Source organism: Mycobacterium colombiense (assembly GCF_001953985.1).
GTDB lineage: Bacteria > Actinomycetota > Actinomycetes > Mycobacteriales > Mycobacteriaceae > Mycobacterium > Mycobacterium colombiense_B.
In genome coordinates, this window is record NZ_MBEI01000056.1 from 169,214 (window position 1) to 225,951 (window position 56,738).

At 65.5% G+C, this 56,738-nt stretch carries 58 protein-coding genes and 2 pseudogenes (2 of these 60 running past the window's edge); 34 read left to right on the forward strand and 26 right to left on the reverse strand.

From position 1 onward, the window contains the following. The 9 genes and pseudogenes from A5732_RS16465 to A5732_RS16505 all read left to right on the forward strand — a co-directional run. On the forward strand, positions 1-1,024 hold the 3' portion of the coding sequence (locus tag A5732_RS16465) for an amidohydrolase family protein (RefSeq protein ID WP_065075886.1). The gene continues 275 nt to the left of window position 1, outside the view; only the last 1,024 of its 1,299 coding nucleotides appear in the window; its start codon lies off the left edge, out of view; it ends in the stop codon at positions 1,022-1,024. A gap of 125 nt (positions 1,025-1,149) precedes the next feature. After that, entirely contained in the window at positions 1,150-2,316 is a 1,167-nt protein-coding gene (locus tag A5732_RS16470; protein WP_076102784.1) for an acyl-CoA dehydrogenase family protein, read from the forward strand. After that, a pseudogene (locus A5732_RS16475) lies at positions 2,313-3,139 on the forward strand (enoyl-CoA hydratase/isomerase family protein). The gene A5732_RS16470 and the pseudogene A5732_RS16475 overlap by 4 nt, the downstream one beginning before the upstream one ends. A gap of 4 nt (positions 3,140-3,143) precedes the next feature. After that, positions 3,144-4,298, forward strand: coding sequence for a thiolase family protein (locus A5732_RS16480; RefSeq protein WP_076054764.1), 1,155 nt, complete (start codon positions 3,144-3,146; stop codon positions 4,296-4,298). A 125-nt stretch (positions 4,299-4,423) separates the two neighbouring features. After that, positions 4,424-5,038, forward strand: coding sequence for a TetR/AcrR family transcriptional regulator (locus A5732_RS16485; protein WP_076102845.1), 615 nt, complete (start codon positions 4,424-4,426; stop codon positions 5,036-5,038). Then, positions 5,035-5,541, forward strand: coding sequence for a hypothetical protein (locus A5732_RS16490; RefSeq protein WP_076054761.1), 507 nt, complete (start codon positions 5,035-5,037; stop codon positions 5,539-5,541). The genes A5732_RS16485 and A5732_RS16490 overlap by 4 nt, the downstream gene beginning before the upstream one ends. Positions 5,542-5,703: 162 nt before the next feature. Then, positions 5,704-6,975, forward strand: coding sequence for a cytochrome P450 (locus tag A5732_RS16495; RefSeq protein ID WP_076102785.1), 1,272 nt, complete (start codon positions 5,704-5,706; stop codon positions 6,973-6,975). Then, complete coding sequence (locus A5732_RS16500) at positions 6,972-7,160, forward strand: ferredoxin (RefSeq protein WP_065053291.1); 189 nt, start codon at positions 6,972-6,974, stop codon at positions 7,158-7,160. The genes A5732_RS16495 and A5732_RS16500 overlap by 4 nt, the downstream gene beginning before the upstream one ends. A 30-nt stretch (positions 7,161-7,190) precedes the next feature. After that, positions 7,191-7,475 carry a DUF1330 domain-containing protein gene (locus tag A5732_RS16505; protein WP_067165397.1) on the forward strand — a complete coding sequence of 95 codons (285 nt, stop codon included), beginning with the start codon at positions 7,191-7,193 and terminating at the stop codon, positions 7,473-7,475. Between the two features lie 3 nt (positions 7,476-7,478). Here the strand turns inward: A5732_RS16505 and A5732_RS16510 are convergent, their stop codons facing one another. From A5732_RS16510 to A5732_RS16540, 7 genes are all read right to left on the reverse strand, one after another. Further along, the gene (locus A5732_RS16510; RefSeq protein ID WP_007777398.1) at positions 7,479-7,679 is read right to left on the reverse strand and encodes a ferredoxin; all 201 of its coding nucleotides are present in this window, start codon (positions 7,677-7,679) and stop codon (positions 7,479-7,481) included. A 10-nt stretch (positions 7,680-7,689) separates the two neighbouring features. Next, positions 7,690-8,895: a cytochrome P450 gene (locus tag A5732_RS16515; RefSeq protein ID WP_076054757.1), complete on the reverse strand. Its 1,206-nt coding sequence runs from the start codon at positions 8,893-8,895 to the stop codon at positions 7,690-7,692. Positions 8,896-9,006: 111 nt separating this feature from the next. Continuing rightward, entirely contained in the window at positions 9,007-9,807 is an 801-nt protein-coding gene (locus A5732_RS16520; RefSeq protein WP_076102786.1) for an NAD(P)-dependent oxidoreductase, read from the reverse strand. Continuing rightward, a complete protein-coding gene (locus A5732_RS16525; RefSeq protein WP_076102787.1) occupies positions 9,804-10,619 on the reverse strand; it encodes an NAD(P)-dependent oxidoreductase in 816 nt (271 codons plus the stop codon). The genes A5732_RS16520 and A5732_RS16525 overlap by 4 nt, the downstream gene beginning before the upstream one ends. Continuing rightward, a complete protein-coding gene (locus A5732_RS16530; RefSeq protein ID WP_076102788.1) occupies positions 10,620-11,507 on the reverse strand; it encodes an alpha/beta hydrolase in 888 nt (295 codons plus the stop codon). Then, positions 11,504-13,159 carry a thiolase C-terminal domain-containing protein gene (locus A5732_RS16535; RefSeq protein ID WP_076102789.1) on the reverse strand — a complete coding sequence of 552 codons (1,656 nt, stop codon included), beginning with the start codon at positions 13,157-13,159 and terminating at the stop codon, positions 11,504-11,506. Before A5732_RS16535 ends, A5732_RS16530 begins: the two co-directional genes overlap by 4 nt. A 144-nt stretch (positions 13,160-13,303) precedes the next feature. Continuing rightward, entirely contained in the window at positions 13,304-13,627 is a 324-nt protein-coding gene (locus A5732_RS16540; RefSeq protein WP_076054747.1) for a hypothetical protein, read from the reverse strand. 184 nt (positions 13,628-13,811) lie between these two features. Here A5732_RS16540 and A5732_RS16545 point away from each other — a divergent pair, with 184 nt between their 5' ends. From A5732_RS16545 to A5732_RS16555, 3 genes are read left to right on the forward strand one after another with little or no spacing between them, the layout of a single operon-like run. Then, a complete protein-coding gene (locus A5732_RS16545) occupies positions 13,812-14,735 on the forward strand; it encodes an NAD-dependent epimerase/dehydratase family protein (RefSeq protein WP_076102790.1) in 924 nt (307 codons plus the stop codon). Between the two features lie 11 nt (positions 14,736-14,746). Beyond that, positions 14,747-15,490 (forward strand): hypothetical protein, encoded by a 744-nt coding sequence (locus tag A5732_RS16550; RefSeq protein WP_076102791.1) that lies wholly within the window; start codon positions 14,747-14,749, stop codon positions 15,488-15,490. A gap of 12 nt (positions 15,491-15,502) precedes the next feature. Continuing rightward, positions 15,503-16,459, forward strand: coding sequence for an LLM class F420-dependent oxidoreductase (locus A5732_RS16555; RefSeq protein WP_076102792.1), 957 nt, complete (start codon positions 15,503-15,505; stop codon positions 16,457-16,459). On the opposite strand, the gene A5732_RS16560 is transcribed toward A5732_RS16555, so the two are convergent. The 3 genes from A5732_RS16560 to A5732_RS16570 are packed head-to-tail and all read right to left on the reverse strand — an operon-like array spanning position 16,460 to position 19,260. Beyond that, positions 16,460-17,635, reverse strand: a complete 1,176-nt coding sequence (locus tag A5732_RS16560) for an acyl-CoA dehydrogenase family protein (RefSeq protein WP_076054741.1) — start codon at positions 17,633-17,635, stop codon at positions 16,460-16,462. A gap of 27 nt (positions 17,636-17,662) precedes the next feature. Further along, on the reverse strand, positions 17,663-17,959 hold the full coding sequence (locus A5732_RS16565; protein WP_076054739.1) for a ferredoxin: 297 nt from the start codon (positions 17,957-17,959) through the stop codon (positions 17,663-17,665). Beyond that, the gene (locus tag A5732_RS16570; RefSeq protein ID WP_076102793.1) at positions 17,956-19,260 is read right to left on the reverse strand and encodes an NADH-ubiquinone oxidoreductase-F iron-sulfur binding region domain-containing protein; all 1,305 of its coding nucleotides are present in this window, start codon (positions 19,258-19,260) and stop codon (positions 17,956-17,958) included. Before A5732_RS16570 ends, A5732_RS16565 begins: the two co-directional genes overlap by 4 nt. A gap of 36 nt (positions 19,261-19,296) precedes the next feature. Between A5732_RS16570 and A5732_RS16575 the strand changes: the two genes are divergently transcribed. After that, complete coding sequence (locus A5732_RS16575) at positions 19,297-19,770, forward strand: hypothetical protein (RefSeq protein WP_076102794.1); 474 nt, start codon at positions 19,297-19,299, stop codon at positions 19,768-19,770. Positions 19,771-19,775: 5 nt separating this feature from the next. Here the strand turns inward: A5732_RS16575 and A5732_RS16580 are convergent, their stop codons facing one another. The 7 genes from A5732_RS16580 to A5732_RS16610 all read right to left on the reverse strand — a co-directional run bounded on the left by A5732_RS16580 (position 19,776) and on the right by A5732_RS16610 (position 26,289). Next, positions 19,776-20,642, reverse strand: coding sequence for an alpha/beta fold hydrolase (locus A5732_RS16580; protein WP_076054734.1), 867 nt, complete (start codon positions 20,640-20,642; stop codon positions 19,776-19,778). Positions 20,643-20,657: 15 nt separating this feature from the next. Next, positions 20,658-21,056 carry a Rieske (2Fe-2S) protein gene (locus A5732_RS16585; RefSeq protein ID WP_076054732.1) on the reverse strand — a complete coding sequence of 133 codons (399 nt, stop codon included), beginning with the start codon at positions 21,054-21,056 and terminating at the stop codon, positions 20,658-20,660. Between the two features lies 1 nt (position 21,057). Next, complete coding sequence (locus tag A5732_RS16590) at positions 21,058-22,203, reverse strand: amidohydrolase family protein (RefSeq protein ID WP_076054731.1); 1,146 nt, start codon at positions 22,201-22,203, stop codon at positions 21,058-21,060. 29 nt (positions 22,204-22,232) lie between these two features. Beyond that, positions 22,233-23,324 carry an amidohydrolase family protein gene (locus A5732_RS16595; RefSeq protein ID WP_076054729.1) on the reverse strand — a complete coding sequence of 364 codons (1,092 nt, stop codon included), beginning with the start codon at positions 23,322-23,324 and terminating at the stop codon, positions 22,233-22,235. A gap of 245 nt (positions 23,325-23,569) precedes the next feature. Further along, positions 23,570-24,463, reverse strand: a complete 894-nt coding sequence (locus tag A5732_RS16600) for an NAD(P)-dependent oxidoreductase (protein ID WP_076054727.1) — start codon at positions 24,461-24,463, stop codon at positions 23,570-23,572. A gap of 9 nt (positions 24,464-24,472) precedes the next feature. After that, positions 24,473-24,853, reverse strand: coding sequence for a carboxymuconolactone decarboxylase family protein (locus A5732_RS16605; RefSeq protein ID WP_076054725.1), 381 nt, complete (start codon positions 24,851-24,853; stop codon positions 24,473-24,475). Positions 24,854-24,864: 11 nt separating this feature from the next. Beyond that, entirely contained in the window at positions 24,865-26,289 is a 1,425-nt protein-coding gene (locus A5732_RS16610; RefSeq protein WP_076054724.1) for an aldehyde dehydrogenase family protein, read from the reverse strand. Between the two features lie 46 nt (positions 26,290-26,335). Between A5732_RS16610 and A5732_RS16615 the strand changes: the two genes are divergently transcribed. The 9 genes from A5732_RS16615 to A5732_RS16655 all read left to right on the forward strand — a co-directional run bounded on the left by A5732_RS16615 (position 26,336) and on the right by A5732_RS16655 (position 35,151). Further along, the gene (locus tag A5732_RS16615) at positions 26,336-26,980 is read left to right on the forward strand and encodes a TetR/AcrR family transcriptional regulator (protein WP_076055007.1); all 645 of its coding nucleotides are present in this window, start codon (positions 26,336-26,338) and stop codon (positions 26,978-26,980) included. Positions 26,981-27,183: 203 nt separating this feature from the next. Next, the gene (locus tag A5732_RS16620) at positions 27,184-27,798 is read left to right on the forward strand and encodes a TetR family transcriptional regulator (RefSeq protein ID WP_076102846.1); all 615 of its coding nucleotides are present in this window, start codon (positions 27,184-27,186) and stop codon (positions 27,796-27,798) included. A 337-nt stretch (positions 27,799-28,135) separates the two neighbouring features. Continuing rightward, complete coding sequence (locus A5732_RS16625) at positions 28,136-28,876, forward strand: hypothetical protein (protein WP_076102847.1); 741 nt, start codon at positions 28,136-28,138, stop codon at positions 28,874-28,876. A 9-nt stretch (positions 28,877-28,885) separates the two neighbouring features. Next, positions 28,886-29,338, forward strand: coding sequence for a hypothetical protein (locus tag A5732_RS16630; protein ID WP_076102795.1), 453 nt, complete (start codon positions 28,886-28,888; stop codon positions 29,336-29,338). 86 nt (positions 29,339-29,424) lie between these two features. Then, positions 29,425-30,771, forward strand: coding sequence for a hypothetical protein (locus tag A5732_RS16635; protein ID WP_076102796.1), 1,347 nt, complete (start codon positions 29,425-29,427; stop codon positions 30,769-30,771). Further along, on the forward strand, positions 30,768-32,162 hold the full coding sequence (locus A5732_RS16640) for an acyl-CoA reductase (protein ID WP_076102797.1): 1,395 nt from the start codon (positions 30,768-30,770) through the stop codon (positions 32,160-32,162). The genes A5732_RS16635 and A5732_RS16640 overlap by 4 nt, the downstream gene beginning before the upstream one ends. Positions 32,163-32,252: 90 nt before the next feature. Continuing rightward, positions 32,253-32,870 (forward strand): nitroreductase family protein, encoded by a 618-nt coding sequence (locus tag A5732_RS16645; RefSeq protein ID WP_064951376.1) that lies wholly within the window; start codon positions 32,253-32,255, stop codon positions 32,868-32,870. 123 nt (positions 32,871-32,993) lie between these two features. Further along, complete coding sequence (locus tag A5732_RS16650) at positions 32,994-33,992, forward strand: acyl-CoA dehydrogenase family protein (RefSeq protein WP_076102798.1); 999 nt, start codon at positions 32,994-32,996, stop codon at positions 33,990-33,992. Next, positions 33,976-35,151, forward strand: a complete 1,176-nt coding sequence (locus A5732_RS16655; protein WP_076054716.1) for an acyl-CoA dehydrogenase family protein — start codon at positions 33,976-33,978, stop codon at positions 35,149-35,151. Before A5732_RS16650 ends, A5732_RS16655 begins: the two co-directional genes overlap by 17 nt. 5 nt (positions 35,152-35,156) lie before the next feature. Here the strand turns inward: A5732_RS16655 and A5732_RS16660 are convergent, their stop codons facing one another. Further along, on the reverse strand, positions 35,157-36,551 hold the full coding sequence (locus tag A5732_RS16660; RefSeq protein ID WP_076054714.1) for an alpha/beta hydrolase: 1,395 nt from the start codon (positions 36,549-36,551) through the stop codon (positions 35,157-35,159). A gap of 136 nt (positions 36,552-36,687) precedes the next feature. Continuing rightward, positions 36,688-36,963, reverse strand: a pseudogene (locus tag A5732_RS16665) (SDR family NAD(P)-dependent oxidoreductase); the annotation flags it as partial. A gap of 309 nt (positions 36,964-37,272) precedes the next feature. Here A5732_RS16665 and A5732_RS16670 point away from each other — a divergent pair. After that, positions 37,273-38,190 (forward strand): dihydrodipicolinate reductase, encoded by a 918-nt coding sequence (locus A5732_RS16670; protein WP_076102848.1) that lies wholly within the window; start codon positions 37,273-37,275, stop codon positions 38,188-38,190. A 33-nt stretch (positions 38,191-38,223) separates the two neighbouring features. Further along, entirely contained in the window at positions 38,224-38,859 is a 636-nt protein-coding gene (locus A5732_RS16675; protein ID WP_076054713.1) for a TetR/AcrR family transcriptional regulator, read from the forward strand. 175 nt (positions 38,860-39,034) lie between these two features. Here A5732_RS16675 and A5732_RS16680 read toward each other — a convergent pair whose 3' ends face one another. The 6 genes from A5732_RS16680 to A5732_RS16705 all read right to left on the reverse strand — a co-directional run bounded on the left by A5732_RS16680 (position 39,035) and on the right by A5732_RS16705 (position 43,420). Beyond that, on the reverse strand, positions 39,035-39,607 hold the full coding sequence (locus A5732_RS16680; protein WP_076054711.1) for a hypothetical protein: 573 nt from the start codon (positions 39,605-39,607) through the stop codon (positions 39,035-39,037). Beyond that, positions 39,604-40,503: a hypothetical protein gene (locus tag A5732_RS16685; protein WP_076102799.1), complete on the reverse strand. Its 900-nt coding sequence runs from the start codon at positions 40,501-40,503 to the stop codon at positions 39,604-39,606. Before A5732_RS16685 ends, A5732_RS16680 begins: the two co-directional genes overlap by 4 nt. Before the next feature lie 32 nt (positions 40,504-40,535). After that, positions 40,536-40,979: a hypothetical protein gene (locus A5732_RS16690; protein ID WP_076102800.1), complete on the reverse strand. Its 444-nt coding sequence runs from the start codon at positions 40,977-40,979 to the stop codon at positions 40,536-40,538. Positions 40,980-41,053: 74 nt separating this feature from the next. Continuing rightward, complete coding sequence (locus tag A5732_RS16695; protein WP_008253742.1) at positions 41,054-42,418, reverse strand: cytochrome P450; 1,365 nt, start codon at positions 42,416-42,418, stop codon at positions 41,054-41,056. A 44-nt stretch (positions 42,419-42,462) separates the two neighbouring features. Further along, complete coding sequence (locus tag A5732_RS16700; protein WP_008253744.1) at positions 42,463-42,663, reverse strand: ferredoxin; 201 nt, start codon at positions 42,661-42,663, stop codon at positions 42,463-42,465. A 55-nt stretch (positions 42,664-42,718) separates the two neighbouring features. Beyond that, entirely contained in the window at positions 42,719-43,420 is a 702-nt protein-coding gene (locus tag A5732_RS16705; RefSeq protein WP_064951180.1) for an SDR family NAD(P)-dependent oxidoreductase, read from the reverse strand. A 371-nt stretch (positions 43,421-43,791) separates the two neighbouring features. On the opposite strand from A5732_RS16705, the gene A5732_RS16710 reads away from it, so the two are divergent. From A5732_RS16710 to A5732_RS16755, 10 genes are all read left to right on the forward strand, one after another. Next, a complete protein-coding gene (locus tag A5732_RS16710; RefSeq protein WP_142254599.1) occupies positions 43,792-45,237 on the forward strand; it encodes an aldehyde dehydrogenase family protein in 1,446 nt (481 codons plus the stop codon). Then, positions 45,234-46,439 (forward strand): CaiB/BaiF CoA transferase family protein, encoded by a 1,206-nt coding sequence (locus tag A5732_RS16715; protein WP_065055872.1) that lies wholly within the window; start codon positions 45,234-45,236, stop codon positions 46,437-46,439. Before A5732_RS16710 ends, A5732_RS16715 begins: the two co-directional genes overlap by 4 nt. A gap of 383 nt (positions 46,440-46,822) precedes the next feature. After that, positions 46,823-47,641: an MlaE family ABC transporter permease gene (locus tag A5732_RS16720; RefSeq protein ID WP_064951177.1), complete on the forward strand. Its 819-nt coding sequence runs from the start codon at positions 46,823-46,825 to the stop codon at positions 47,639-47,641. Between the two features lie 7 nt (positions 47,642-47,648). Beyond that, complete coding sequence (locus A5732_RS16725) at positions 47,649-48,494, forward strand: ABC transporter permease (RefSeq protein ID WP_064951176.1); 846 nt, start codon at positions 47,649-47,651, stop codon at positions 48,492-48,494. 19 nt (positions 48,495-48,513) lie between these two features. Beyond that, on the forward strand, positions 48,514-49,776 hold the full coding sequence (locus A5732_RS16730; protein ID WP_076054705.1) for an MCE family protein: 1,263 nt from the start codon (positions 48,514-48,516) through the stop codon (positions 49,774-49,776). Continuing rightward, complete coding sequence (locus A5732_RS16735) at positions 49,773-50,795, forward strand: MCE family protein (protein ID WP_076054703.1); 1,023 nt, start codon at positions 49,773-49,775, stop codon at positions 50,793-50,795. The genes A5732_RS16730 and A5732_RS16735 overlap by 4 nt, the downstream gene beginning before the upstream one ends. Continuing rightward, complete coding sequence (locus A5732_RS16740) at positions 50,795-51,913, forward strand: MCE family protein (RefSeq protein WP_076102802.1); 1,119 nt, start codon at positions 50,795-50,797, stop codon at positions 51,911-51,913. The genes A5732_RS16735 and A5732_RS16740 overlap by 1 nt, the downstream gene beginning before the upstream one ends. After that, positions 51,910-53,328 (forward strand): MCE family protein, encoded by a 1,419-nt coding sequence (locus tag A5732_RS16745; protein ID WP_076102803.1) that lies wholly within the window; start codon positions 51,910-51,912, stop codon positions 53,326-53,328. Before A5732_RS16740 ends, A5732_RS16745 begins: the two co-directional genes overlap by 4 nt. Next, a complete protein-coding gene (locus A5732_RS16750; protein ID WP_076102804.1) occupies positions 53,325-54,674 on the forward strand; it encodes an MCE family protein in 1,350 nt (449 codons plus the stop codon). The genes A5732_RS16745 and A5732_RS16750 overlap by 4 nt, the downstream gene beginning before the upstream one ends. After that, positions 54,675-56,456 carry an MCE family protein gene (locus tag A5732_RS16755; protein WP_076102805.1) on the forward strand — a complete coding sequence of 594 codons (1,782 nt, stop codon included), beginning with the start codon at positions 54,675-54,677 and terminating at the stop codon, positions 56,454-56,456. It begins immediately after the preceding gene. Positions 56,457-56,501: 45 nt separating this feature from the next. Here the strand turns inward: A5732_RS16755 and A5732_RS16760 are convergent, their stop codons facing one another. Continuing rightward, positions 56,502-56,738, reverse strand: the 3' portion of a protein-coding gene (locus A5732_RS16760; RefSeq protein WP_076055398.1) for a hypothetical protein. It continues 285 nt past the right edge of the window; only the last 237 of its 522 coding nucleotides appear in the window; its start codon lies off the right edge, out of view — the gene reads right to left on this strand; its stop codon occupies positions 56,502-56,504.

Consider the following 56,738-nt stretch of genomic DNA (forward strand, 5'->3'; position numbering starts at 1 on the left):
GGACATGAACGCCGGCGGCATCCTGGCCTCGATCTGCTTCCCCTCCTTCCCGGGTTTCGCGGGCCGCCTGTTCGCCACTGACGACAACGACTTTTCGATCGCGCTGGTGCAGGCCTACAACGACTGGCACATCGACGAATGGTGCGGCGCCTACCCGGCGCGGTTCATCCCGATGGCGATACCGGTCATCTGGGACGCCGAGGCGTGCGCCGCCGAGGTGCGACGGGTCGCCAAGAAGGGTGTGCATGCGCTGACGTTCACCGAGAACCCGGCCGCGATGGGCTACCCCAGTTTCCACGACGATTATTGGGCCCCGCTGTGGAAGGCGTTGTGCGACACCGACACCGTGATGAACGTGCACATCGGTTCCTCGGGACGGCTGGCCATCACCGCGCCGGATGCGCCGATGGACGTGATGATCACGCTGCAGCCGATGAACATCGTGCAGGCCGCCGCCGACCTGTTGTGGTCCAAGCCGATCAAGGAGTACCCGGACCTCAAGATCGCGCTGTCCGAGGGCGGAACCGGCTGGATCCCCTACTTCCTCGAGCGCGCGGACCGTACCTTCGAGATGCACTCCGCCTGGACGCACCAGGACTTCAAGGGCAAGCTGCCGAGCGAGGTCTTCCGCGACCACTTCCTGACGTGCTTCATCAGCGACAAGGTCGGCGTGGCGCTGCGTAACGAGATCGGCATCGACAACATCTGCTGGGAAGCCGACTACCCGCACAGCGACTCGATGTGGCCGGGCGCGCCCGAAGAGCTCTGGGATGTCTTGTCCATCAACAACGTTCCCGACGATGAAATCAACAAGATGACCTACGAGAACGCCATGCGCTGGTACTCGTTCGACCCGTTCACGCACATTTCGCGCGAACAGGCGACCGTCGGCGCGCTGCGCAAATCCGCCGAGGGGCACGACGTGTCCATCAAGGCCAAGGGCCACGACAAGGACAGCCGCGGCGGCTCGTCCTTCGCGGATTTCGCGGCCAACGCCAAAGCGCTTACCGGCAACAAGGACTAAACAACACGCCGCCGGAATGCAAGTGCGCCGTGGCGGTCGCAAGCGCGGCGAGCCGGGCGCAGCGGGCCGGCACCGAAAGCTGCTGCATTTCGATCGAAGGAGACTGAGCAGTGCCTGGCGCTGGAATGAATTTTGAGCTGACCGATGACCAGGAACTGATCCGTCGATCGGTGGCGGAGTTGGCGCGCAAATTCGACGACCAGTACTGGATGGAAAAAGACCAGGCGCACGAATTCCCGACCGAGTTCTACCGCGCCATCGCCGATGGCGGCTGGCTGGGAATGACCATCCCCACCGAATACGGCGGTCACGGGTTGGGCATCACCGAGGCGACGATCCTGCTCGAGGAGGTCGCCAAGTCCGGTGGCGCGATGAACGCCGCCAGCTCGATTCACCTGTCCATCTTCGGCATGCAGCCGGTCGTGGTGCATGGCTCCGACGAGCTCAAGGCTCGTACGCTACCGGCCGTCGCGACCGGCGAGGTGCACATCTGCTTCGGCGTTACCGAACCCGGTGCCGGGCTTGATACTTCGCGTATCACCACGTTCGCCAAGCGGGACGGCGATCGCTACATCGTCAACGGTCGCAAGGTCTGGATCTCCAAGGCGATGGAGTCCGACAAGATCCTGTTGCTCACCCGGACGCAGAGCTATGACGAGGTCACCAAGAAGACCGACGGGATGACGCTGTTTCTCACCGATCTCGATCGGAGCCGGGTCGACATCCGCCCGATCCGAAAGATGGGTCGCAACGCCGTCAGCTCCAACGAATTGTTCATCGACAATCTCGAGGTGCCGGTAGAGGACCGAATCGGTGAGGAGGGCAAGGGCTTTCAGTACATCCTCGACGGCCTCAACCCGGAGCGGATGCTGATCGCGGCCGAGGCTCTGGGCATCGGGCGGGTGGCGCTGGAAAAGGCGGTGAAGTACGGCAACGAGCGCGAGGTCTTCGGCCGGCCGATCGGGATGAACCAGGGATTGCAGTTCCCGCTCGCCGATTCATTGGCCCGCCTCGATGCCGCCGAGCTGATGCTGCGCAAGGCCACCTGGCTCTACGACAACGGCAAATCGTGTGGGCGCGAGGCCAATACGGCTAAGTATCTCTGCGCCGATGCCGGCTTCGCCGCCGCGGACCGGGCGCTGCAAACCCACGGCGGCATGGGTTACGCCGAGGAGTACCACATCACACGGTACTTCCGCGAGGCCCGGCTGATGAAGATCGCGCCGGTCAGCCAGGAGATGATTTTGAACTTCCTGGGAGCCAACGTCCTGAAGTTGCCGAGGAGCTATTGAGCGCCACCGATGACCCCGTGCTGCTCTCGGAGGACCGCGACGGGGTGCGCACCCTCACGCTCAACCGGCCACGGCGCAAGAATGCGATCAATCCGGAACTGTGGCTCGCCCTGCGAGACGCACTCGATGCCGCCGGTCACGAGCCGGGCGTGCGCGCCCTGGTGATCACCGGTTCCGGGGGCAGCTTCTGCTCCGGCGCGGACATCTCGGCTCCCGAGGGCATTCACCCGAAGTACAAGTTGCAGCGCTTGACCGACGTCGCGCTGGCCCTGCACGAGCTGTCCGTTCCCACGATTGCCAAGGTGACCGGGGTGGCCGTCGGCGCGGGGTGGAACCTGGCGCTGGGCTGCGACCTGGTGGTGGCCACGCCGGAATCGACGTTCTGCCAAATCTTTTCGAAGCGCGGCCTGTCGATCGACCTCGGCGGCTCCTGGTTGTTGCCCAAAATCGTTGGCCTGCAACAGGCCAAGCGACTCGCGTTGCTGGCGGACACGATAGATGCCGAGGAGGCGTACGCCCTCAACCTGGTGACCTGGTGGTGTCGGCCGCGGAAATCGACGCCTTCGTCACGGATCTCGCCGACCGGTTGGCCGCCGGTCCGCCGATCGCGCTGGCCCACACCAAGGCGTTGCTGAACGAGGGCGCCGACCGCACCCTGCGCGACGCGCTGGCCAACGAGGCCCGCGCGCAGGGAGTCAACTTCGCAACGGCGGACACCGCCGCGGCCTATGCCGCTTTCGCGCAGCGGCGGGAGCCATCGTTTACTGGTCGGTGGGCCCTGTCAAAATCTGATGTGAATTCGGGCGAGAAGCAATCGGAGTAGAGATATGCGTGAAACAGTCATCGTCGAGGCCGTGCGTACACCGGTCGGCAAGCGCAACGGCGCGCTGTCCGGCATGCATGCCGCCGACCTCTCCGCGGTCGTCCTGACCGAGCTCATCGAACGCACCGGCATCGGTCCCGACATCGTCGACGATGTGGTCTGGGGCTGCGTGTCCCAGGTGGGCGACCAGTCCAGCAACATCGGCCGGTACGCGGTCCTGGCCGCCGGTTGGCCCGAGACCATCCCCGGCACCACCGTCAACCGCGCCTGCGGGTCCAGCCAGCAGGCGCTGGACTTCGCCGTGCAGGCTGTGATGTCCGGTCAGCAGGATGTCGTCGTGGCTGGCGGGGTCGAGGTCATGAGCCGCGTTCCGCTCGGTTCGGCCCGGGCCACCGGCATGCCGTATGGCCCGAAAGTCCTTGCCCGCTATGACGATTTCTCGTTCAACCAGGGCCTGTCGGCGGAGATGATCGCCAAGAAGTGGGGATTCTCGCGCACCCGGCTCGACGAATTCTCCGTCGAGTCCCACGAGCGGGCCGCCGCGGCGCTTGATGGCGGTGCATTCACCGAGCAGATCGTCCCGGTCTTCGTCGACGGGGCCGACAACAATGTCTTCACCGCCGACGAGGGCGTGCGGCGCGGCAGCACCGTTGAGAAGCTCGGCACGCTCAAGCCGGCCTTCGCCGAAGACGGCGTCATTCACGCGGGCAACTCCTCACAGATCTCCGACGGCGCCGCCGCGCTGTTGGTCACCACCGCCGAGATGGCGGTCGAGCTGGGCCTGACCCCGATCGTGCGGTACCTGGCGGGTGCGGTGACCGGGGCGGACCCGGTGCTGATGCTCACCGGCCCGATCCCGGCCACCGAAAAGGTGCTGAGGAAGGCCGGCGTCGCGTTGTCCGACGTGGGCGTCTTCGAGGTCAACGAGGCCTTCGCGCCGGTGCCGCTGGCGTGGCTGGCGGAGACCGGAGCGGACCCGGCCCGGATGAATCCGCTGGGCGGCGCCATCGCGCTGGGGCACCCGCTGGGCGCATCCGGCGCGGTGCTGATGACACGCATGGCGCACCACATGCGCGACAACGGGATTCGTTACGGCCTGCAGACCATGTGCGAGGGCGGTGGGACCGCCAACGCCACGCTGGTGGAGCTGGTGGGCTGACGGCGGCGGCCTGACGCGCAAAAACGTGCACCACGTGACCCTTGTCACAGCGGCCAAACTAACCTACTGTGTGTTCACTAGGTTGGTTTTCCGGCGTCGCTACAACGTGGGTAGAGGGGGTTTTGGTGCCCGTCGCACGGCGATACGACACGCTCCTCGCCAAGGGTGAGGACCGCAAACAGCGGATTCTCGATGTCGCGCAACGGCTGCTCACCCGCAACGGCTGGCGCAGCACGACGCTCGCCCAGATCGCCGGGGAAGCCGGGGTCACTGCCGCGGGGCTGCTGCATCACTTCGAATCGAAGGAGCAGCTGCTGCACGCCGTGCTCGATGCCCGCGACCTCGACGACGACACCCACGCGGACCGCACCGGCGACCTGTTCGACCAGATCGCCGCGGTTGCCGACCGTATTCACCGGGCGCCCGAACTGGTGGGCACGTTCACGGTGCTGCTGGTCGAGAACATCCTTCCCGAGGCCCCGCTGCACGACCGCATGCTGTCCAGGTATCGGGCCGCGACCGACATCGTCGCCGATCTCATCCGTCGCGGTCAGGCCGACGGCCGGTACCGCGAAGACATAGACCCCGCCGTCAAGGCAGTAGAAATCCTCGCCTTCGTCCACGGAATGGAAACGACATGGTTACTCGATCCTTCGATACCGCTAGCCGACGCGTTCAAGCAGTACGCCGAGACACTGGCGCGGGATTTCGCGCCCCCGAAGAAGTCGGAGACGACATGAGGTACCGGCTCGACGTCGTCGCCGCCACCGTCGTCGACGTGGTGAGATTCGCCGGCGGCTGGATCTTCGACCGGTCGATGGCGGGGTGGGACGTGACCGTGCTGGTCGCCGACCATCCGGACGACCGGCCCCTGCAGATCATCGGCGCCCAGGTCCTCGACCTCGAAGAGGCGCTGGCGTCGGTGCAATCGCGGCCCCGTCCGCAGGCCCTGGCCGCCGCGGCGGACCTGTTCGGCTGCGACGCGCGGGTTCGCCAGGGCGTGCTGCAGGCCCTCGATCACGGCGTCACCGAGGTCACGCTGTGGGGGGAGGGCTGGCCGTCCGAGCTCGACGAGAGCGTCGGTCTGGTGCAACACCAGTTGAGCATGGCCGCGCAGACGTTCAAGGCCCAGGCGTTGGCGGCCGCGGCAGCACCGCTCGCCCCGATCGGTCACGTGGAGACGTTCCGCAGCGGGCTGCTGGCATGGCCCTCGGTCGCCGCCGACCTGGTCCCCGCCAGCTAGCCGGCGGGGGCGGGGAACCGCGCGACCACACAGCCCTCGCGATTCACGCGGTTTTGACATCGAGGCAGGGGCCCCGTCGTTGACGACCACCATGCCGTGTGAAAATGTAATACTCATCCGCGAGAGGCACGTTCTCACTAGCCGAGATTCAAGGAGCAGGAGATGTCGAACGAATTCTCCGAGTTGGACTTCTTCCGCGGCAGCGAGCTCATCGAGAACCCGTACCCCTACTACGAGGCGCTGCGCGAGCGCTGCCCCGTCACGCGGGAGAGCCACCACGACGTCACCATGATCACCGGTTGGGACGAGGCGTGTGCGGTGCTCAACGACGCCGAGACGTGGTCGTCGTGCATCTCGGTCACCGGCCCGTTCCCGGGTTTTCCGGTGCCGATCGAGGGTGACGACATCACCGAGCTGATCGAGCAGCACCGCGACGAGCTGCCGTTCAGCGACCAACTGCCCACGCTCGATCCGCCGACCCACACCAATCACCGCTCCCTGATGATGCGGCTGATCACCCCCAAGCGCCTCAAGGAGAACGAGGACGCCATGTGGGCGCTCGCCGACCAGGCGCTCGACGACTTTCTCGCGCCGGGGCGCGGCGAGTGGATCAAAGGCTTCGCGGGCCCGTTCACGCTGCTGGTCATCGCCGACCTGCTCGGCGTGCCGATGGAGGACCGCGACAAGTTCGTCAAGGGCATCGCTGAGCACGCCGGTGGCGGCATCGGGGGAACCAAGGGATCCCTGGCCCACAGCCCGCTGGAATTCCTCTACGGCCTGTTCTCCGACTACGTCCGCGACCGACGCAGGGAGCCCCGCGATGATGTCCTGACCGGGCTGGCGACCGCGACGTATCCCGACGGCTCGATTCCCGACGTCGAAGACGTGGCCCGCGTCGCCAGCAACGTCTTCTCCGCGGGCCAGGAAACCACCGTGCGGCTGCTGGGTGCGTCCTTGCAGACGCTGGGGGAGCGTCCCGACATCCAGGCGCGGTTGCGCAAGGATCGCAGTCTGATCCCGAACTTCATCGAGGAGTCGCTGCGCCACGAGAGCCCCGTGAAGGGCGACTTCCGGATGAACCGGGTGCCCGTCAATGTCGGCGGCGTCGACCTGCCCGCCGGCACCACGGTGATGATCGTGCAGGCCGCGGCCAACCGTGATCCGCGCCGGTTCGAGGATCCCGCCACGTTCGATCCGACCCGCAAGAACGCCCGCCAACACATCTCATTCGGGCGCGGCATCCACAGCTGCCCGGGCGCGCCGCTGGCGCGGGCCGAAACCCGGGTGGCGATCGAGCGGCTGCTCGACCGCACGACGGACATCAGGATCGATGAGAAGATTCACGGCCCTGCGAATGATCGCCGCTACCAATATGTTCCGACGTACATCCTGCGCGGCCTGACCGAACTGCACCTGGAGTTCACACTGGCATGAAAGTTTGGGTAGACGACCAGAAGTGTCGCGGTCACGGCATGTGTCTCACGCTGTGCCCCGACGTGTTCAGCCTGACCGACGACGGTTACGCCGAAGCCATAGATTCCGACGTTCCAACGGAATTGGAGGCGGCGGCGCAGGAGGCAATCCAATGCTGTCCCGAGCAGGCGATCAGCGAGAAGTAACCAACTACACGGGCGAGTAGGGAGATTCGAGTGGCAAAAGGCTATGTCATCCTCACGGAGGCGATCAAAGACCCGGAAGGCATGAAGGCGTACGCCCAAGCCGCCGGATCGGCGATGAGTGGCGCCACCATTCTTGCGGTGGACACCGCACCCAAAGTCATCGAAGGCGACTGGCACGGCGACCAGACCGTCGTGCTGGAATTCGAGTCGGTGGATGCCGCCCGGGCGTGGTACGAGTCCGAGGGCTACCAAAAGGCAGCGAAACTGCGGCAGTCGGCGGCCGACTGCAACGCGGTCATCCTCTCGGGATTCTGACCGCTACTCGCCGACGATGGAGATCGCCTGCCGAGGGCATTGACGGACGGCCTCGCGCACGTCGGCCTCGTTCTCCGGGGTGACTTCTTCCTGGTGAACCGTCAGCATGTCGTCATCGCCGAGCTCGAATATGTCGGGGTTGATGCCCATGCAAACACCGTTGCTCTCGCAGAGTCCCCAATCGACTTCGATCTTCTTCGTCATCGCGACCCCCTTACCGAAGGACCTTGACGGGCACGTTCTTCCAGCCCGCGACGTTCTGCATGTTCACCCGTTTGCATCCCGCCCAGTCCACTTCGTAGCGCGGCATGAAGTCGAGCAGCCGCTCCAGCGCGATCCGGCTTTCCAGACGGGCCAGCGCGGCGCCGAGGCAGCTGTGGATCCCGTACCCGAGTCCGAGGTGCTGCGCCTCGGTCTGGTCACGCTCAATGTCGAACGTGTCGGCGTCGGTGAAGGCCTCCGGGTCGCGGTTCGCCGCGGCGCCGCAAAGGAATACGGGTTTGCCCGGCGGGATCACGCCACCGCTGACGTGGGCCTCTTTCAGGGTGTAGCGGACGTTGTACTGCACCGGGCCCTCGTAGCGCAGTAGCTCTTCGACGGCGCCCGGAATCTTGTCGCGGTCCTCCTGCAGCTTCTGCCACTGGTCGGGATGGTTTGCGAAGATGACCGCCGCGTTGCCCATCAGTTTGGTGACGGTCTCGGCGCCCGCACCGCCCAGAAGGGTTGCGAATCCGCAAATCTCGATGTCGTCGAGCTTGCGCAGCTCGCCGTCCTCGCCCGGGATCTCGGCCGCGATCAGCCGGCTGATCATGTCTTCCTGCGGCTCCTGACGCCGCTCCTGGACCAGGCTGAAGTAGTACATCGCCGTGTCGATGTTGGCCTGGATGCCGGCTTCGCTGACCTCGATCTGCCCGGGCTCGTGATGCAGGCTGGTGTCGATCCAGTGGCGAACCTGCTGGCGGTATTCCTCCGGCACGCCGGCCATCCGGGTGATTACTTCAACCGGGAACGGCCCGGAGAAGTCCTGCACGACGTCGAAATTGTCCGAGTCGACGGCGCCGAGATACTTGTCGATCACTTCGATGATCGTCTCGCGCTGCGATTGAATGGCCCGCGGGGTGAACGCCTTGTTGAGCAGGCTGCGCATGTGGCGGTGCTCCGGCGGGTCCATGAAGATGATCGACTTCTGCTCGGGCGCGATGCCACGGCGCACCATCGCCAGGTCGCAGCCGCGCGCCGACGAATACGTCTCGAAGTCCTTGAACGCGGCCGCCACGTCTTCGTGACGGGTCAGCGCGTAGAAGTCCTCCTTCTCGTCGTAATACAGGGGCGCGTCCTCGCGCATCCGCCGATAGATGTCGAACGGATTGTTGAAGTAGTCCTCGGAGTACGGATCGAAGACGACCTTCGATTTTGTCACTGAATCCTCCTCAGCGGCGAGGTCGGGCTGAACCTTTACAGCGGAGTCCCTGACTGTAACGCTAACGGTAATACCTTCGTGACGAACCGGAAAGACCAAAACGCTGGCATTTCAAACCCTCTTCGCAGTGTGGATCTTCTCGATGACGTCTTCCAGCGCACCCAAGCCGCCGCCCAGCTCCGCGGCGATATCGCGGACGACGGCCACGTCCTTAGCGACGAAGTCGCCGGCGACCTCGATGAATGACGCGACGGAACCGCCTGCCGCGACGAGGTTCAGCACCCGGCTGGTCGCGCTGCCGTGCTGCAGGGCGCTCAGCAATGTCGATTCCGGCACGCCGAGCCGCTCTCCCAGCCGGATTGACTCGGTGAGCAACCCGATCTGCGCGGCGAACAGAGCGTTGTTGACGAGCTTCACCTTCTGGCCGGCGCCCGTCGGCCCGACGTGCAGGACGGGACCTGCATAGCAACGCAGCAGCGGTCGGACCCGGTCAACCGTTTGGTCGGCGCCGCCCACGAACAGCGTGACCCGGCCGGCCTCGATGTCGTGCGGACCGCCGCTGACCGGGGCATCGACGACGTCAACGCCGTTGGCGCGCTCGGCAATGGCCTCGATGGTGTTCGGATTCGCGGTGGTGTGCACCACCAGTACCGAACCGGGCGCCATGCTCGGCAGCAGTGCGGTGTCCAGGCAGACATCCCGCACCTGTTGGTCGGTGAGCACGCACAGCACCACCACATCGGAGTCCGCACCGGCCTCGGCCGCCTCGTTGACCGCCCGCGCGCCCAGTTGCTCGAGTTCGCGGCACTTTTCGGCGGTCCGGCCCAGCACGTGGACATCGTGACCGGCGGCCACCAGACGGCCCACCATGGGGCGACCCATCCGCCCCGCGCCGATGAAACCAACCCTCACCGCGGGTGGTCCATCAGGGCAAGCGCCGCATCGGCCGCGTCGAGCACTGCTCCGCCGTTCGCCCCGACCCGGCCGGCGAGGTCGACCACCAGCCGGACGTCCTTCTGCAGCAGGCCTCCCGCGACGCCGGCCAGCCGGTCCAGCCCGCCTATACCGCCGAGGGCGTTGAGCGCGAAGCTGTTTCCACTACTGCGGGAGACCACCTCGGTGAGACGCTCCGGCTCGACGCCCAACTCCTTGGCCAGGGACAGGGCGGTGGCAGCCGTAGCCAGGTTGGCGGTGAACAACAGGTTGTTCAGCAGCTTCGTGGCTTGTCCCGAACCCAGCTCGCCGAGGTGAACGACCGGATCGGCATAGGTTTCGAAGACCGGACGACAGCGCTCGACGACGTCAGTGTCGCCGCCGACCATCACCAGCAGTCGGCCCTCGGCCGCCGCGCCTCCCCCTCCGCTGACCGGCGCGTCGATGACGGAAACTCCTTGAGGGGCGGCCTTGTCCGCAAGCTCTCGACAAGTGTTCGGATGCACCGTGCTGTGCACGGCGATGACGCTGCCGGGTTGCATCGTCGTCAATAACCCGTTTTCGCCGCAGGCGAGGTCGTCGATGTCGGCATCGCCGATCACGCAGAGGCAGACCAGATCACTGGCCGCGGCGAGCTCAGCCGGGGACGCGGCGAGGGTGGCCGGGGTGTCGGCGAAGGCCTCGAGGGCCTCCGGTCGCCGCGCCCACAGCGTGGTGGGGTACCCGCCCTCGGCGATCCGCCGCGCCATGGGCCCGCCCTGGCTGCCCAACCCGATGAATCCGACGCGCATCTACCCCGCCTCCAGATCGGATTCGGTGTTCGCTACACGCTCGGCCACGCATTCCCGCACGAAATCAAGGACTTTCGAGTGATAGTCGGGGGCGGCGTGGCTCAGGCTGATGTTGTGCCCGGCGTCCGGCTGTCGATGCACGATGAACCGGGGCGCTCCGGCGAACAGGGCACCGATCTCGGTCACCGCCGCATCGTCGGTCTGCCAGACCTTTTCGTGCTCGGCGATGCTGAAGTGCACGGGGACGCGCACGGCGGGTGCGAGCTCCGGAAAAGTCTGTCGCGCCCAGTCCGACACCATCCGGTCCTCGTAGGACGGAGCCGAAGGCGAGATCGTGGCGCCGCCGAGGACCTCGGGCGGATAGAGTTCCTCTGGGCTCCAGAGCAATTCGCGCATGCCCGACGGGCGGTGTTCGCGGGTAGCCGTTTTCAGTATGTCCTTGGCCGCGGGGTGGTAGCGCCGGCCGGTGCCGGCCAGTTCGATGCCGAGCAGATCGGCGCCGCGCCCGTCGGCGGCCAACCGTATCGTCAGCTCGCAGCCGCCAGAATGACCCCACACGAATACACCTGCGCCACGCGGTCGTTCGCCGAGGATACGATCGACGGCACCGTAAGCCAGGTTGACGCGCTGCTCGCCGGAGACCATCGCTTCCGGGTAGGGTGCCGAGCTGCCATAGCCGGGCCGATCGAGGGCCACCACCGTGAATCCGGCTGCCGCGCCGGTCCGGGCGAGGGAATACGACGGATGACCCGGGCAATCGAAATACATTGCGGTGGTGCCGCCCCCGTGAATCGCCACGATCACGGCCTTGGGGTCTTCGGCTTCGGTGACCAACGCCGACATCGGTACCCCGTCCACGATCACCAGCCTCGGACGCGGCGTACTCATCCGTCAGCCCGCAGCAAGAGCACACCGCTGGGAGTGAGGCCGCCGCTGCTGACCACACCGACGCGGGCGTCGGCGACCTGGCGGTCACCGGCTTCGCCGCGAAGCTGGGTGATCGCCTCGTGCACGAGTCCCATGCCGTGCGTGCGGCCGTGCGAGAGTTGGCCGCCGTGGGTGTTGAGCGGCAACAGGCCGTCGCGCGCAATGTTTTTGCCGCCGTCCAGGAATTCTTTGGCCTCACCGATACCGCAGAAACCCAGCGCCTCGATCCAGGACAGGCAGTTAAAGGAAAACCCGTCGTAGAGCTCGGCGACGTCGACGTCGGCGGGCCGCAGCGAGGTACGCGTCCACACGTGCGCCGCCTGGCCCAACACCTGCGGCTCGTGGGTGAGAGTGCTTTGGTCCCAATCGAGTCGCTCGACGATCTGCGTGCCAACCGCTTCCACCAGCACCGGCGGCTTCGCCAGGTCGCGGGCGGCGTCGACGGCCGAGACGATGACGGCGATGGCGCCGTCGCACGGCACGTCGCAGTCGTACAGCCCGAAGGGTGTGGTGATGGGCCGCGCGTTCAGGTAGTCGTCCATCGTCATCGGCGTCCGGTAAATGGCGGTCGGGTTCAGCTCGGCGTTGGCCCGTTGATTCAACGCGATCCAGCCCAGCGTTTCCTTGGTGGTGCCGTAGCGGTGAAAGTGCCGCTGCGCGTTCATCGCCAACGTGTGCGCCGCCGAGGTCGCGCCGAATGGCATCTGCCAGCCCGACATTCGGCCCATCGACGGGGTGATCTTGCCCTGCTTCATCAGCTCGCCGTGGGTGGCTTCCCACAGCGTGCGGAAGCACAACACGTGCCGCGCCAGCCCGCAGGCGATCGCCATCATCGCGGAGATCACCGAACCGCCAGGCCCGAACGTCTCCATGGTGCCGTTGTGCCACGTCGGCCGGATCCCGAGCGCGGCCTCCAGCGCGGTAACCCCGCCTTCGCCCATGCCCGCGACGTTGATCGGGCCCGGGTAGGTGGACAGGCCGTCGATGTCGGCATAGGTCAGGCCGGCGTCGGCGATGGCCGCTTCGCACGCCTGCACCGTGAGCGCCAGCGGCAGCTGCATCAACCGGCGTCCGATCGGCGACGCGCCGATCCCGGTCAGCGCGACCTTGTCCTCGAACTTCTCGACGGTCAGCATCGGTCGGACGTGTTCGCCGAACCGTTCCGGCGCGATCTCATCGTCCGGTAGGGGAGCGGACTGCCCGTCGGCACTCGGCTTGAACAGCGGAAACCAGACGTCCTCGACCTGCTCGAAGACGACCTCGACCTGCTGGCCGAGTTCGAGCTGATCGGGCTCGCACTCGACGATGTTGGTGGTTAGGCGCACGCGGGGGTCTTCGGCTATCGCCACCTGCGCGATCACGTACGGCGCACGCAGCCCGGGCAGGCTGAATCGCTCGTTGATGGTGAATCCGGCCAGCGTCGCTTGGCCCGAAACGGCCCGCACACCGACGTCGCGGGACCGGCAGTACCGGCACACCGGCGCCGGCGGATGGATCAGCGATTCACAGACCTGGCATTCCTGCAGCCGTAGTTTTCCGTCGGCACCCGAGGTCCAGAAAAACTCGTTCTCCGGCGTGACCTGGGGCAATGGGCGGCCTGGTGCTGCTGACACGTCACCTCCGGGGGTCGCACGGCCCTTGAAAGCAATCTGGTAGGCCCGTTATACGAATCGGAGAATTACGTTATCATTCCCGAGCTGGGGCGATCTAGACGGCGCAGGTAGTGCCGGTCATGTATGTCGCGAGATGTGCCGCCGTCAGTACGGCACCCAGGTGCCGGTGAAATACGTCCCCCATTGGTGAAAGCCGGCATTCCACATGGGTTCGTTCGGTGACCACCATGGCCGCGGCGGAGGGGGTGGTGGCACATCCTGCGCCGCAAACGGCGGCGCATATACCGGCGGAGCGGTGTACCAGTCCGGCATCGCCGGTAGTGGTTTGCACTCAAACGTCGACACATTCCACGACATGTTGGGATCGCACTGCGCCGAGCTGATTGCCGGCGTCGCGATCACCGCGACAGTCATCGCCACGAAGGCGACCGCGATCGCAGCGGTCAGACGACCAAATAACCACCTCATGGTGGGCCTCCCAGGTGGGGCCATTCCGGCCCCGGCTGGTGCCAGCTTATTCCGTCGACACCGCCGCGACCAGATGAAACATTCGGCGTGACAGAACACCGAGCTGGGTCGTCGTGGCGTTTCCTGTCGGCCAAGAGTTATGCTCGCCAGCGCCGTATCAAGTACTTAACACTCGGAGGGCTGGTTGCTCGACGCAGAGAAGATCCTGATCACCGGGGCGACGGGCAAGATCGCGTTTCCGATCGCGCGTGCCCTCGCGGCGGCGGGAAACGAGGTGTGGGGCGCCGCGCGCCTGAAAGATCCCGCGGCCCGGCAAAAACTAGTGAACGCCGGGATCAAGCCCGTGGCACTGGACGTCAGCACCGGTGACTTCTCAGCTCTCCCGGACGATTTCACCTACGTCTTTCATGCGGCCGTAGACCCGGGCACCGACGAATGGACCCGGTGCGTTGAAACGAACGCACAGAACTCGGGCGAATTGCTCTACCACTGCCGCGCCGCAAGGGGTTTCGTCTTCTGCTCCACGGGCTCGATCTACGCCTATCAAGGCCGCCGACCGTTGACCGAGACCGATCCGCCGGGGGCGCCGCTGCGGGCGAACTACAGCTTCTCCAAGGTTGCCGCGGAAGCGGTGTGCACCTGGGTCGCCAAGCGCTACCAGGTTCCGCTCACCATCATCCGGATCTGTTCGACGTATGGCCCCCAGGGCGGCGCGCCCGCCGACCGCCTCGATGCGATGTTGGCGGGCAAGCCTATTCGGCTGCATCCCGACAAGCCGAATAATTACAACCCCATCTACGAAGACGACTACGTGGAGCTGGGCATCCGCGCGATGGAAGTCGCCGCGATGCCGCCCGTCGTGGTGAACTGGGCGGGCAGCGAAACGGTCAGCGTGGAGGAGTACTGCGCGTTCATGGGTGAGCTGGTGGGTGTCGAACCGATCTTCGAGTACACGCCCGAGGCGCACACCCCGCTGTGGCCGGACGTCACCCACATGCACGACGTGCTCGGGCGCACCAAGGTGTCGTGGCGTGACGGCTTCCGGCGCATGGTCGCGGCCCGCCATCCCGAAATCGCGCTGCCCGAACATGATTCGACGAGATCCTGAGGACTGACGCCATGCATCTTCCCGGTACGCCATCGGACGAGGTCGCCGAGATTCTTACCACCGGGAGCGGCGAGATCACCACGCTGTTCGTCTCCATGGCGATCCGCCACCCCGACGGCAAGGACGCCGAGTACCTGCGCTGGCACAGCCTGGACCATCGCCCGGAGCAACACCGGCTGGCCGCGGTGCGCGCCTCGTTGCGCCTGGTGTCCACACCGGCCTGTCGCGCCGCACGCGCGCTCACCGAGGGGCCGTTGGACGCGGTCGACCATGTGATGACGTACTTCTTCACCGACACGGCCGGACTGCAGGATTTCAATGAGCTGTCAACGGCATTGGGCAATGCCGGCCGCAAACTTCCGCTGCTGCCACCGGTGGAGCGTGGCGTGTACGAGGTGCAACACAAAGCGGCCGCGCCGCGCGTGAGGATCGGATCTGACGTCCTGCCCTGGCTGCCCGTGCGGGGCGCGGTCGTGTTGGTCGAGCGGGGGTCGGCACCGCCGGACCGGCTGGTGGAGGTCGACGGTGTCGCCGGCGTCTGGTCCGCGTTGTCGCGCCGGGTCGACGCCAGCCTGGCCAGTGCCCGAGAGAACCAGACGATCACCTACTGCTTCCTCGATGACGATCCCATCGCTACCGCCGAACGGCTACGCCCGGTACTCAAGGCCCGCTGGGCCGAGTCGGGCGTCGAACCGCTTTTCGCCGCACCATTTTTCGCGGTCGTTCCATACGAGTGGGATCGGTATGTGCCATAGGGAAGGGGTCGCGTGCGCATCGGCTTGATGGTTGGCTCCGACAAGGAGCGCTCGCGCGCTGATCGGCTTGCCGGGCTGATCGACGACGGTGTCACGGCCGAAGGCCACGGATTCACCGCGTTTTGGATGCCCCAGGTCCCGGGCTACCTCGACGCCATGACCGCGGTGGCCCTGCTCGGGCAGGCCACCGACCACATCGAGATCGGAACGGCGGTCGTTCCGATCCAGACTCGCCATCCGATGATCATGGCGCAACAAGCCTTGACCACCCAGGTGGCGTGCGGCGGGCGGTTGACGCTCGGCATTGGGCCCTCGCATCACTGGATCGTCAACTCGCAACTGGGCTTGCCCTACGATCGCCCGGCGCGGTTGATACGCGACTATCTCGCGGTGCTCGACGCAGCCTTCGGCGGACCGGGAACTATCGATGTCGACAACGAAAACTATTGCGTCCATTCGCCGGTCGATGTCACGGACGCATTCGAGATGCCGGTGCTGTTATCGGCGCTCGGGCCGACAATGCTGCAACTCGCCGGGGAGCGGGCCGGTGGCACCATCCTCTGGATGGCCGACGAGCGGGCGATCGGAGACCACGTCGTTCCGCGCATCACCGCGGCGGCCGACCGGGCCGGACGGTCCGCGCCGCGGATCGTCGCCGGTGTTCCCGTCGCGCTCTGCTCGGACAGCGAGACCGACGATGCTCGCGCCTACGCCAGCGAGGTGCTGGGACACGCCGATTTCTCGCCGAACTATGTGCGGCTGCTGCAGCACGGTGACGCCGAAGACGTCGGCGACACCATGGCGGCCGGCGACGAAAAGGCCGTTCTGGATCGGCTGCGCCGCTATCGGGACGCGGGCGTCACCGACCTGGCCGTGCGAATCGTGCCGCTGGGCAAGGACGCAACCGCACGGGCCGAATCGCGCCGTCGAACCCAGCAGTTCTTGTCGTCGCTGTGTCCGGCTCTTTGATCAGCGTGACGGCAGTCCGAGGACACGCTGGGCGATGATGTTGCGCTGGATCTCCGACGTGCCGCCCGCGATGGTGCCCGCGTAGCTGCTGATGTAGCGCGCGAACCAGCTGGCGGTGAAAAGATCGGGGGCGTAAGGGTTGTACGGGGCCGTGAGCATTTTGTCGGGTAATCCGTCGACCCCGGCCGCGTCCAGTGCGTGCCGCAGCGCGCTCTGCTCGGCCTCCGAACCGAACACCTTCAGCACCGACAACGCGGCCACGTCCACTTCACCGCGCGCCGCTCGGCCCAGCGCGGCCGACCCCAGCAGCCGCAACGCGTAGTAGTCCATCACGATGGTGCCGTAGTGGTCCGCGTTCACCGCATCGGCGGGCCGGTAGTCCTCGAGCAGTTGCTCGAGCCGGTTCGCGAAGGCCATCCACATCAGGGTGCGCTCGTGGCCGAGCGAGCCGTTGGCGACCTGCCACCCGCCATTGAGCGGGCCGACCAGGTTGGCCGCGGGCACCCGCACGTCGTTGAAGAACACCTCGTTGAAGTCCAGCTCATCGGAGTCATAGACCGAGGGGAAAGGGCGACGCACCACGCCGGGAGAGTCGGTCGGGATGAGCAGCGCGCTGATTCCCTTGTGCCGTGGAGCGTTTGGGTCCGTGCGAACGAAGGTCAGGATGACGTCGGCGTCATGGGCGCCGGACGTCCATACCTTCTGCCCGTTGACCACGAACTCATCGCCGACCGACTCCGCCTTCGTGCGCAGCCCGGCGAGGTCGGAGCCGGCTCCGGGTTCGCTCATTCCCAGCGACGCGGTCTTGTCGGCTCGCAGGATCGGAACGGCCCAACGCCGCTTCTGCTCCTCGGTGCCGAAGGACAGCAGCGACGCCGCGATGATGCCGACGCCTTGGGGATTGAAGCAGTGATAGATCCGGCGCCGTGACAGCTCCTCCCGATGCACGAACTGCTGCAGGATGTTCGCGTTGCGACCGCCGAATTCCGGTGGGTTGCCCGGCAGTAGCCACCCGTGGTCGAACTGGAGCCGCTGCCAGCGGCGCGACCATTCGGGAACGTGCGAGGTCGACGAAGGACGCTCCGCGGCTTGAGCCTGCGTCGGCAGGTGTTCGGTGAGGAAGCTGACGAACTCCGCGCGGAACGCCTCCACGTCGCTGTCAAAGGTGAGTTGCACGGCCTTACTTTTCCGGGCGAGGACCGCTCAGCGCGTGAATCCCCACTCTGCCTCGTTTTCTTCGGTCTTGAGGTGCTCGGCCGGATCCTCGTTCTCGGCGAGTGGCGGCGCAGATGCGCGCGAGGTGCGCTGACCGATTTCGGTGATGGCATGCACGGGGCAGTCGAGCAGCGCCCGCATGACCGCGTCGCGGTCCGGCTCGGCCACCGTGCCGTCCCCGATGAGGGATGCGTACCCCCAGTCGTCCAGCGAGAAGTACCCCGGAGCGTGCTTGGCGCAGATGCCGAAGCCGTCGCAAATGGTGCGGTCCAGACGGATTTTCATGCTTGCCTCACAGGTTCCGCCTCGTAGGGACGGTCCGCGCGGAACGCGCCCGATGTGCAGTTCGAACACGTGCCGTCCAGATGCGCGCCGACTTCGTCCGGGAACTGATCGAGCAGGCTGGCGGCAATGTTGGTGGCGGCATCCAGCGTGGCGCACGCGCCGCGTCCACGCAGCAGCACCGACCACCGGCGCAACCGTTCGACATCCTCGGTCGTCGCGGCGCCGTCGCGCAGCGCCCCGGCGGCCGCGGCCATCGCCGCCGTTCCGTTGAAGCACGATCCACATTGCCCGGCGTTTTCGCGGTCGAAGTACGCGAGCACCGACGCCGCCACCGCAACGGGGCAGTCGTCGGTGATGACCGAAATCGCGCCGCAGCCCAAACCGCTGCCCACACGCCGCATCGTCTCGTGGTCCAGGGTGGTCTCCAACACGGAGCGGTTGAGCAGACCGGCGAAGTAGCCGCCCATCAACGCACCGCGCACCTGGTCGGCTGAAACACCATGCAAAGTAAGCAATTCGGTGAACGCCAAGCCGTGGGGAAGTTCGTAGAGCACCGGCGGCTTACCGGCCCCGGTGATGGTGGCCAGGAAGGTGCCGGGCGACAACGTCGTGCCTTGTGACCGGTAATCAGCCGAGCCGTGGCCCTGCAGGTAGGGCAGGTTCGCCAAAGTCTCGACATTGCTCACCAACGTGGGCCGGTCGGCGACTCCCGCTTCGAAGGGCCGCGGCGGTTTGTCGGTCGGCTTGGCCGGGCCGCCGTTGATCGCCCGAACCGCGGCGGTCTCCTCGCCGGCGACGTATCCCGGCTGGACGGTGAGCATGTCGATCGCGACACCGAGCGCGTCGGGATCCAGTTCGCCGAGCGCGGATTCGACGCTGTGCGCCGATTCCGGGTCGGACACGTAGATGTAGGCGCGGTCGGCGGCGACGATCGTCGCGGCGAGCCGCAGCCCATCCAGGACCAGGTGAGGACGATTGCGCAGCAGCCAGCGGTCCTTGACCGAAGCCGGTTCTCCCTCTTCGCCATTCGCGACGACGACGGGAACGCCCAGCGAACGTCCGTTGTCGCGCACCGTCCGCAGCTTCACCGCAAGGGGAAAGGCCGCACCGCCGCGCCCGACCACACCACTGGAATCGATTTCGCTCAGGAATTCGTCGGGGTTGGCAAGTGGGCGGTAGCCGCCGAGCTTTTGATAGGTCGCCAGATCTTCCCGGGCCTGGGCGGTGTGCTCACTCAGCAGCCGCGGCGTGCACCCGGGGAAGGCCGCGGTGGTGATGGTTGTGGACTCGGTGGTGTTCAAAGCTGGCCTGCCATCGTCTTAGTTAGGCTTGCGCACATGCGAACTGCGGTGGTGCGTGTCAACGTCGACCCGGACAGCGTGCTCACGCCCGCGCAACTACGTGACGGCATGGCGGCTCTCCTCGAACTCGCGGCCACGGCCGGCGTGGACGTGGTCGAGAACGACCTCGTCTCCATGCCCGTAAGCCGCCGCGAAGTCGAACTGCTCATTGCGGCCGAAGACGGCGCCACGGCCAAAGACACGGCGATCGGATTGTGTGCCAGCGCGTTCGCCGGTGCTCCCGTTCCGGGTGTGATCACGTTTGTCAGCCGGGGCACCGACGACGACGCGCACGGAGTGCTGTCCGCGTTCGGGTTGACCGGCGACATCGAGCGCACGCCCGGCGAAGACGGATTCGACATCGTCCAGGTGACGCTGCGGGAGTCCGACCTCGAACGGATTCCGGAAAGCCGGGTACACACGGCGCTGGAGGCGTCGCTCAACTGTGAGGTCCACATTCGCACCGTGTAGCGCCATTACGAACCCAGAAATTCGAGGATCGCGGGTGCCGCCTGCACCCAGGTATCGAACATGTTGAAGTGCTGTACCCGGCCCGCGGCGCGGTCTTCGGACGCGCGCTCCCAGGCGTCCTCGGGCCACGGCGGATCGATGAGCTTCGATCCCTTGATCAGGCAGCTGACTTCCAGCGACGTCCGTTTCGGGTGGTCCATATCGTTCTCACCACCGCGAATGATCAACGTGGGGACCTTGATCCGGTCGAACATCTCGTCCTCGACGCCCGGAATCGTCTGCCCCGGCTTGGAGACGAACGCGTTGAGCCAGCGCAACATCAGCTTGAGGAACTCGCCGGAGTCGAAGTCGAGGAACCGCTGCTTGTTGTTCGGGTTCTCCTCGATGCGTTCGCGCCATTCGGCCACCTTCACCACGCCGTCCATGCCGGTGCCGCGCACCGCCAGAATGCTGGGAATGATGTAGAAGGAGCCGAGCACGAAGGTGCCGTAGGTGCCGCCGACGATATTCCACACCACGAGCTTGGTGACCATCTCGGGGTAGAGCATCGTGGTCAACATGGAATCCCTTGCCCCGCCGGAACCCCCGGCCAGAATGCAGCGCTCGAAGCCCAGGCCGGTCACCAGCTTGTGCAGTGTCTCGGCGCGCATGTGCGACTCGCTCTGTCCGTAGAACTGCACATCGGAGGCGCCACAGTTGGGCCGGTCCCACAGCAGCACCCGATAGCCACCGGCGGCCAGGGCATCGGCCAGCGGACGTAGGCCGGGGATCTCCTTGCTGAACCGGCCGCCCGGGGTCAGGGCAATGAGATCGCCAGAGTCACCGAGGATTTCGTAGACGACATTTCCCCCGTTGATCTCGATAGAAGGCACCCGATTCTCCTGTAGCTAGGCCTGAACCAAAATGTCATTGCCGACGACGCGCACCGGATAGGTACGGATACTCCATTCGGGCTTGACCGCGGTGGTGCCCGTCGCCAGTTCGAAACCCCATTGGTGCCAGGGGCAGTAGATGTATTCCAGGTCGCGCACCATGACGGTGTCACCCGGCGCGGTCTCGTCGACGATCGTGCGTCCCCTGGCTCGTCCCGAGCACAGCGGTCCGCCTTGGTGGGGGCAGTAGTTCGCGATGGCGTAGAAGGTGCCGTTGACGTTGTAGACGCCGACGCCGTGCCGCCCGATCGGGACCAGTTTGTGTGTGCCCGGCGGGATTTCGTCTACGGTTGCGACTACATGCTCGCGGCCCTGGGCGAGACGTGGCTCGGGCCGTTTGGTTTCCTCCGCCAACTCAGAGCACCCGGGTCTGACCCTCGAGGACCGGAACGGTCTCGGGCAGGTGATAGGTAGCGATGCCGTTCTTGTACATGACCGCGTCGCGGGCGTGCTTGGGCAGGTGCTTGACCAACCAGCGCGGGTCGTCGAACGTCCAGTGCGGGTAGTCCGAGGAGAAGAGCAGGATCTTCTCGCACTCCATCCATTCCAGCGCGCGGGTCAGTTCGGTCTTGTCCTCCGGGTAGTCCAGAGGCTGGGTGGTGAACTTGATGTGGTCCTTGACGTACTCGCTCGGCTTGCGCTTGATGTCGAGCCACGACTTGCGTGCGTCGTAGATCGCGTCCATGCGCCACATCAAGGGCAGGATCCAGCTGAATGCGTGCTCGACGAACACGATCCGCAGCGTCGGGAACCGGTCGAAAACGCCGTCGAAGATCAGGCTCATCACCTGGTTCGCGGCCAGCAGCGAGTAGGTCACCATGAAGTCGTGGTTGTAGCTGGGGTAGCCCACCGGCGGCATCGGCAGCTCGTCGAAATGGCTGCGCGACAGGTGGCAGCTCACGGTGATGTCGTGCTTGGCGGCGGCGGCCCAGATGGGGTCGTACTTCGGGTGGCCCCAGGACGGCCGCGGCTCTGCCTTGATCAGGATCTGCGCCATGAAGGGGTGTCCGGCCCAGCGCTCGATCTCGCGGACCGACTCTTCCGGCTCCTCGATGGCGAGGCAGATCGACCCGCGCCACCGTTCGTGCCAGTTGTTGTGGCTGTCCAGCCAGTGATTGGCCTGCCAGTCGTTCAGCGCGGCCGACATCGCATGCTGCGCTTCGGGAATGCGCGCCGGGTAGGCCGCGGGCTCCAGGATTGCGATGTCGGAGCCGGCCTCCATGATCAGCTGACGGAACGCCAACTCCGGGTCGCTGCAGGGGAACTCGCCATTGGCGGGGAAGGAGTCCACCCGCATGGCGTAGGAGTGCGAGTAGTCCGGGGCGTCATAGTAGATCTGCTCGCCGACGGAGCGAGTGAGGAAGTACTTGCTGCGCCACGGCTCGGGGATGTACGGGAGCAGCTCTCCGCGCTTGGGCGCCGGGTGGACATCCGAGTCGACGCAGCGGACGGCTATGCGCTCGGTAGCGGGAACCCGCTCCTGCGAATGGGTCAACGTCATCTGGCTCTCCTCAGTCTTTCGCGATACTTCTACTCTGCGCCGACCCCGGCGGGAATGTCTATGCCGTAGAGCTGCGCCGCGTTGCGCCAGCACAACTTCTCGCGCTGCTCGGCGGACAACGCGCGGGGCAACTTCGTGACATCACCGCACTGCCAGTGTGGATAGCTCGAGCCGAACATCACCATGTCGTCCTTACCGGTGAAGCCGAACCATTCGCCGGCAAACTCGACGTCGCCCGGGCCGTCGAGACTGCCCTGAACGAAGTACACGTGACCGGGCAGGTAGTCACTGGGCATCCGCGGGGCCCATGGGGTCTGCTCCAGGTGCGGGCGGCCGAAAGTGTCCATCCGCCAGATGAACGGCGTGATGAAGTCGGCGGCGCCGTCGCCCCACACGAACTTGAGGCCGTCGAACCGCTCGAATACCCCTTCGGCGATCATGTTCATCTGGTGGTACAGGTAGTTCAGCGCCATGAAACTGACGTACTGCTCGTAGGTACGGGTGTTCCCGGACGGCGTCGGCGGAAACGCGATGCCCGAGCCGACTTCGATGTGCGCGGCGACGGGCAGCCCGGCGTCGACGGCGGCCTCCCAGATGGGCCAGAACTGCGGTTTTCCGTAGAGCTCGCGGGATTGCAGCGGGACGCCGATCTGGACCACCCGCGGGTGCGCACGCCACCTTTCGATCTCGCGCAGCGCGCCGGGGATGTCGTCGGGGTTGACCCGGATGGTGCCGCGGAACCGCTCGCCGAACTCGCTGGACTCCAGCCAGTTCGACACCATCATCTCGTTGTGCGCGGCGTGCAGTGCGCTGCCCAGGTGCCGGTCCGGCATGATTCCGCGCGCCATCGGGTGCAGCACCGCAACATCGACACCGCGCTTCGAAAACAGTTCATTGGCAACGAAATCCGGATCCGATCCGGGGTACTGGCGGTCCGGCCCCTCGGTGTTGGGCGCGTACTCACCGCCGGGGGCGCCGTACCAGTCCATCTCGTAGTCGGGGAATCCGCGGCTCTTGAAGGGCTCCCGCAGGGTCTTCCGGAGCGCTTTGTTGGACGGGAAGAAGATGTGCACGCTCGCGTCGATCAACGGTGTGCTGGTTCCGTCAGCGTGTTTGATCACGAGAGCCACCCTTCGGCTCGGCGGCTAAAGCCGGCCGTGCGAGGTCATATGATAGCCAATCTAACATTTTCTTCGGCGGTCCATCAATGGGTTTCCGGTAAGCATTTCGTTTAATCATCAGCGCTGGTAGCAGGCGTTTTACGATCCTTTGGGCAAGTCAGGTTCTACTTTCCGGATAATACCATTCTCCGGGTAGCGGCCGGATGCGATCCGGGGTTGTCAGCGCGACGGCCGGCCGGCGACCGCTAGCCCGAAGACCCGCCCACCTTGACGCCGGCGGCCCGCTCGAACGGTTTGATCACCGTCGTGAAATCGGAGTCGGGCCCTTCGGCGCGGGCGAGCTCCTCCCACAGTCGGCCGACAGTCTCGGCCACCTCGGCGGGCACCCCGAGCGCTCTGGCTTCGTCGAGATAAAGGCGCACATCTTTGAGCATCAGGCCGGTGGCAAAGCCATAGTCGAAGGTGCGCGGCAGGATCGCGCGGGGGAACTTGTCGCGGCTCGCGCTCGTCGCACCCGATCCCGCATTGAGCACCTCGATCATCACGCCGGGATCCAGGCCGGCTTTGACGCCCATCACGACGACTTCCGCGGTCGCGGTCAAGACGTTTGCCGCCAGAATGTTGTTCGCCAGCTTCATCGTCTGCGCCGAGCCGGGCTTGTCGCCGACATACACCGGACGGCCCAGTGCTTCGAGCGCGGTTCGGACGGCGTCGAATTCGTGGCGCGGGCCGGACACCATCAGCGCGAGGGTCCCCTTCTCGGCCCCGCCGACACCGCCGCTGACCGGGCTGTCCATCGCCACGATGTGGCGCTGGGCCAGCAGGCCGTGGATCTGCACCGCCATCTGGCTGCCGACAGTGGACAAGTCGACATAGCGCTTCACCCGTGCGCCTTCGATCACTCCAGCCGGGCCGGTGGCCACCGCGAGTGACGCGCCCGGTGTGGGCAGGCTGGCCAGCACCGTGTCGGCGTGATCGGCGACCTCTTTGGGTGATGACGCCGGGCGTGCCCCCAGGGCGACGACGCGCTCGAGGGCCTCGCCGCGCGTGTCGAAGGCGACCACGTCATGTTGTTCTTCGATGAGGCGACATGCCATGGGAAAGCCCATGTTTCCCAGCCCGATGAACCCGACGTCCACGTTGCGCCCCTAGCCCCGGTCCAGTTCGGCGAACGCCGCATTCGCGATGCGAAAGCTGTCGACGGCGGCCGGCACGCCGGCGTAGATGGCCACCTGCAGGAAGACCTCGCGGATTTCCTCACGGGTGACACCGTTGGTCAGTGCCGCCTTGATGTGGGTACGTAATTCGTTGGGCCGGTTGAGCACCGAGATCATCGCCAGGTTGAGCATGCTGCGGGTCTTGCGCGGGAGTTCCTCGCGACCCCAGACGGCACCCCAGCAATATTCGGTGACGAGGTCTTGCAGGGGCCCGGTGAAGTCATCCGCGTTGGCCAACGCGCGGTTGACATACTCTTCGCCCAGCACCTCGGAGCGGATTCGGAGCCCCCGCTGGTAGGTTTCGCGATCCAATGTTTCCTCCTTCAAAGGCGAACAACGACGGTTTTGGTGGCGCTGAATGTGTCGAGGGCTTCATATCCCTTCTCGCGGCCATAGCCTGACTTTTGGAAGCCCCCGAACGGCAATTCCACTCCGCCGCCGGCGCCATAGGTGTTCACGTAGACCTGGCCCGCGCGGATCTGTGCCGCCAGCCGGTGCGCGCGGGAGAGGTCGGTGGTCCATACGGCGCCGAGCAGGCCGTAGGGCGTGCCGTTGGCCAATTCGATCGCCTCGTCTTCGGTGTGGAATCGGTTGACCGTCAGCACGGGACCGAAGATCTCTTCTTGGGCGATCGGTGACGCTGGGTCGGCTCCGTCGATGATGGTGGGAGAGAAGTAGGCGCCGTCCGTCAGCCGCGCGTCACGCGGAGGCTCTCCGCCGCAGAGGATTTCGCCTTCGTCGTTGTCGGCGAGCATGGATTGCACGCGGAGCTGCTGCTTTTGGGAGATCAGCGGTCCGAGGTCGTGGTCCTCGATCCCGGGCCCAATGGTGGCCGACGTCAAACGTTGTCGGACCATCTCGACCAGGGTGTCGTGAATCGCGTCGTGCACCAGCAGACGCGACCCCGCCGAGCAGGTCTGGCCGGCGTTTTGCAGAATCGCCTTCGTGATCGACTCCGCGGCGCGAACCAGATCCGCGTCGGGGAAGACGATTTGTGCGGACTTGCCGCCCAGTTCGAGCGTCGCGGGAACCACGCGATCGGCGGCGGCGTGGGCGACTATCGATCCGACCTGAGTCGATCCGACAAAGCCGAGATGGTCGACATCGGGATGGGCGGTAAGCGCCGCCCCAGCTTCGGCGCCGATGCCGGTCACCACATTGAGCACGCCCTGCGGCAGGCCGGCCTGCGCCGCCAGGGTGGCGAATTCCACTGCCGTTCTGGGCGTTTCGTCGGCGGGCTTGACCACCGCACAGTTACCCACCGCGATGGCGGGAGCGACCGCGCGGGCGAGCAGTTGCATCGGGTAGTTCCAGGCGATGATGTGGCCGGTGACCCCGAACGGCTCGCGTCGGGTGTAGACGTGCAGATCCGTTGAGAGCGGGATGGTTTGGCCGTAATAGGAGTCGATGGCGTGGCCGTAGAACCGGAAGTACCGCGCGGCGACGGCGGCGTCGGCGCGCGCCTGGCTCAGCGGCTTCCCGGTGTCCCCACACTCCATGCGGGCCAACCGCTCGCGGTTCTCGTCGATGACATCGGCGATACGGGTCAGCAGGGTTGCCCGGGTCTCCGGTGCTGTCGCCGGCCAGCGCTTCGACGCCGCTCGCGCTGCCCGGACGGCGCGATCCACTTCATCACCGCCGCCGCGCGCGACGGGGCCCAGGGATCGACCGGTGGCCGGATCGATGTTGTCGTACACGTCCGGCGAGGACACCGATTCGCCGTTGATGAAGGACTGCGTGGTGGTCACGGTGGCCCTGGCCTCTTTCGTCGCGCCGACGGGTATCTACACGTTAATGTATATTTCCGTGGTCACGACAACCCGGCGTGGACGCCCGACGCAAGCCGAAGCCAAGAAGCTGCAACAGAAGTTGCGCAAGGCGGCCGTCGCGACGTTCGTCAAGCACGGCTACGACGGCACCAGCATGGACGCGATCGCCAAGGCGGCCGGCATCACTCGGCGCACCCTCTATGCGCGCTATCCCGACAAGCGCGCGGTTTTCCTCGACGTCATTCCCTGGGCGCTCACCCGCAGGACGGAACGTGAAGCGGCCCACGAAGTGGACGAGGGCGATTTGCGGACCGCCCTGGTCGAGGTCGGTCGGGCCGGTCTTGAGCGCGCGATCGATCCAGACATCGTGCGCCTGACGCGCATCGCGATGAACGAATCGGCACGGTTTCCCGAATTCGCCGTCAGCGCGCACTCCATGACCTGGTCGCCACGCCACCGGCAGGTGATGGACCTGCTTCGCCGCCATCAGGAGGCGGGGGACATCGAGATCGACGATCTCGAGATGACCGCCGGGCACTTCATCGCGCTGGTCGAGCATCTGCCCGCGCGGTTGGCCGACTGCGGAATCTACCGCAGTCGCGAGGAGGACGAGCACCACCTGCAGCACGCCGTCGACCTCTTCCTGCGCGGCACACTGCGCCGGGACTGACCGGGCTGGTACGGGCACGGCGGGGCGCATGCCGCCGATTGCCGGGATCTCACGCTTACCGAATTGCCCTGGCTGACAACGGGGTTGCCGACTCTCGCGCTGGTCGATCGAAGCCGCCTGCATGCCGGCCTCTAGGGGCGTCGGAGCGTTTCGTTGAAAATTGTCATTGACATTTGTCAATGATAGGTGTCACGATGGCTTCGATGACGGCACAAACCAATGCGAAGCCGCGGGGACGTCAAGCGCAGCGGCTCGAGACTCGCCAACGCGTCTACGACGCGGCGATGGCCGAGTTCAAACGATCGGGCGTGGCGGACGCCGATATCGCCGCGATCATCTCTGCGGCGAGGGTGGCCCGCGGAACCTTCTACTTTCATTTCCCCACCAAGGAGCATGTCCTCGAGGAGATCGAGCGAGATTTGGTCACCCGGTTGGCCGGCGACCTGAGCCGCTTTGTCGCCGCCGCGCCTGACGTATGGGCGACCCTCTCGGAGGTAGTGCGCCTGGTTCTGGCGGCCGAGTCCAGATTTGGCACCCGGCTGTTCAGGGATGTTCTGGCACTGCACTTTTCACAGACCCGACCCCCTGGATTCGGCAAGCCCACGGACCATCCACTGGTGGCACTCGTCGCTCAGCAGATCGCCGTCGCCCAACGGGAGGGGGTCGTCCGTGCGGAGGCCAACCCAGAAAATAGCGCGCTGTTCTTTCTGATGGGGTTCTATGCGCTGCTCGTCACCAATCACGACCCTAAGCCAGCACGCGGTCGTGTGCTCGACGAGTTCGTCGCGAACACACGCCATGGGCTAGGGGTCCGATGAATCGTCCGGGTGTCAACTGATCGATTGGAGATTCAACTGTGTGGCAGGAATTGGTGCGACTCGGTCTCGGATGGGGCGCAGCCGCTGCGCTAGTGGGCTTTTGGTATTACGTCCTGCGCGGAATCGGCACCTTCTGATCAGCACACCGCCGGCGATCCGGTGAGACAGCTCCGGCGAATCCATAGACCGTTTGAGAAGGGAGCCCGTCAACCATGAACCCAGAACGACGCAGGAAGCGAGCCCTGATCGTCTTCCAGATCTTCATCTATGGCTACCTGCTGCTGATGTTTGGCATCCAACTGTCGATGTGGGCGACGCGAAACTGGTAGATACGACCGTGAATCCTCCTCTGATTAAACGCTTTTCCAGCAAGGAACCCGCTTCCGCAATTGCGTCGGCCCGTGCCGGCTCCGTGTCACTCGACGACCAAATCGAGCAGAGCCGCCTGGCGCAACGGCGGGCCGACAAATGGCTGATCGCCGGAACATTACTGATGGGGGCCAACGTTCCCGGCATCTTCGGTTTACCGCTGTTTCTGTACGGATTGGCATTGCTTCGACGGGCGCTGAAATCCGGGCTGTCGGTGCGCCCGATTATGGTCACCTTGATCGGGTACCTGGTCATACTGGACGCCGGGCTCAACCTGCAGGGCTGGATCCTCGACATGGTTGCCAATCACTCCCTCATCTACCGGGTCCTGTATACGGCGTGGGGCAACGCTTTCGACGCTGGATACTTCTGGCACTACAACCAACTGTGGATCGGCGGTGCGAGCGCGCCGGGCGAAAAAGGCTGGGAAGTCGCGCTCATCCTGACCGTGTTTCCGATGCGGATCGCCGCGGCCATTGCCTTCCTACAGATGAAGCGCTGGGGCTACCAGTGGCTACTGGTCACGTGCTGGTTCGGCGTCGTGATCTGGGTCGGTTACGTGATGAACATGACCGTGTATGCCGATGTCCGTTATGCGGGGGTCGTTTTTCCGGTGCTCGGGTGGTGGATCTACGACATCATGTACATCACCCCATTCCTGGCGATCCCCTACCTGCACACCGTTAATCGCGAAATATTCACGGACTAGGGAGATGTCATGAGTACGTCGGCGGACGAGCGCAATCGGCCGGATGAATCGGTGACTGATGAACTGCCGGTCGGAACCACCAAAGAATATGCGCGCCTGCACAAGTGGCTGCGACGCGGCATCATGGTCTGCTTGGTCGGGCTGGTGCTCGAAGGCGCGTTCACGCTGCCCTTCTTGGCTATCTGGTATGGATACCCGACCCTGGGCTTCCGTGACATCTGCAGTGAGCTGATGAAGGTGCGCTACAGCAACGAGTCGCTGGAATGCCAGTACCCTTACCCGTTCCCTGGCCCGCCGATCAGCGGTGCACCCGAAGGAGCGGGCATCAACACGGCCAAGGACCAGTGGGGCATTCAGCCCGTACCGCAATATCCGCGGTTGGGGTTCCGTGAACTGGTCAAAATCCACGATCAACGGATCGCCCGCGAAAACGCCGGGCACCAGGCAATGCCGCATCCGTGACCGGGTCGTTCTCGCCTCGACCACACGAGAGCAATAATATACAGTGTCGTGTACTTAATGGCGGTGCGGTTAGAGAGGAGCCACCGATGACATCTGCGACCGAGCGGCTGGCCCAGTTGGTCGGAGCGAAGGATTGTTTCGACATCGAGCCCACCGAACTGCTGCCTCTGCAGTTGCAAGCGGCCGACGAGCGTCTCGAGGCCCAGTCACAACGCATTCCGCTGTTGGCCAACCGCGCGCAATCGGGCGGGGTCGAGCGCATCAAGCAACCCGCCGACCTGGTGCCGTTGCTCTTCGCCCACACCACTTACAAGACGTACGCCGAAGGCTGGCTCAACGACGGCCAGTGGGACCGCATGGGCAAGTGGTTGGCCACCGTCTCCGCCCGTGACGTCGACGGCCTCGACACCGGCGGGGTGCAGACGCTCGATGACTGGCTGAAACGGCTGGAGACCGTCGGCCATTACCTATCGTGTTCGAGTGGCACCACCGGCAAACCCGCGATGCTGTCGTGCACCGAGGGCGATATCGAACTCTCAGCGCGGATCAACAGCGAGGCGCTGCTGTGGGCCACCGGCCTCACCCGCGGCGAGGACCGCAAATTCCTGGGCCTGGGCCCGCAATTCGCCGCTCCCCGTGAAGATGCGATCCGCCAGGCGATGGTCGATTGCTTTTCGTCGCGCTATCCGCCCTATCAGTTCGGCGACGGCGAGCCGATCACCGTCGGGTCGATGGTCGAGATGATCACGTTGCGGCGCAAACTGGCCGACGGCACCGCACGCCCGAGCGAAATCGCGGACTTCGAACGGATCGCCGCGCAACGGGGCGCCGATATGGAGGCATCGGTCAAGAAAGCCGTCGACGCGGTGATCGAGGCCCGCGCCCTGCCCCTGCTGGCCACCGGCATGTTCGCCACCTTGTATCAGATCGCGGAAGGCGTTCGCGCCAAGGGACACGGCGGCGACGAGTTCAATCCCGGCAACGCGATGATGGTCGCCGGCGGGCTCAAAGGTGCTGTGCTGCCCGACAATTACCGCGAATACGTCTTGGAGACGTTCAACGTCACCGAGGACCGGCTGTATCACGCGTACAGCATGCGTGAGATCAACGCGACGTTCCCGTTGTGCTCTGCGGCGCGGTATCACGTTTCGCCCTGGGTGATCATGCTGCCGCTGGACACTGCCGGCGAGGAATTACTGGATCCCGCTGACGGCGAGATCGAGGCCAGGGCAGCCTTTTTCGACGCATCGATCGAGGGCCGCTGGGGTGGTGTGATCAGCGGCGACCGGGTCAGTGTCAGCTTCGGCAAATGTCGCTGCGGCCACCAGGGGCCGACGGTGGGCCGCGAGATCACCCGGTACGCCGACCTGCCCGGCGGCGACAAGATCACCTGCGCCGGCAGCATCGACGCCTATGTGCGAGGCGTCGCATGACCACATTGGCGGCGCCCCACTTCGTCCGGGGCGTATTGGTGGAAGGGGAAGGGGACCGTCACCGGTCGCGTGATCTGGGCGCCGACTTCGTCACTCCCGCAATCGATCTGGACGCACTCGTGATGCCGCGGTCGCAGCTGCCGCCGCTGCTGGACGTCAAGCTCGCCGAGATCGTCGACTTCCTGGTGGAAACCGGCGAGCGCCTGCATTTGGATCGCAACCCGCACCTGCAGCAATGCCTGGAACTGATCGCGGCCACGAATCCGCTGCCGCGGCGCGTGGTGGAGAATCTCTATCGCCAAGCCCCGATGTACCTGACCAAGCCGCTGCTGAACAGCATGATCGATTCGAACTTCGCCGATCGCGAGGCGCTGGACGGGTGGGTCGAGCGCATCGACATTCACGGTAACAAGGGGGCGGTACGCGCCTTCCCGTCCCGAATGATCCACATGCTGGCGGGCAATGCCCCGTCGGGCTGCGTCGCCTCGATCGCGCAGGGCGCCCTCGTCAAGGCGGTCAACGTGTTCAAGCTGCCCTCCAGTGACCCCTTCACCACCGTGGCGGTGCTGCGGACCATGGCCGAGATAGATCCGAAACACCCCGTCGTGCAATCGATGTCGGCGATCTATTGGCAGGGCGGCGACACCACCATCGAGCGCACGCTCTACCGGCCACAGTACTTCGACAAGATCGTCGCCTGGGGAGGCGGCGAGGCGATCAACAACGTGATCCAGTACCTGGGCCCGGGGATACAACTGATCTCCTTCGACCCCAAGTCCTCCATCTCGATGATCGGGCGCGAGGTTTTCGGGTCCGACGACCGCGTCGCCGACGTCGCCGATCGCCTGGCGGCCGACACCACGGTGTTCAACCAGGAAGCCTGCCTGGCGAGCCGCTTCGCGTTCGTGGAAGGTGAACGGCCCCAGGTGGAATCGTTGTGCGCGGCGCTGGCGCAGCGGCTGGCCGTGGACCGCGATTTCGCCTCGGCCGTGGGCCCGCCGCTGTCTTCGGAGGTGTGCGACGAGATCGAGGTGATGGAGGCCATGGGCGATCTCAAGGTGTGGGGCGGGTTCGACGGGCGTGGCCTGGTGATCCTTTCGGACCGCCCGGTCGAATTTCAGCCCACCAATAAGACGTCGAATGTGGTCATGGTCCCGTCGCTCGACGACGCGGTTCGCTATGTCAACGTCGCCACTCAAACCATCGGTGTGTATCCGTACGAACGCAAGGCGCAGCTGCGGGATCGGCTGGCAAGCGCGGGCGCCCAGCGTCTGTGCCGGCTGGGAACTGCGAACGCGCACGTGCTCGGTAGTCCGCACGATGCGATGTATCCGTTGCAGCGGTTCGTGCACTGGATGGGCGACGACGACATCGCCGGGGCCGGCGTCTGACGCTGCGGCCGCGCTGCGCGCTAGGTTGCGTGAGGGAGCCGGAGCAGAGGAGAAACAGTGACGGGAGCAAGCGCGGACATCTGGGAAGTGATGTCGACGGCCCGAACGATCCGGCGCTTCACCGACGAACCGGTGGACGATGCGACCCTGGCGCGTTGCCTCGAGGCGGCCAGGTGGGCCCCTTCGGGCGCCAACGCGCAGGGCTGGCGTTTCGTGGTGTTGCGCTCGCCCGAGCAGCGGGCCGTGGTGGCCAAGGCCGCGGCCCACGCGCTGGAAGTGATCGAGCCGGTCTACGGCATGAGCCGGCCCGCCGCCGACGACAACAGCCGCCGCGCCCGCACCTACCGTGCGACGTACGAATTGCACGACCGCGCCGGTGAATTCACCTCGGTGCTGTTCGCCCAGGCGCACTACCCGACCGCGTCGGAACTGCTGCTCGGCGGCTCGATCTTTCCAGCCATGCAGAACTTTCTGCTGGCCGCGCGCGCCCAGGGCCTCGGCGCCTGCCTGACCAGCTGGGCCTCGTATGGCGGTGAACAGCTGTTGAGGGAAGCCGTCGGCATACCGGAGGGCTGGATGGTCGCCGGCCACATCGTGGTCGGGTGGCCGAAGGGCAATCACGGGCCGCTGCGCCGCCGCCCGCTTGCCGAGTTCGTGAACCTCGACCGTTGGGACAACGCCGCCGACGGCCTCGTGACCAGCAGTTAGTTCACCGCAGGAATTCCGCTCTTCACCGGCGCTCCGGTGACCCCATGCCCGGATTCAGAGATTATTACTTCCGCAACCGAGAATGTTATTCTCGCCTGACAGTCACGACGAGAGGCGGCGCGGATGCTGTTGGAGTTCGATGCTGATCAGCGACTGTGGCAGGACACCGTGCGCGACGCCGTCGCGAAGCAGTGCCCGCCGTCGCTGGTGCGCAGCGTGGCCGAAAAGGGCGTCGACCCGAGCCCGCTGTGGAAATCGTATGTAGACCAGGGCTGGACCGAGCTCAGCGATGCGGACAGCGCCGTCGAGCTGGCCATCGTGCTCGAGGAGCTTGGTCGCGCCACCGACCCCACCCCGTTCCTGGCGACGATGAGCCAGTTCGCGCCGCTCGCCGGGGACCGCTTCGACCCGCACCAGTCGGGGACCACGGTCTATGGCGGGGTCGCGGCGCACCGCGACGCCGCGGGGTGGGTGCTGGACGGCACGGCCCGCCATGTGCTCGACGGCGATCGCGCGGATCGGTTGGCCGTGGTGACCGATGCCGGGGTGTTCCTCGTGGAATCCAGTCAGGTGTCGGCCCGGCGCTCGGCGGTGTTCGACCCGGTGCTGCACGTCGCCGACCTGTCGTTCGCGGAGGTTCGGGTACCCGACAGCGAGCGGCTGACCGTCAACGCCGAGCGCGCACATCATTTCGCGCTGACCGGCATGGCCATCACGATGGTCGGCGCCTGCCAACGCATCCTCGACCTGGTGCTCGAGCACGTCAAAAACCGTCAGCAATTCGGCGTGGCGATCGGCTCCTTCCAGGCGGTGCAGCACAAGGCCGCCGACATGCACGTCGCCGTGGAACGCGCCCGCGCCCTGGCATACTTCGCCGCGCTCACCATCGCGGCCGACGACCCCCGCCGCCGGTTGGCCGCCGCGATGGCCAAGGCATCGGCAGGGGAGTGCCAGTCCCTGGTGTTCCGGCACGGCCTACAGCTGCATGGCGCAATGGGATTCACGTGGGAGAACGACCTGCAGTTCGCGCTGAAACGAGCCAAAGCCGGTGAGTTGATGCTCGGCGGCGCGGCCGAGCACCGGGCGCGGATCGCGGAGGAATACCGTGCAGCTGACTTTTGATTCCGACGTCGAGGAGTTCCGCGCGGAGTTCTCCGCGTTCCTCGACGAAAACCTGCCCTCCGCAAGCGAAACGCTCGAGCGGCCCCGGTCGGTCTCGCACATGCCGCAGTGGGCGCGCGACTGGCAGCGGCTGTTGTTCGACAACGGCTGGCTGCTGCCCAGCCAGCCCCCGGAATTCGGCGGCCGCAACGCGACGGTCATTCAGCAGTTCGTCTACCTCGAGGAACTCAGCCGCCGCCGGATTTACCACAGCTTCAACCCGCAGGGCGTGAACATCGTTGGGGCGTCGCTGTTGTCGTTCGGCAGCGACGAACAGAAGCGGCGCTGGGCGGTGCCGATCCTGCGGGCCGAGATCACCGCCTCACTCGGGATGAGCGAACCCAGCGCGGGCTCCGACCTGGCGTCGCTGCGGACCCGCGCGGTGCTCGACGGCGACCACTTCGTGGTCAATGGGCAGAAGGTGTGGACCTCGGGCGCCCACGACGCCGACGTCCTGCTGACGTTCGTCCGAACGAATCCAGATGCACCGAAGCACAAGGGAATCAGCGCGCTCGTCATCCCCACCGACACCCCGGGCCTGGTGCGCCGGCCGTTCCCGTCGATCTGCGGTGTCGACGATCTGGATTTCAACGAGGTGTTCTTCACCGACGTGCGGGTGCCGGCCGAGAACCTGGTCGGCGAGCTCGACCAGGGCTGGCGGGTGGCCAACGGATCGCTGGGCCACGAACGCACCATGATGTGGCTGGGTTTCGCCGATCGCCTCGAGAACATGATCGACGACTTCCATCCCAGCACCGAGGTCGAGCGCGACCAATACGCCAGCACGATCATGGACAGGCAGGCGCTGCGCCTGCTGGGTTCGGCCGCCCTGGCCCGCGCCGCGCGCGGCGAGGATGACGTGGCCGCGATCTCGGTGCTCAAGCTGCTCGGTTCCGAAGCGGAGTTGCGTGGCATGGAACTGGCGCTGACGTCCGCGGGATCCGACGGGCTCGTGCACCCCGGGCTCACGGGGCCGTATGCGCACATGAACCTCGACCACTACTTCGCCAGCTGGTTCGAGCGTTACGCCCGCAGCTTCTCCGGGACCATCGCCGGCGGCACCTCCGAGATCCAGCGCAACATCATCGCCCAGCGGGTGCTCGGCCTGCCGCGCGGCTAGCGCGCTCAGAGTGCTTGCTGAGACACATTGCCGGCCAACGGCATCCGGGCCACGTCCGGAGTGCCCAGCTGGCCTGCCAGCCACGGCAATGCCGTGGCGAATACCGTGCCGGCGGTCGGCCAGTCGTGCTTGCCGGGCTGGGCGACCACCGCGCAGTCGATGCCGTTCGCCCGGCCGAGCTGGCACAGGGAAGCGGCGGCCGCAGCCTGGTTGCCCGGGTCAGAGGCCGCACCTCGGCTTGCGACAGACAGCGCGGCGCTATCGACGATCGTGATGTTGCGATGCGGCGTCGGCGGACCACCAGAGGTGATGGCGAACCAGCCGGATACCCCGGTGTAGCGACCGTGGCGGTTGATCACCGTGGTCGGGTCGAATTTCGCCCACGCGTCGGCGTCGCCGTCGAAAAGGTTGGCGATGGTCTGTTCCTTGGTTCCGGTGTTGGGGGTCAGGTCGCCCTCGATGTCGACGAACGAGCTGAACATGTCGGGGTGCATGACGGTGAGATCCACTGCGGTCGTCCCGCCCATTGACCAGCCTACGACGCCCCAGTGGGACGGGTCGGGGCTGACGCCGAAGTTCGAGACCATATAGGGCACAACGTCTTTAGTCAGATGATCGGCGGCATTGCCGCGGGTTCCGTTGACGCCTTCGGTGTCGTTGTCGAACGCCCCGCTCGGGTCCACGAACACCAGCACCGGTGCATTGCCGTCGTGCGCGGCGGCAAAGGCGTCGACAGTCTGTACGGCGTTGCCGGCGCGCACCCAGTCGGCGGGCGTGTTGACCATGCCGCCGATCATCATCACCGTCGGCAGCTGCGGCGGCGGGGAACTCGCGAACCACGCCGGCGGCAGGTAGACGAGTTCCTCGCGGTGCTTGAAATGCGACGCGTCGTCGGGCGTCTGCACCGACACCAGGCTGCCGTGCGGCGGCTTGGTTCCCTTCGCCGCCAACGCGATCACGGCGGCCTTGTCGGTCTGGTTGGGCAGCCGAGTGGAGGTGATCTGCTCCCACGCGCTCTGCACGGTTTGGAAGTAGCCCACCCATTGGTTGAGCACGAGCAGCGAGCAGAGCAGGCACAGCGGCACCGCCAGGATCGATAGTGCACGCCGCCACCGCCCCGCGCCGCGCCAGCCCAGGATCAGCACCGCCGTGGCCATGCCGAGCAGCGCGATCCACACGTACAGCGCATCCGGCGCCGACTTGCTGGCTCCGTCGGCGATGCAGGAATGCGCTCCGAGAGCCGTCATGACTCCGGCGACGGCGGCGGCCGGCAGCCACAGCAGGCGCCAACGACGCGAGCGCCACCCGGCCGCGAGCCCCAGCGTGATCGGCGTGACGATCTGGGCCGTGATCGGTACCCAACCGTGGATCAGAGATATGTGGTTGCCCAGAAGCGACATGGCGACTCCTCCTCTCAGCTGCCAGCGGTCCAGCTGCGTGAAAAAAGGATCGAATGCCGACCTCGGCGAATCCTTGGTGGATTCTTGGGCGCCGTCGGGGTGGCCGTGCGGGAACTCCTAGGACCGGTTCACCAGGGTGGCCGTCCGCCGCAAAAACACTTCCGGCATTGTTGGCCAGCACGTCGATTCGCCGATAACGCTGCCGCAGATCCCCGGCCAAGGCACGCACCTGGGCGAGGTCGGAGAAATCCGCACACAGATAGTCGGTACCGAGTTCGTTGGCAATCGCCTTCGTCTTCGACACGGAGCGACCGATGACCACGACGTTGTCGCCGGCGCCCGCCAACCGCCGGGCCGCTGCTGCACCGACGCCGTCGCTGGACCCAGTGATGACGATGGTCCGCTCGGACACGTGCGCCGTACCCCTCGTCTGCACCGTTACTGCAACAGCTACTGGTAAGTCATACTGGTGTGACATACAGTAAGTTGCGAACTGTCGAATTGGCAACCGCTCCTAGCGCCCTGAGAGGCAGCGCCCGTGACTTCATCTCCTGACACCGCGAAGCGTCGCGTCGTTCACGTCGGCACCGGCATGACGGGCAGCGTTGCGTTGCGCGCAATCATCGACGACCCCGCACTGGACCTGATCGGGGTCAAGGTGTCCTCGCCGGCGAAGGTAGGCACGGATGCCGGCGCGTTGTGCGGCCGTCCCGAGGTCGGCATCGCAGCCACCGACGATCGGGCGGCAGTCCTCAACGCCAAGCCCGATTGCATCGCCTACTGCGCGACCGCCGTCCGACGTGAAGACGAGGTGATCGCCGACATCGTCGGCTACCTGGAAGCCGGCATCAACGTCGTCACCATCTCCGCCATTCCGATGGTGTATCCGAAGGCGGCACCGGCCAATTGGCGCGACCCGATTGAACGCGCCGCGCGTCAAGGCAACTCGACCTTCTACGCCACCGGGTGCGAACCTGGCTTCGTCAGCCTCAACCTGCCCACCGCCCTGCTGGCGGGGGCCGGGGTCATCGACACCTACCGCATGGACGAGTACGCCCTCGACCTCGACTTGGCCTATCCGATCTGGGAGGTGTTGCATGAGTCGATGGGCTTCGGAAAGCCCAACGGCCACGTCCCGATTCGCATCGCTGTCGGCAAGGTGAACAACGACTGGGAACCCGTCGTGCGCTACATCGCCGACACACTCGGCGTGGACGTCGAACGAGTGGCACTGGACTGGGAGACCATCCTGGCCCCGCACGATCTGGACACCGCACTCGGGATGATCCCGAAGGACACCATCTGCGGCCACCGCTGGCAACTCGCCGCGATGCACGACGAGCGTCCCGTCGTCTCGGTTCAGTACTTCGCCGCGGTGACCTCGACGCCATGGCCTGACTCTTGGCCGCGCCCAGCGCAACCCGGCCGGGGAGGCATGGTGTTTCGCATCGAAGGAAACCCGAACATGACCCTCGACCTACATCTGGACCCCGCACCGGGTGACTCCACCAACCCCGGCGTCGCCGCGACGGCGATGGCGGCGATCAACGCCATCCCCGCGGTCATCGACGCCGCGCCCGGACTGCTAGGCGCGCCACTGGCCGGACCGTCGATCGTGACCCGTCAGATCCGGCGTTGACACGAATGTCAACGCCGGGTTAGGGGGTTGCGGGTGCAGGTTGCCAAGCCGCAGCGACAATCCGTCCGACGAGCGCGAGGCTCGCTGACTGAAGATGCGATCGTGGAGACAGCCTTCGCGATAGCAGCGGAGTCCTCAATCGAGGAGCTCAGCATTCCGCTGGTCGCCAAAGCGCTGGACGTAGGCGTAACCAGCATCTACTGGCACGTCCGCAATAAATCAGAGCTTCTCGATGCCATGACCGACCGCGCGTTGCGCCGCAGCGGATTACCGGCGTTCGCCGAGTCGGACGACTGGCGCGAATCACTGGCTGCCCATGCCCGCGGAGTGCGCCGGACCTTCCTCAGCGATCCGGTGTTGACGGACCTGATCCTCATTCGCGGCGCATTGAGCCCGCTGGCACGACGGCTCGGAGAACAGGAGACGCAGAAAGCGATCGCCAACATGATCGATTGCGGTCTCGACGAGCAGACAGCCCACGAAACGTACTCCGCGGTGTCGGAACTCGTTCGAGGGTCAATACTTCTCGCACGGATGACGCAGAAACACAGCGCAGCACAGGAGACGGAGTCGGCCGACGAGGGCGGATTCACCAGCGCCCCAAGACCGCTGAACGATCGAGCATTCGAACTTCTTCTGACCTCACTGCTCGCCAGCGCCGTGCCGTGACTCGCAGGTTTAGTCGCTGTGTTCCCGGTTCAAAAGCGATGTCTAATTCGGGTGGACTCGCTGTCGGGGACTCGCCAAATCCGCGGCCTCGCGTGTGCAGCCTCGGCGGCCGCCGTCGCTCAGCTCACAAACTAAGCCGTGGGTTCACACCCGACGGTCGAACGGCCGAAACGGCCTAGACCGGATCGAACTTGGTGATCAGCCAGGCGCCGTTGACCCGGGCCAAGCTCACCAGCACACTGCTCGATGCCATCGCGGGGTCGGGATTGTCCTTGCTCGTGGTGCTCTGGTCGACCAGCACCAGCACCACGGCCGAATTCGGATGTAGTTCCTGGACAGCGGCCCCCAGCACCCGGGCGTTGGTTTTCAGTGACTTCTGTTTGGCTGCCGGAGCCACGATCTGTTCGGTGAACTGGTTGTAGTACGACAAGAAGTCGCCGGAGAGGTGAGTCTTGGCGGCGGCGAAGTCTTTGTCGAGTGTGTCGGGCGAGTAGGACAGCAACGCGACCGTCCCGTCGGACGCCGCATTGGCGACCGCGCTCGCGACGCTGGGGTCGGTCTGTTTATCCGGCCGGTACTGCTTGAAGTACAGCCACGTCGCCGCGCCACCGGAAAGCAGCAGCAGCACAATCAGAATCACGGGAACGACTTTCACCTTGCGCCGAGACCGTGGAGCGCTGCTTTCAGTGCGCTCGGCTGTTTCGGTGGAGTCGTCGGCGGTGTCAATGCCGGGTTTGTCGTCGCTCATGGAATGAACTCCACGTTAGACATCTTGTATTGTCCGCCGTCGTTTTTGACGGTCACCTTGAGCCGCCAATTGCGCGGTTCGTCTTTGGCGCCCGCGGCGTTGGTGATGTGCGACGTCGCCGCGACGAGAACCAACCCGAAATCCCCGTTGATGGTTTGCACGGCCGCCGCATTCACCGTTCCTTGGGTGACCACCTTGGACTGCTCGACAACGGTCGTGAAATCTTTTGCACGCGCCTGGAAATCGTCATGGAACTGGCCGGTCGAGCTGTCGATCACCCGCTGGACGTCCTCCTTGGCCTTGTTGAAGTCCATGGAAGTCAGGTTGACGACCCCTTGTCTGGCTCCCGCGATGAAGTTCGCTGCGCGCTGGTTGCGCTCGACGGTTTCGTGGCGCTGCCACATCATGTATCCGCTCGCCGCGACGAAGGCGCAGATGAGGACGATGACGGCCGCTTTCCATGCCACCGACCACGAGGGCAGCCGCAGGCGTCGCCGAGAGCGGGCCGCCTTGGCTTCCGATTCTGCGTCTTCGGGGGTTTCGTCGGAAACTTCGTCTTCGGTCTCCGCTTCGTCGGCGTCGGTCGCCTCGGTGGTGTCGGCAACTTCGTCAGCGGTGGTCGCCTCGTCGGTCTCCGGCTCGCCGGTGACGGTTGCGTCCGCGTCGGCGTCCGGGGCTTCTTCGGCGGTCTGGGTATCGGCCTCGGTCTCGGACTCGGGCTCTGCCTCGGCTTGGGCGAGCGCTTCACGCCGGAGCCGGGCGGCACGGGCGCGTGCGCGCGCCGCGGCGGCCAGCGCTTCGGCCTCGGCAGCCTCGGCCTCGGCTTCCGCGATCAGCGCCAACGTGTCGGCTTTCGAGGTGGTCGGATCTTGCGGCGGTTTCTTCGCCTCAGCCATCGTGCTTACTGACTCCTGTACGTCTCACGCGGCTACCATCGCACGAGCGAGAACGGCCAACTGTTGGCGCCCCCCGGTCCGCCGCCGCAGCCGGTGTCGAACGTCGAGTCGACCTGACCCGCCAGCGTCACCGGATCCCACGAGTAGATGTCGTGCGAGGGAAAGAACTGGACCACGCAGCGCACACCGAAGGGGTCGTCAGCGGCCATGGTGTAGCGGCCGTTGGTCAAGCGGGCCTCTCCCCTCCACGGCGCCGCTTGCCCGTTGGGCTGCGGAGTTGCGTACACCTGCAAGCATCCCGGTGTTGGCTGGACGCACGGGCTGATCGACCAAATCCAGCTGTGGCCGGGATCCCGGTTCGTGTCCACCCGGTAGTTGGCATACAGCATGTCCGCGTGGGCGGTCGGCGTGACAGTCAGCGCGGCCGTGGCAAGCGCAAGGCTCAGTGCGAAAGTCTTCACCGTTGCGTCTCCCATCTCTGCACACGCAATTGCCCCAAATATAGGGCGCGATCACGCTGAACAGGCCCACTCGTAGAAATTGTGAGAGCTCAGTCGATGACCGCAGCTTCCTTACGCTCGGTGATCGGCCGGGCGAGTTCTTGCTCGTCGCAGATGCGTTGCAGCTTCTCCAGCGTCTCGTCCAGGCCCGCGCCGACCTTGCGGCCGGGCGTGAAGGTGGCCGGCAGTTTACGCATGCCCTGGATGACACCGATGGTCTCGTAGTGGACGGTGCCCTCCGGATCGCACTGATAGTCGGGCATCCGGTCGAGGACCGCGGTCAGCATGGATTTGAACACGGTACGTGCCACGTTCGAGCCGATGCACCGGTGGACGCCAAGGCCGAAGCTGAAGTGCCGGTTTCCCTTGCGGTCGAGGATGATCTGGTCCGGGTCGTGGAAGACCGAGGGGTCGCGGTTGGCCATCGCCCACGAGATCCACAGCCGCTCACCCTCTTTGAACTGCGTGCCGTCGAGCTCGGTGTCGTCGGCAAAGGTCCTGCCATCCCCGGGCGCCGGGGTGAAGTAGCGCAGGAACTCTTCGGTCGCGGGGTCGAGCAGGGTCTTGCGCTCGTTGCTGAGCAACTGCCGTTGCTCCGGGTGTTCCGAAAGCCATTCCAGCGAATGGGCGGTCAGGGCGGTCGTGGTGTCGAAGCCGCCGCCGATGACCAGGCCCAGGTTCCCGAGGATTTCCAGTTCCGGGGCCGGCTCGCCGTCGATGCGCATCTCGAGTAGGCCGTTCACGATTCCCGGCCGCGGATTTGCGCGGATCTCGATCATGTTGTTGACCATGTCGAGCCCCATCTCGCGGTGCATCGCGGTGACGCGCTCGATGTCGGGGGAGTGCTCGGGCGTGTACACCGCGGCGTGTACCGGCTCGCTGTACATGTTCCACTTCTTCAGCGGGATGCCCAGCATTGCCAGCGTGAAGACGGCGGGCACGATATTGGCCAGGTCGTCGACGAAGTCGATGCGGCCGCTCTCGATCTTCTCGTCGAGGCAGGCGCGCGTCACGTCGTCGATGAACGGTTCCCAGCGCTTGATCGCCGCCGGTGACAGGTATGGGTTGAGCACGGTTCGGTAGGTGCGGTGCTCGGGGTCGTCCATCTCCAGGATCCCGCCGCGCACCGCGCTGACCCGGCTGGCCGTGGGGATCGAGATGCCTTTGTAGCCGCGGCGTTCGCCATGGATGTCGTGATCGTTGGAGACGACGGGGCAGCGGGCGAGCTCGAAGACCTCGTGGCTGCCGGCCGCAACCCAGTGCCCGCCATAGGTTTCCGTCCAGGCCATGGGGCACTTGGCGTGCATCTCTTCGGTGATCGCCTTGAACTTCGACCGGTACTCCGAGGAATGCCGGTCGAAGTGGTACCGGTTCTTCTTGCGGTCGCTGTCGTTGACGACGTCGTCGACACTCAACGCTCTGTCTCCCTACGTGTTCGCTGGCTGAGGACCGTGCCGGCTCAGGCGTCGTCGGTGATCATGATGGCCTGCTCCGGACAGGACTGCGCGGCTTCACGCACCTGGTCCTCGCGATCGGCGGGCACCACCTCGTCGATAGCCGACGAACTGCCGTCAATGTCGCTGAGCTGGAATGATTCCGGAGCGATCATCGCGCACAGGGTGTGGCCCTGGCACCGTTCTGAATCCACCCAGACCTTCATGGGCTTTCTCCTCTCACACTGGTTGCCGGGCACCGATGACGAAACGCGCCACCGCTCAGGTGTTTCGACCGCCGTTGACGCCCAAGATCTGACCGGTGATGTAGCCGGCTTCCTCGGACACCAGAAACGCGCATGCCGCCGCGATGTCCTCGGGGGTGCCCATCCGGCGTACCGGGGTCCGCGCGATGGTCTCGTCGATGTCGCCGAGGAATCCGTTCTTCTCGGCCGCGCGCAGCATCGGGGTGTCGATGAAGCCCGGTGGCACCGCGTTGACCGTGATGCCCTTGGGCCCGTACTCGAGTGCGAGCGACTTCGTCAGGCCGTTGACCGCCGACTTGGCCGCCACGTAGTGGCTCATATAGGGAGCACCCGAATGCGTGCTCGACGACGAGATGTTGACGATGCGGCCCCATCCCGCCTCGACCATGTCGGGCAGCACCGCCTGGACGGTATGGAAGACGCCGTTCAGGTTGACGTCGATCACGCGGTGCCAGTCCTCGAAGCTGATGTTGTTGAACTTCTTGAACCCGTCGAGTCCGGCGGCGTTGACCAGAACCGTCACCGGTCCGAGTTGGGCGCGGACGGCCGACAGCGCGGCGTCGACTTGCGACCGGTCGGTGACGTCGGCGGTGAAAGCGAAGTCGGCTTCCGAAGGACGCAGATCAATCGAGGCGACGTTCAAACCGTCGGCGCGCAGGCGTTGCGCGACGGCGAGACCGATGCCGGACCCGCCACCGGTGACTACCGCAGTCTTCATGTTGAGGCCTCTACTCCGCAGGGGGCCATTTCAGTCACAAAGAATCTCCCTTACAATTATGAGAACCTTACTCTCCGCGCGAACCGCCGTGCAACACGCGCCCAACACCGCGTCCGGCCTGCGCGGAGAGGCCCAGGCCGACAGCGTACGGCCAGTTGAGGCCCTGGTCAGCACGTCGATCTCATTCCTGAGACTTTCTTGAATTATCGAAACTCGAATGTAAGATTCGCCGGGGAAGAGAATGAAATTATCGTGATCGCCACCACACCAGGGGGTACGTAATGCCTGCCCAGGACACGGCAGAGCCCGGCACTGTAACCCCAGTGACCACCGCGGATGCCGCGCCCGAGTCCCACGTCGACCGTCGTCTGTTGATCGACGGCCGGCTGGTCAGCACCGACAGGACATTCCCCTCGATCAATCCCGCAACGGGTGCCGTCATCGGGCATGCGCCGGACGCCGGCGGCTCCGAGGCGCAAATGGCCATCGCGGCGGCCCGGCGCGCGTTCGACACAACCAGCTGGCCCACCGATGTCGAGCTGCGGATCCGCTGCCTCGATCAGTTGCACCGGGCGCTCGTCGAGCACGCCGACGAGTTGCGTGACCTCACCATCGCCGAGGTCGGCGCCACCCGCGCGCTGACCCAGGGTGCTCAGCTCGACGAGCCGATCGGCATCGTGCGCTTCTACGCGGACCTGCTGCGCACCTACGAGTTCTCCGAAGACCTCGGCGAACGGGAGGTGCGCGGCATGCGCCACCACCGCTGGGTGGAGAAGGAAGCCGCCGGCGTGGTCGGCGCCATCATCGCCTACAACTATCCAAACCAGCTCGCACTGGCCAAGCTCGCACCGGCGCTGGCCGCCGGATGCACCGTCGTGCTCAAGGGCGCGCCGGACACACCCCTTGTCACCCTCGCGCTCGGCGAGCTCATCGCCAACCACACCGACATTCCCGCCGGGGTGGTGAACGTGCTCAGTTCGTCGGATCCTGCGTCGGGAGTCGCGCTGACCACCAGCCCGGACATCGACGTCATCACCTTCACCGGGTCGACCGCAGTCGGGCGCAAGATCATGGCCGCCGCGAGCGACACCGTCAAGCGCGTCTTCCTGGAGCTGGGCGGCAAGTCGGCGGCCATCATGCTGGACGACGCCGACTTCGCCAACGCCGCCCTGTTCGCGGCGTTCAGCATGGTCACTCACGCCGGCCAGGGTTGTGCGCTCACGTCCCGGCTGTTGGTGCCCAAGTCGCACCACGACGAAATCGTCGAACTGATCGCGCAGAATTTCGCCAAGGTGCGACACGGCGACCCGGCCGACCCGACTACTTATATGGGCCCGCTGATCAACGAGCAACAGCGGGAGAAGGTCGACGGCATGGTGCAGCGCGCCGTGGCCGCCGGGGCAACCTTGGTCACCGGCGGCAAGCGATTGGATCCTGGCTACTTCTATGCGCCGACGCTGCTGACCAACGTCGACCCTGACAGCGAGATCGCGCAGGACGAGGTCTTCGGGCCGGTGCTCGCGGTGATCGCGTTCGACGACGACGACGACGCCGTGCGCATCGCCAACAACTCGATCTACGGCTTGGCCGGCGCGGTGTTCAGCCGCGATCAGGACCGCGCGCTCGCGGTGGCGCGCCGCATCCGGACCGGATCCTTTTCCATCAACGGCGGCAACTACTTCGGCGCCGACACCCCCTTCGGGGGTTTCAAGCAGTCCGGCGTGGGTCGCGAGATGGGGGCCGCCGGGCTCGAGGAATTCCTGGAGAGCAAGACCTTTGCCGTGCCAGCCGTCTCAGTGAAAGGAGCCGGCGCATGAGGCCGCTCGAAGGAATCCGCGTCCTCGAAGTCGCCATGTACGGGTTCGTTCCGTCGGCGGGCGCGGTGCTCGCCGAGTGGGGCGCCGACGTGGTCAAGGTCGAGCACGCGGTGACCGGTGATCCCCAGCGCGGGCTCCGGCAGACAGGGATGCTGCGTGTGGAGGGCGATCCCAACCCCAACATCGAGCACGCCAACCGCGGCAAGCGCAGCATCGGGCTGGACATGTCGGTGCCCGAGGGCAAGGAAGTGCTCTACGAGCTGGCCCGTCGCGCCGATGTCTTCCTGACCAGCTTCCTGCCCGACCATCGGCGGAAGTTCGGCATCGACGTCGACGACATCCGGGCGATCAACCCCAAGATCGTCTACGCGCGCGGGAGCGCGCTCGGCCCGCGTGGCGAAGAGTCCACCAAGGGCGGCTACGACATGACCGCCTTCTGGTGCCGGGCCGGAACCGCCGCCACCATCACCCCCGCCGGCATGCCGGGCATGATCGCGCCGCCGGGACCGGCGTACGGCGACACCATCTCGGGGACCAACCTCGCCGGTGGCATCGCAGCGGCGCTGCTCAAGCGTGAGCGCACCGGTGAACCGTCCGTCGTCGACGTGTCGCTGCTGGGCAGCGGCCTGTGGTCGCTGGGCCACACGGTCGCACTGACAAGGCATCTGAACCAGCGGCTGGAATCGCCACCGCCCGGCGTGCACGGCGCCCCCAACAATCCGTTGGTGGGGCTGTACACGACATCCGACGGCCGCTACATCTCGTTTGTGATGATGCAGCCGACCAAGTTCTGGGCCGACGTGTGCCGCCATGTCGACCTGCCGGAACTGGCCGACGACCCGCGCTTCGACACGGTGGAGAACATCGCCGCCAACACGGCCGACGCGGTGGAACTGCTGACCAAGGCCATCGCCACCCGGACGCTGGCGGAGTGGAGCGAGCGCTTCGCCACGCTCTCCGGGCCGTGGGCACCCGTGCAGGACACCCTGCAGGCGGCCGACGACGCGCAGATCCGCTCGAACGAGTACATGGTCAAGGCGGGTGAACTCGAGCTGGTTTCCAACCCGGTACAGTTCGACGTCGCAGCGCCACAGACCGGGCCGGCCCCCGGATTCGCAGAGCAGACCGACGAGATCTTGATGGAGCTCGGCCTCGACTGGGACCGGATCATCGAACTCAAGACGGCCGGCGCCGTCACCTAGGACTGGAGCAGCCCTGACATGCTTGAGCCGACCGTCGCTTCCGTTGGGACGCAGATACCTTGCCTCACTACACCAGCCGCGAGATGTGCGATAACGGTTATGCATTTTTCGCTCCGCCTGGGCGCGGCATGAGTCATAATCGCCGGACGCTTCAAGACGTGGAGCCCCTCGTTTTGCGGCGCCATTTCACGCGACGGAACGGAGGTCTGTGGTGAGCCGACTCGCAACTGTCGCATCGCAGACGGACGCCGGAACATGGCTGCCCGCTGAGCATTTCGCCCTCGTCAGCGCGCCTTTACAGCTGTCAATTCTGTCGAATGTACCGCACTCGTTGCGCCACAACAAGACTGTCGGTCTCGTAGCTTGGGAAGGGGCTGCCGCCGATGGCAACCAAGGGAGCTGACCACTGGTCGGCGGGATTGCCCGCGCTCAAGCTCAAGTTCGACTTCACGGGGCCGATGCATGCCGTCGGCGCCCTGTTCGCAATGTCGGCCGACGCGGTCAGGTTCGTGTTCCGCCGTCCTTTCCAGTGGCGGGAGTTCTTGGAGCAGTCGTGGTTTGTCGCGCGGGTGTCGCTGGCTCCCACGCTGTTGGTGGCGATTCCGTTTACCGTCCTCGTCAGCTTCACGCTCAACATCCTTTTGCGTGAATTGGGCGCGGCGGATCTATCCGGTGCCGGCGCCGCGTTCGGTGCGGTCACCCAGCTCGGACCTCTGGTCACGGTTTTGATCGTGGCGGGAGCGGGCGCTACGGCAATGTGTGCGGACCTGGGCGCGCGAACGATTCGCGAAGAGATCGACGCGATGGAAGTGCTGGGCATCAACCCGGTGCAACGGTTGGTCACCCCGCGGATGCTGGCATCCGGATTGGTCGCCTTTCTGCTCAACAGTCTCGTCGTCATCATCGGCGTCCTTGGCGGTTACGTCTTCTCGGTGTTTGTGCAGGACGTCAATCCCGGTGCCTTCGCCGCGGGCATCACCTTGCTCACCGGCGTGCCCGAGGTGATCATTTCCTGCGTCAAGGCAGCACTTTTCGGTCTCATCGCGGGCTTGGTCGCCTGCTATCGGGGCCTGTCGATCACCGGCGGGGGCGCGAAGGCCGTCGGCAACGCGGTGAACGAAACCGTGGTGTATGCCTTCATGTCCCTGTTCGTCGTCAACGTGGTGGTTACCGCGATCGGCATCAAGATGACGGCGAAGTAGGGCAACTATGGCGCTGAGGGCCGCGTATCCGCGATTAACTCGCCAACTCGAGAGGCCGGTCGCCCTGATGGGGCGGATCGGCGATCACACCCTGTTTTACGGCAAGGCGCTCGCCGGGGTGCCCTTTGCGGCTACCCACTACACGCGCGAAGTCGTTCGACTGATCGCCGAGATCAGCATGGGCGCGGGTACTTTGGCGATGATCGGCGGAACCGTCGTGATCGTCGGGTTCCTGACGCTCGCGGCGGGCGGCACCCTGGCCATTCAGGGTTACACCTCGCTGGGCAACATCGGCATCGAGGCGCTGACGGGCTTTCTGTCCGCGTTCATCAATGTGCGCATCGCGGCACCGGTGGTTGCCGGGATCGGTCTGGCCGCAACCTTCGGCGCCGGGGTGACCGCCCAGTTGGGCGCCATGCGGATCAACGAAGAAGTCGATGCCTTGGAGAGCATGGCCATTCGGCCGGTTGCCTACTTGGTGAGCACCAGGATTCTGGCCGGAATGATGGCTATCACGCCGTTGTACGCCATCGCCGTCATCCTGTCGTTCGTGGCCAGTCAGTTCACCACGACGTTCCTGCTCGGCCAGTCGCAGGGTTTGTACCAGCACTACTTCAACACGTTCCTGAACCCGATCGACTTGTTGTGGTCGTTTCTCCAGGCCATCCTGATGGCGCTTACCATCCTGTTGATCCACACCTACTACGGCTATTTCGCTTCGGGCGGGCCGGCCGGTGTCGGCAACGCGACCGGCAACGCGGTGCGCACCTCGCTCATCGTCGTGGTGTCCGTGACGCTGTTGGTCTCGCTTTCTATTTACGGTACGAACGGCAACTTCAACCTGTCCGGTTAGCAGAGGAGGTGAAACAGCAATGACGCAGAACGTTCCAGCGGGTCGCGGTGCGGTCGCAGGCCGACCGGCGCGCAGCGGCCATGGGCGGCCGCCGGCGGGACGGAATTACCTGCCGCCCTTGCTCGGACTGGCCACCGTCCTCATCATCGGTCTGATCTTCGCCGTGGCGGTGGGTCTGTTTCAGGGCTCCTTCACCGAAACCGTGCCGGTCACGGTGATTTCGCAGCGCGCCGGCCTGGTCATGAACCCGGACGCCAAGGTCAAGCTGCGCGGCGTGCAGGTGGGAAAGGTGTCCTCGATCGAGCCGTTGCCCAACGGCCAGGCGGCCATTCATTTGGCGATGGATCCGTCGCAGTTGCACTTCATCCCCGGCAACGTGCTCGTCAACATCGCGTCGTCGACGGTCTTCGGAGCGAAGTCCGTCGAGCTGGTGCCACCCGACCAGCCCTCGGCACAGCGGCTCCACGCCGGCCAGACGCTGCAGGGACAGCACGTCATGGTCGAAATCAACACGGTATTCCAGCAATTGGTGTCGGTGCTGTCGCACATCGACCCGCCCAAGCTCAACGAGTCGCTGGGTGCGCTGGCACAGGCGTTCAGCGGGCGGGGCCCACAGCTTGGTCAGTCCCTGAGCGACCTGGATTCGTTCCTGGCCAGGCTGGAGCCGAGCCTCCCCGCATTCAGGCATGACCTCGCGGTTTTACCGGCGGTGTCCAACGCCTACGCCGACGCAGCACCCGACTTGGTGAAGACCGCCGCCAACGCGACCCGGATCAGCAAGACACTTGTCGATGAGCAGCACAACCTGGATGCGTTGCTGATCAGCGCGATCGGCTTGGCCGACATAGGCAACGAGGTCTTGTCGACGAACCGGCAACCGCTGACGGATGTATTGCATCTGTTGGTGCCGACGACCGATCTGACCAATGAGTACGCCCCGGCGCTCAACTGCGCTTTCGCCGGGCTCGTACAGATATCGCACGGGGCGCCGTTGTCGGAACCGAGCATCAACATCTCGGCGAGCCTCACGTGGGGCGCCGAGCGTTATCGGTACCCGACGAACCTGCCCAAGGTCGCGGCGACGGGCGGCCCGCAGTGCGTGGGTCTGCCCAAGCTGCCGTTCAATACGGCCCCGCCGCAGCTGATTGCCGATACCGGCGCGAATCCCGTGAACTACGGAAACCCACAGCTGCTGATCAACTCCGATCTCCTCAAACAGCTGTTGTACGGGCCGATCGCCGGCCCGCCACGCAACTCCGCGCAGATCGGACAACCCGGATGAGAACGCGCGCAACGCTGATCAAGTTCGGCATCTTCGCAGTCGTGATGGCGATGCTTACCGCCTTCCTGTTCTTCATCTTCGGCCAGTACCGGACGGGTGCGACGACCAAGTATTCGGCGGTGTTCACCGACGTGTCCCGTCTCAAGAAGGGCCAGTCGGTGCGGGTCGCCGGCATCCGGGTGGGCACGGTCAATGGTGTTTCGCTGCAGCCGGACAAGAAGGTTGTGGTGAACTTCGACGCCGACCGCAACGTCGTCCTCACCGAGGGCAGCAGGGCGGCGGTCCGCTACCTCAACCTGGTGGGCGATCGCTACCTCGAACTCGTCGACGGTCCCGGCTCACCCAAGCGGCTGCCGGCCGGCGGTCAGATTCCGGTTAGCCGCACCGCGCCGGCGCTTGACCTCGATCTGCTGCTGGGCGGGCTGAAACCCGTTACCCAGGGCCTGAATGCGCGCGATGTCAACGAGCTGACCTCTGGGCTGTTGCAGGTCTTCCAGGGTCAGGGCGGGACGCTCGAGTCGCTGTTCTCCAGGACGACCTCGTTTTCAAATGCCTTGGCCGACAATGACCAAACCGTGCAGCAACTGATCGACAACCTCAACATCGTGATCGGCACGGTTGCCAAGGACGGCAAACAGTTCTCCGGCGCGATCGATCGCCTCGAGCAGCTTGTCAGCGGCCTGTCGGGTGACCGCGACACAATCGGATCCGCCATTGACGCCCTGGACAAGGGAACCGCCTCGCTGGCTGATCTGCTGGCCGAGGCCCGGCCGCCGCTGTCCGGCACCATAGCTCAGTTGAATCGGCTTGCGCCGATACTCGATGGCGATAAGGATCGCCTCGACGCCGCCCTGCAAAGGGCACCGAGGAACTACCGCAAGCTGGTCCGACTCGGCGTGAACGGCGCCACCATCCCGTACTACCTCTGCCAGTTCGGGCTCCGCGGCACGGATCTTTCCGGCAAGACCGTGCGCGCCAATATTTTCAGGTCAGATGCAGGAAGGTGCACGGAACCCTAATGCTCAAGTATCGCGGAGCTGGGCTCGTCAAGGCCGGAGTCATCGGCGTCGTCCTGGCGGTGATGGTCATCCTGGTTGGCCTGTCGCCCGACCGATTCATCTCGTGGGCGACGATGGTCCGCTACCAGGCGTTGTTTACCGAAGCCGGCGGTCTTGCCACGGGCAACCCCGTTGTTGTGTCAGGGATGAAGGTCGGCACCGTGTCGGATGTGAAGCTGAGCCACGGCGATGCGCTGGTGACGTTCGCGATGAAGGGCAACATCCTGCTCGGCTCGGAGACTTCCGCGCACATCCGTACCGGCACGTTGCTGGGCGAGCGGATGCTGACGGTGGAGTCCGCCGGCAGCGGCACGATGCATCCGATGGCCCTGATACCCGTCTCGCGCACGTCTTCGCCGTACTCGCTGACGGAAGCTGTCAGTGACCTGACGTCGGACACGGCCGGCACCAACACCACGGCGCTGAATCAGTCGCTGGACACGCTGGCGGCGACGCTCGACCAGATCGCACCCCAAATGGGGCCGGCCTTCGACGCGCTCACCCGGCTGTCGCGAACCCTCAACAGTCGCAACAAGAACCTGGGCGAGTTGTTCAAGAGTGCCGGCGATGTCACCGGGATACTTTCCGAACGCAGCATGCAGGTCAACAAGCTCATCCTCAACTCCGATTCTCTGCTCCAAGTGCTGGTCGAACGCCGGCAAGAGATCGTGGACCTGCTGGCCAACACCTCGGTGGTGGCCAAGCAGCTGACGGGCTTGGTGCACGACAACGAAAGCACTTTGGCGCCAACGCTGGAGAGGCTGAACAGGGTCCTTGGGGTCTTGGAGAAGAACCGCGACAACATCGGCAAAGCGCTACCGGGTCTCGCCAAATTCGAGATCACGGTCGGTGAGGCCATCTCCGGTATGTACGCCTACCAGGCGTTCGCCCCGAACTTTCTTGTCCCGCAACTCTTCCAGGAGTTGTTCGACTACCTCTGGGGATTCCGTACCTTCGATACTTCCAAGGGTCCCGGCTTCCCGTCGCCCGTACCTCGGGCGCTGACCCCCTGGCCGTACAACCTTATTCCACAGTGCCCTGGCTGCACGTTGGGCGGACGGATCGGAGGATCACAATGACCTCCCGGATTCCGCGCAAGCGGCTGGTCACCTTGACGGCGGTCGTCCTGGTCGGGCTGATCGTTGCCGGCGCCGCCATGGTCGTCCGTAACACGTTCTTCGGGCCACGGACGATTACCGCCTATTTCACCACCGCCACCGCGATCTATCCCCATGACGAGGTGCGGGTATCGGGTGTAAAAGTCGGAAGCATCAAATCCATTCAGCCGCAGGGCACACGGGCCAAGATGGTCTTCAAGGTCGACCGCGGCGTGCCCATTCCGGCGGATGCGAAGGCGGTTATCGTCGCGCCGAATCTGGTGGCCGCCCGCTACGTCCAGCTCTCACCGGCCTATCGCGACAGTGGGCCGGTCATGCGCGACGGGGCGGTCATTCCGGTTGAGCGCACCGCGGTGCCGGTCGAGTGGGACGAGGTCAAGACCCAGTTGATGCGGCTGGCAACGGATTTGGGACCCAAGAGCGGGGTATCGGGCACGTCGGTGGGCCGGTTCATCGACAGCGCCGCCAACGCCCTCGACGGCAACGGCGACAAGCTGCGGCAAACACTCGGTCAATTGTCAGGCGTGGGCCGGATCCTTGCCAACGGCAGCGGCAACATCGTCGACATCATCAAAAACCTGCAGACCTTCGTCGGCGCGCTGCGCGATAGCAACGTGCAGATCGAGCAGTTCAACGGGCGCCTGGCCACGCTCACCAGCGTCGTCAACGACAGCAAATCCGACCTGGACGCGGCGCTGACCGATCTGTCGACTGCGGTCGGCGAGGTGCAGCGATTCATCGCCGAGACTCGCAACCAGACCAGCGAGCAGATCGCCCGGTTGGCCGATGTCACGCAGAACCTGGTCGATCACCACATGGCCCTGGAAAACATTCTGCACGGAGCGCCGAACGCGTTCGGCAACTTCTTCAACGACTACAACGCCGACACCGGAACCATCGTCGGAGGGTTCGGGCTGATGAATATGTCGAATCCCACGTGGGGCGGTCAGGTTCTGCTATCCGTACCGGGCTGCACGCAAATCGGTGCCGTCGAGAACATCACCGCGGTCGAAACGGGCAAGCTGTGCTCCCTGTTCCTCGGACCCGGACTGCGACAGACCAGCTGGAATAACTCGCCCATTCCCATCAACCCGTTCATATCCAAGTCGATTGACCCGTCGAAGGTTCTCTACACGGAACCGCGCCTCGCGCCCGGCGGCGAGGGCCCGAAACCCGGACCACCCGAGATTCCGCCCGAGGTGTCGGCCTACACCGGCCTGCCGGGTGATCCGGTCGGACCGCCGGGGGCGGTGCCGCCGGAGCGGATACCGGGCGCGGCGATGCCGCTGCCGCCGCCACCGTCGACACCGGTGCCACCACCACCGGCGCCGAGCGTGTCGGGCATGCTGCTGCCAGACGAAGGGCCACAACAATGAGAGCCCGGGTTGCGGCTAAGCGGGTATTCGCCACCGGCTGTTGCGTGGTGGTGACCGCGACGGGATGCGCGTTCCACGGCCTCAATTCACTACCGCTGCCCGGTGCGGTTGGACGCGGGCCGGGGGCCAACATCTACCACGTCGAACTCCCGAATGTCGGTACGATGGAGTCGAATTCGCCGGTGTTGGTCAACGACGTCGTCGTCGGCAGTGTCGGTGCGATGAGGGTGCAAGGCTGGCACGCCGACGTCGAGATCTCGGTCAAGCGCGATGTGGTGGTCCCGGCCAACGTGGTAGCCACCGTCGGTCAGACCAGCCTGCTGGGCTCGATGCATGTGGAGCTCAATACTCCGCTGGGCCAGCAAGGAAGCGGACGGCTGCAGCCGGGCGCCACCATCCCGCTCAGCCGGTCATCGGCCTACCCGTCGACGGAGCAGACGCTGTCGTCGTTGGGCGCGGTGGTCAACGGCGGTGGACTGGGACAGATCGGGGAGGTCATTCACAATTTCTCGGCCGCCCTGTCCGGGCGCGAGGGTGCGGTGCGTGATCTGATTACCCGCCTGGACACGTTCGTGGGGACACTGGATGACCAGCGGGACAACCTCGTCGCCTCGATCCAGGCGCTGAATCGGCTTGCCGCCACATTCGCCGACCAACGTGACGTTGTCACCGACGCGCTGCGCAAGATACCGCCGGCGCTCGAGGTGTTGATCAAGGAGCGGCCGCGCCTGACGGCCGCCCTGGACCATCTTCGCGTGTTCAGCAACACCGCCACCCGGCTGATCAACGACTCCCAGGCCGACCTGGTCACGAACCTCAAAAATCTGGAGCCGACCATCAAGGCGCTCGCCGACGTCGGACCGGACTTCGGCGCGGCCATCGCGGCCTCGTTCGTGTTCCCGTTCACCCAGAACTTCGTCGACCGAGCGGTCCGAGGCGACTTCTTCAACCTGCACTTCGATTTCGACCTGACGATTCCACGGCTCAAGAAGGGCCTGTTCCTCGGAACCCACTGGGGGCAGCTGGATATGCCCGTGCCGCCGGTGCCCGGCGACCCGTATCGCCTCAATTACACTCTCGATCCTTTGCATAACCCGCTGAGGCCGCCGTGGGTCGATCCCAACGCGTTGCCGCTGCCCCCGCCACCGCCGGGTGCGGCGCCCGGACCGTCGTCGGCTTACGGCCCGCGACCGGGTCCGCCGCCAGAGGCGGCCCCGCTGCCCGGTCCTCCGCCGAACGCGGCCCCGCTGCCCGGTCCTGCGCCAGGTGCGGCCCCGGTGCCTGACGCGGGTCTTGGTCAAACGCCGGTGCCCGCAGAGGCGCCGCCGACGGGAGCGGGTGGATAGATGCTGACGCGCTTCGTTCGGATCCAACTGGCCGTCTTCGCGATTGCCGGAATCATCGGCGTGATCGCGATGGTCCTCTTCTACATCCAAGCGCCGACCCTGCTGGGCATCGGCCGGATGACGGTGACGCTGGAGCTGCCGGCCACCGGCGGCCTGTACCGGTTTTCCAACGTGACCTACCGTGGGGTTCAGCTCGGCAAGGTCACCTCGGTGGGTTTGACGCCGACCGGCGCGAGAGCGACGCTGTCACTTAGTACTTCACCCAAGGTCCCGGCGGACCTGACCGCGCAGGTGCTCAGTGTCTCCGCGGTGGGTGAACAGTACGTGGACCTGCGGCCCAAAACCGATTCGCCGCCCTACCTGCACGACGGTTCGGTTATCGCCGTGCGCGACACGACGATTCCGCAGCCGGTCGCCCCAATGCTCGAGCAGGTCAACGCCTTGGTCCAAAGCATCCCGAAGACCAAACTAGGCCAATTGCTCGACGAGTCCTTCCAGGGTTTCAACGGCGCCGGTTACGACTTGGGGTCACTGATCGATTCATCGAAGACGTTGTCCCGCGACGCCAACGGCGTCGTCGATCGCACCAGAGCCCTCACCGAGGACACCGGACCGCTGCTGGATACCCAGGCGCGCACCACCGATTCGATCAGAACGTGGGCACACAGCTTCGCCGGCATCTCGGATACGTTGGTGAACAACGACTCTCACTTCCGCACCATCCTGGAGAAAGGTCCTGACGCCGCGAACGAGGCATCCCGGCTTCTCGAACAAATCAAACCGACGCTGCCGGTGTTGCTTGCCAACCTGACCACCATCGGGCAGATCGGCGTCACCTACCATCCTTCGATCGAGCAGCTGCTGGTGTTGCTGCCGTCGGGGGTTGCCATCGAGCAGGCCGCTCAGGGTGAAAACCATCCCGACGGTAGGGCTTACGGCGACTTCGCGGCCACGGTCGACGACCCGCCCATTTGTACGGTCGGCTTCATGCCACCCAACACATGGCGATCCCCGGACGACCTCACCGACATCGACACGCCGGACGGGTTGTATTGCAAACTCCCGCAGGATTCACCGATCGCGGTTCGCGGTGCCCGTAACTATCCCTGCATGGGGCACCCGGGTAAGCGCGCGCCGACCGTCGAAATCTGCAACAGCGACAAGCCGTACATGCCGCTGGCGATGCGCCAGCACACCACCGGTCCCTATCCGCTGGATCCGAACCTGCTGGCCCAGGGTGTCCCGCCCGACGACCGGATCACCACCAATGACAGGATCTTCGGCCCGGTTGAGGGAACGCCGCTGCCGCCGGGGGCGGTGCCGCGCGGCGCCCCTGCGGGACCGCGTGGAGAAAATCCACCACCGGGCACGGTGGGAGCCGCCGTTCCGCCGGTGCCGTCGTCGGGACCCCCCGCGCTGGCGCCGATGTCGAGAATGTCGGCGGACCTGCCGCCCATAGCGCCACTCGACGTCCCGGCGGCTGGAGAACTGCCCCCGCCGCCCACCGCGCCGCCAGCGCTGCCTATAGCCCCGCTCGTTCCCCCCGATCCCGCCCCGTCCGTTGCTCCCGATTCCGCACCGGCCGACACGGCCGGCGGCGGACCCCAGGCTGCGCCAAGCTCGTTCGGAGCCAACGCATCTAAGCCCGCGCCCTCGGTCGTGGTGGCGAAGTACGATCCGCGCACCGGTCGTTATGTCGGTCCGGACGGGAAGTTATATCAGCAGTCGGATCTCGTCGCTCCGAAAGCGCCCAAGACATGGAAGGACATGCTTCCCACCTGAATTCGCCCCGAGCCGTAGGGGGGCGAGGAGGCTACGGCCGCCCGGTCAGGAGAGCTGGTCCAGGCGCAACGGCATCGCGATATCAAGCCACTGGTTCTGCCCGCAGGCACCGCTCGGGCCGACTGTCTTGTCTTTGCCCGAGAGGACCCGCGATCCGACCTGAAACCCACCATTGTCGTTCACCGGGTAGAAAAAGAAGGTCTGCTGCCCGGGGAACGCGGTACCGTCTTCGCACCGCTCCCAGTTCGGCACTTCGCGTCTTACCTTCCACATCTCCCCATC

Excerpts from the sequence above, each read along its gene's own strand:
- A5732_RS16470 (WP_076102784.1), top strand. The coding sequence starts at position 1,150 with ATGAATTTTGAGCTGACCGATGACCAGGAACTGATCCGTCGATCGGTG.
- A5732_RS16480 (WP_076054764.1), top strand. The coding sequence starts at position 3,144 with ATGCGTGAAACAGTCATCGTCGAGGCCGTGCGTACACCGGTCGGCAAG.
- A5732_RS16490 (WP_076054761.1), top strand. The coding sequence starts at position 5,035 with ATGAGGTACCGGCTCGACGTCGTCGCCGCCACCGTCGTCGACGTGGTG.
- A5732_RS16495 (WP_076102785.1), top strand. The coding sequence starts at position 5,704 with ATGTCGAACGAATTCTCCGAGTTGGACTTCTTCCGCGGCAGCGAGCTC.
- A5732_RS16500 (WP_065053291.1), top strand. The coding sequence starts at position 6,972 with ATGAAAGTTTGGGTAGACGACCAGAAGTGTCGCGGTCACGGCATGTGT.
- A5732_RS16510 (WP_007777398.1), bottom strand. The coding sequence starts at position 7,679 with ATGACGAAGAAGATCGAAGTCGATTGGGGACTCTGCGAGAGCAACGGT.
- A5732_RS16525 (WP_076102787.1), bottom strand. The coding sequence starts at position 10,619 with ATGCGCGTCGGATTCATCGGGTTGGGCAGCCAGGGCGGGCCCATGGCG.
- A5732_RS16530 (WP_076102788.1), bottom strand. The coding sequence starts at position 11,507 with ATGAGTACGCCGCGTCCGAGGCTGGTGATCGTGGACGGGGTACCGATG.
- A5732_RS16540 (WP_076054747.1), bottom strand. The coding sequence starts at position 13,627 with ATGAGGTGGTTATTTGGTCGTCTGACCGCTGCGATCGCGGTCGCCTTC.
- A5732_RS16550 (WP_076102791.1), top strand. The coding sequence starts at position 14,747 with ATGCATCTTCCCGGTACGCCATCGGACGAGGTCGCCGAGATTCTTACC.
- A5732_RS16565 (WP_076054739.1), bottom strand. The coding sequence starts at position 17,959 with ATGAAAATCCGTCTGGACCGCACCATTTGCGACGGCTTCGGCATCTGC.
- A5732_RS16575 (WP_076102794.1), top strand. The coding sequence starts at position 19,297 with ATGCGAACTGCGGTGGTGCGTGTCAACGTCGACCCGGACAGCGTGCTC.
- A5732_RS16590 (WP_076054731.1), bottom strand. The coding sequence starts at position 22,203 with ATGACGTTGACCCATTCGCAGGAGCGGGTTCCCGCTACCGAGCGCATA.
- A5732_RS16615 (WP_076055007.1), top strand. The coding sequence starts at position 26,336 with ATGTATATTTCCGTGGTCACGACAACCCGGCGTGGACGCCCGACGCAA.
- A5732_RS16620 (WP_076102846.1), top strand. The coding sequence starts at position 27,184 with ATGACGGCACAAACCAATGCGAAGCCGCGGGGACGTCAAGCGCAGCGG.
- A5732_RS16630 (WP_076102795.1), top strand. The coding sequence starts at position 28,886 with ATGAGTACGTCGGCGGACGAGCGCAATCGGCCGGATGAATCGGTGACT.
- A5732_RS16635 (WP_076102796.1), top strand. The coding sequence starts at position 29,425 with ATGACATCTGCGACCGAGCGGCTGGCCCAGTTGGTCGGAGCGAAGGAT.
- A5732_RS16640 (WP_076102797.1), top strand. The coding sequence starts at position 30,768 with ATGACCACATTGGCGGCGCCCCACTTCGTCCGGGGCGTATTGGTGGAA.
- A5732_RS16645 (WP_064951376.1), top strand. The coding sequence starts at position 32,253 with ATGTCGACGGCCCGAACGATCCGGCGCTTCACCGACGAACCGGTGGAC.
- A5732_RS16650 (WP_076102798.1), top strand. The coding sequence starts at position 32,994 with ATGCTGTTGGAGTTCGATGCTGATCAGCGACTGTGGCAGGACACCGTG.
- A5732_RS16660 (WP_076054714.1), bottom strand. The coding sequence starts at position 36,551 with ATGTCGCTTCTGGGCAACCACATATCTCTGATCCACGGTTGGGTACCG.
- A5732_RS16680 (WP_076054711.1), bottom strand. The coding sequence starts at position 39,607 with ATGAGCGACGACAAACCCGGCATTGACACCGCCGACGACTCCACCGAA.
- A5732_RS16685 (WP_076102799.1), bottom strand. The coding sequence starts at position 40,503 with ATGGCTGAGGCGAAGAAACCGCCGCAAGATCCGACCACCTCGAAAGCC.
- A5732_RS16690 (WP_076102800.1), bottom strand. The coding sequence starts at position 40,979 with ATGGGAGACGCAACGGTGAAGACTTTCGCACTGAGCCTTGCGCTTGCC.
- A5732_RS16700 (WP_008253744.1), bottom strand. The coding sequence starts at position 42,663 with ATGAAGGTCTGGGTGGATTCAGAACGGTGCCAGGGCCACACCCTGTGC.
- A5732_RS16705 (WP_064951180.1), bottom strand. The coding sequence starts at position 43,420 with ATGAAGACTGCGGTAGTCACCGGTGGCGGGTCCGGCATCGGTCTCGCC.
- A5732_RS16715 (WP_065055872.1), top strand. The coding sequence starts at position 45,234 with ATGAGGCCGCTCGAAGGAATCCGCGTCCTCGAAGTCGCCATGTACGGG.
- A5732_RS16720 (WP_064951177.1), top strand. The coding sequence starts at position 46,823 with ATGGCAACCAAGGGAGCTGACCACTGGTCGGCGGGATTGCCCGCGCTC.
- A5732_RS16725 (WP_064951176.1), top strand. The coding sequence starts at position 47,649 with ATGGCGCTGAGGGCCGCGTATCCGCGATTAACTCGCCAACTCGAGAGG.
- A5732_RS16730 (WP_076054705.1), top strand. The coding sequence starts at position 48,514 with ATGACGCAGAACGTTCCAGCGGGTCGCGGTGCGGTCGCAGGCCGACCG.
- A5732_RS16735 (WP_076054703.1), top strand. The coding sequence starts at position 49,773 with ATGAGAACGCGCGCAACGCTGATCAAGTTCGGCATCTTCGCAGTCGTG.
- A5732_RS16740 (WP_076102802.1), top strand. The coding sequence starts at position 50,795 with ATGCTCAAGTATCGCGGAGCTGGGCTCGTCAAGGCCGGAGTCATCGGC.
- A5732_RS16745 (WP_076102803.1), top strand. The coding sequence starts at position 51,910 with ATGACCTCCCGGATTCCGCGCAAGCGGCTGGTCACCTTGACGGCGGTC.
- A5732_RS16750 (WP_076102804.1), top strand. The coding sequence starts at position 53,325 with ATGAGAGCCCGGGTTGCGGCTAAGCGGGTATTCGCCACCGGCTGTTGC.
- A5732_RS16755 (WP_076102805.1), top strand. The coding sequence starts at position 54,675 with ATGCTGACGCGCTTCGTTCGGATCCAACTGGCCGTCTTCGCGATTGCC.